The sequence below is a fragment of the Staphylococcus schweitzeri genome (assembly GCF_002902405.1).
GTDB classification, from domain to species: Bacteria; Bacillota; Bacilli; order Staphylococcales; family Staphylococcaceae; genus Staphylococcus; species Staphylococcus schweitzeri.
Window position 1 is genome coordinate 1 of the sequence record NZ_PPQS01000025.1, and the last position, 57671, is coordinate 57671.

The 57671-nt window shown below is 31.6% G+C and carries 56 protein-coding genes (1 of these 56 running past the window's edge); 31 read left to right on the plus strand and 25 right to left on the minus strand.

Features of this window, described 5'->3' with window-relative positions; genetic code table 11:
• Positions 1-338 precede the first annotated feature (338 nt).
• Entirely contained in the window at positions 339-755 is a 417-nt protein-coding gene (locus CD116_RS04360; protein ID WP_047550573.1) for a hypothetical protein, read from the plus strand.
• A gap of 77 nt (positions 756-832) precedes the next feature.
• Here the strand turns inward: CD116_RS04360 and ilvA are convergent, their stop codons facing one another.
• The 10 genes from ilvA to CD116_RS04410 all read right to left on the minus strand — a co-directional run bounded on the left by ilvA (position 833) and on the right by CD116_RS04410 (position 12004).
• On the minus strand, positions 833-2101 hold the full coding sequence (ilvA, locus tag CD116_RS04365; RefSeq protein ID WP_047550570.1) for a threonine ammonia-lyase IlvA: 1269 nt from the start codon (positions 2099-2101) through the stop codon (positions 833-835).
• Between the two features lie 14 nt (positions 2102-2115).
• Positions 2116-2688, minus strand: a complete 573-nt coding sequence (gene leuD / locus CD116_RS04370; protein WP_047550567.1) for a 3-isopropylmalate dehydratase small subunit — start codon at positions 2686-2688, stop codon at positions 2116-2118.
• A 1-nt stretch (position 2689) separates the two neighbouring features.
• On the minus strand, positions 2690-4060 hold the full coding sequence (gene leuC, locus CD116_RS04375) for a 3-isopropylmalate dehydratase large subunit (RefSeq protein WP_047550564.1): 1371 nt from the start codon (positions 4058-4060) through the stop codon (positions 2690-2692).
• A gap of 13 nt (positions 4061-4073) precedes the next feature.
• The gene (gene leuB / locus CD116_RS04380) at positions 4074-5120 is read right to left on the minus strand and encodes a 3-isopropylmalate dehydrogenase (protein ID WP_047427253.1); all 1047 of its coding nucleotides are present in this window, start codon (positions 5118-5120) and stop codon (positions 4074-4076) included.
• Positions 5121-5122: 2 nt separating this feature from the next.
• Complete coding sequence (locus CD116_RS04385; RefSeq protein ID WP_047531743.1) at positions 5123-6652, minus strand: 2-isopropylmalate synthase; 1530 nt, start codon at positions 6650-6652, stop codon at positions 5123-5125.
• Positions 6653-6681: 29 nt separating this feature from the next.
• Entirely contained in the window at positions 6682-7686 is a 1005-nt protein-coding gene (gene ilvC / locus CD116_RS04390) for a ketol-acid reductoisomerase (protein WP_047450178.1), read from the minus strand.
• A 140-nt stretch (positions 7687-7826) separates the two neighbouring features.
• Positions 7827-8081 (minus strand): ACT domain-containing protein, encoded by a 255-nt coding sequence (locus CD116_RS04395; RefSeq protein ID WP_047450181.1) that lies wholly within the window; start codon positions 8079-8081, stop codon positions 7827-7829.
• Positions 8081-9850, minus strand: coding sequence for a biosynthetic-type acetolactate synthase large subunit (gene ilvB / locus CD116_RS04400; protein WP_047531796.1), 1770 nt, complete (start codon positions 9848-9850; stop codon positions 8081-8083). The genes CD116_RS04395 and ilvB overlap by 1 nt, the downstream gene beginning before the upstream one ends.
• Before the next feature lie 17 nt (positions 9851-9867).
• Positions 9868-11556, minus strand: coding sequence for a dihydroxy-acid dehydratase (gene ilvD, locus CD116_RS04405; protein WP_047531745.1), 1689 nt, complete (start codon positions 11554-11556; stop codon positions 9868-9870).
• 331 nt (positions 11557-11887) lie between these two features.
• Positions 11888-12004: a hypothetical protein gene (locus CD116_RS04410; protein WP_047531800.1), complete on the minus strand. Its 117-nt coding sequence runs from the start codon at positions 12002-12004 to the stop codon at positions 11888-11890.
• Positions 12005-12207: 203 nt separating this feature from the next.
• Between CD116_RS04410 and tsaE the strand changes: the two genes are divergently transcribed.
• Genes tsaE through tsaD form a run of 4 tightly spaced genes read left to right on the plus strand, consistent with a single transcriptional unit; the run spans position 12208 to position 14767 of the window.
• Complete coding sequence (gene tsaE / locus CD116_RS04415) at positions 12208-12669, plus strand: tRNA (adenosine(37)-N6)-threonylcarbamoyltransferase complex ATPase subunit type 1 TsaE (RefSeq protein ID WP_047531747.1); 462 nt, start codon at positions 12208-12210, stop codon at positions 12667-12669.
• Positions 12650-13312: a tRNA (adenosine(37)-N6)-threonylcarbamoyltransferase complex dimerization subunit type 1 TsaB gene (gene tsaB, locus CD116_RS04420; RefSeq protein ID WP_047531750.1), complete on the plus strand. Its 663-nt coding sequence runs from the start codon at positions 12650-12652 to the stop codon at positions 13310-13312. The genes tsaE and tsaB overlap by 20 nt, the downstream gene beginning before the upstream one ends.
• Complete coding sequence (rimI, locus tag CD116_RS04425; protein WP_047531753.1) at positions 13285-13749, plus strand: ribosomal protein S18-alanine N-acetyltransferase; 465 nt, start codon at positions 13285-13287, stop codon at positions 13747-13749. The genes tsaB and rimI overlap by 28 nt, the downstream gene beginning before the upstream one ends.
• Positions 13742-14767, plus strand: coding sequence for a tRNA (adenosine(37)-N6)-threonylcarbamoyltransferase complex transferase subunit TsaD (gene tsaD, locus CD116_RS04430; RefSeq protein ID WP_047531755.1), 1026 nt, complete (start codon positions 13742-13744; stop codon positions 14765-14767). Before rimI ends, tsaD begins: the two co-directional genes overlap by 8 nt.
• Positions 14768-14866: 99 nt before the next feature.
• Here tsaD and CD116_RS04435 read toward each other — a convergent pair whose 3' ends face one another.
• Both CD116_RS04435 and abc-f read right to left on the minus strand, forming a co-directional pair.
• Positions 14867-16477 carry a MutS-related protein gene (locus tag CD116_RS04435; RefSeq protein ID WP_047550561.1) on the minus strand — a complete coding sequence of 537 codons (1611 nt, stop codon included), beginning with the start codon at positions 16475-16477 and terminating at the stop codon, positions 14867-14869.
• Between the two features lie 361 nt (positions 16478-16838).
• Entirely contained in the window at positions 16839-18767 is a 1929-nt protein-coding gene (gene abc-f / locus CD116_RS04440) for a ribosomal protection-like ABC-F family protein (protein WP_047550555.1), read from the minus strand.
• Between the two features lie 253 nt (positions 18768-19020).
• Here abc-f and CD116_RS04445 point away from each other — a divergent pair, with 253 nt between their 5' ends.
• The 7 genes from CD116_RS04445 (at position 19021) to CD116_RS04475 (ending at position 26509) form a co-directional block, all read left to right on the plus strand.
• Entirely contained in the window at positions 19021-19656 is a 636-nt protein-coding gene (locus tag CD116_RS04445; protein ID WP_047427289.1) for a redox-sensing transcriptional repressor Rex, read from the plus strand.
• A gap of 296 nt (positions 19657-19952) precedes the next feature.
• On the plus strand, positions 19953-21032 hold the full coding sequence (locus CD116_RS04450) for a YeeE/YedE family protein (protein ID WP_047550552.1): 1080 nt from the start codon (positions 19953-19955) through the stop codon (positions 21030-21032).
• Between the two features lie 74 nt (positions 21033-21106).
• Complete coding sequence (locus CD116_RS04455; protein ID WP_047427298.1) at positions 21107-21331, plus strand: sulfurtransferase TusA family protein; 225 nt, start codon at positions 21107-21109, stop codon at positions 21329-21331.
• A gap of 214 nt (positions 21332-21545) precedes the next feature.
• Positions 21546-22796 carry an ammonium transporter gene (locus CD116_RS04460; protein WP_047531766.1) on the plus strand — a complete coding sequence of 417 codons (1251 nt, stop codon included), beginning with the start codon at positions 21546-21548 and terminating at the stop codon, positions 22794-22796.
• A 171-nt stretch (positions 22797-22967) separates the two neighbouring features.
• Positions 22968-23918, plus strand: a complete 951-nt coding sequence (locus CD116_RS04465) for a LacI family DNA-binding transcriptional regulator (RefSeq protein WP_047531768.1) — start codon at positions 22968-22970, stop codon at positions 23916-23918.
• A 150-nt stretch (positions 23919-24068) separates the two neighbouring features.
• Positions 24069-25553, plus strand: coding sequence for a sucrose-6-phosphate hydrolase (locus CD116_RS04470; protein ID WP_047550549.1), 1485 nt, complete (start codon positions 24069-24071; stop codon positions 25551-25553).
• Positions 25550-26509 carry a carbohydrate kinase family protein gene (locus CD116_RS04475; protein ID WP_047531772.1) on the plus strand — a complete coding sequence of 320 codons (960 nt, stop codon included), beginning with the start codon at positions 25550-25552 and terminating at the stop codon, positions 26507-26509. Before CD116_RS04470 ends, CD116_RS04475 begins: the two co-directional genes overlap by 4 nt.
• Before the next feature lie 351 nt (positions 26510-26860).
• Here the strand turns inward: CD116_RS04475 and agrA are convergent, their stop codons facing one another.
• From agrA to CD116_RS04495, 4 genes are read right to left on the minus strand one after another with little or no spacing between them, the layout of a single operon-like run.
• Complete coding sequence (agrA, locus tag CD116_RS04480; protein WP_047450206.1) at positions 26861-27577, minus strand: quorum-sensing response regulator AgrA; 717 nt, start codon at positions 27575-27577, stop codon at positions 26861-26863.
• A gap of 18 nt (positions 27578-27595) precedes the next feature.
• Positions 27596-28888 (minus strand): quorum-sensing sensor histidine kinase AgrC, encoded by a 1293-nt coding sequence (agrC, locus tag CD116_RS04485; RefSeq protein ID WP_047427312.1) that lies wholly within the window; start codon positions 28886-28888, stop codon positions 27596-27598.
• A gap of 24 nt (positions 28889-28912) precedes the next feature.
• Positions 28913-29053, minus strand: a complete 141-nt coding sequence (gene agrD, locus CD116_RS04490) for a cyclic lactone autoinducer peptide AIP-IV precursor (protein ID WP_047427315.1) — start codon at positions 29051-29053, stop codon at positions 28913-28915.
• A 1-nt stretch (position 29054) separates the two neighbouring features.
• Positions 29055-29618, minus strand: coding sequence for an accessory gene regulator AgrB (locus CD116_RS04495; protein WP_047550546.1), 564 nt, complete (start codon positions 29616-29618; stop codon positions 29055-29057).
• 289 nt (positions 29619-29907) lie between these two features.
• Here CD116_RS04495 and hld point away from each other — a divergent pair, with 289 nt between their 5' ends.
• Positions 29908-29988, plus strand: a complete 81-nt coding sequence (gene hld, locus CD116_RS14110) for a delta-hemolysin (RefSeq protein WP_000046022.1) — start codon at positions 29908-29910, stop codon at positions 29986-29988.
• A gap of 831 nt (positions 29989-30819) precedes the next feature.
• Here the strand turns inward: hld and CD116_RS04505 are convergent.
• Both CD116_RS04505 and CD116_RS04510 read right to left on the minus strand, forming a co-directional pair.
• On the minus strand, positions 30820-31605 hold the full coding sequence (locus CD116_RS04505; RefSeq protein ID WP_047550543.1) for a carbon-nitrogen family hydrolase: 786 nt from the start codon (positions 31603-31605) through the stop codon (positions 30820-30822).
• Between the two features lie 100 nt (positions 31606-31705).
• A complete protein-coding gene (locus CD116_RS04510) occupies positions 31706-32332 on the minus strand; it encodes a nitroreductase family protein (protein WP_047550540.1) in 627 nt (208 codons plus the stop codon).
• Between the two features lie 195 nt (positions 32333-32527).
• Here CD116_RS04510 and CD116_RS04515 point away from each other — a divergent pair, with 195 nt between their 5' ends.
• Positions 32528-33742 carry an SdrH family protein gene (locus CD116_RS04515; RefSeq protein WP_047554390.1) on the plus strand — a complete coding sequence of 405 codons (1215 nt, stop codon included), beginning with the start codon at positions 32528-32530 and terminating at the stop codon, positions 33740-33742.
• A gap of 25 nt (positions 33743-33767) precedes the next feature.
• Here the strand turns inward: CD116_RS04515 and mroQ are convergent, their stop codons facing one another.
• Positions 33768-34511 (minus strand): CPBP family intramembrane glutamic endopeptidase MroQ, encoded by a 744-nt coding sequence (gene mroQ / locus CD116_RS04520; protein WP_047550534.1) that lies wholly within the window; start codon positions 34509-34511, stop codon positions 33768-33770.
• A gap of 174 nt (positions 34512-34685) precedes the next feature.
• On the opposite strand from mroQ, the gene groES reads away from it, so the two are divergent.
• Both groES and groL read left to right on the plus strand, forming a co-directional pair.
• Positions 34686-34970, plus strand: coding sequence for a co-chaperone GroES (gene groES, locus CD116_RS04525; RefSeq protein ID WP_000917289.1), 285 nt, complete (start codon positions 34686-34688; stop codon positions 34968-34970).
• 76 nt (positions 34971-35046) lie between these two features.
• Positions 35047-36663 carry a chaperonin GroEL gene (gene groL / locus CD116_RS04530; protein WP_000240650.1) on the plus strand — a complete coding sequence of 539 codons (1617 nt, stop codon included), beginning with the start codon at positions 35047-35049 and terminating at the stop codon, positions 36661-36663.
• A 546-nt stretch (positions 36664-37209) separates the two neighbouring features.
• Here the strand turns inward: groL and CD116_RS04535 are convergent.
• Positions 37210-38517 (minus strand): TrkH family potassium uptake protein, encoded by a 1308-nt coding sequence (locus CD116_RS04535; RefSeq protein ID WP_047550530.1) that lies wholly within the window; start codon positions 38515-38517, stop codon positions 37210-37212.
• A 159-nt stretch (positions 38518-38676) separates the two neighbouring features.
• On the opposite strand from CD116_RS04535, the gene CD116_RS04540 reads away from it, so the two are divergent.
• Positions 38677-39597 (plus strand): iron-hydroxamate ABC transporter substrate-binding protein, encoded by a 921-nt coding sequence (locus CD116_RS04540; protein WP_047550527.1) that lies wholly within the window; start codon positions 38677-38679, stop codon positions 39595-39597.
• Positions 39598-39648: 51 nt separating this feature from the next.
• Positions 39649-40482 (plus strand): class I SAM-dependent methyltransferase, encoded by an 834-nt coding sequence (locus CD116_RS04545; RefSeq protein WP_047550524.1) that lies wholly within the window; start codon positions 39649-39651, stop codon positions 40480-40482.
• 276 nt (positions 40483-40758) lie between these two features.
• Here CD116_RS04545 and CD116_RS04550 read toward each other — a convergent pair whose 3' ends face one another.
• Entirely contained in the window at positions 40759-41982 is a 1224-nt protein-coding gene (locus CD116_RS04550; protein ID WP_047550521.1) for an ArgE/DapE family deacylase, read from the minus strand.
• A gap of 438 nt (positions 41983-42420) precedes the next feature.
• Between CD116_RS04550 and CD116_RS04555 the strand changes: the two genes are divergently transcribed.
• Together CD116_RS04555 and CD116_RS04560 are read left to right on the plus strand one after the other, a co-directional pair.
• Positions 42421-43449 (plus strand): leukocidin family pore-forming toxin, encoded by a 1029-nt coding sequence (locus CD116_RS04555; protein ID WP_047531503.1) that lies wholly within the window; start codon positions 42421-42423, stop codon positions 43447-43449.
• A 21-nt stretch (positions 43450-43470) separates the two neighbouring features.
• Positions 43471-44487 (plus strand): leukocidin/hemolysin toxin family protein, encoded by a 1017-nt coding sequence (locus CD116_RS04560; protein ID WP_047550519.1) that lies wholly within the window; start codon positions 43471-43473, stop codon positions 44485-44487.
• Positions 44488-44714: 227 nt separating this feature from the next.
• Here CD116_RS04560 and sph read toward each other — a convergent pair whose 3' ends face one another.
• Positions 44715-45707, minus strand: coding sequence for a sphingomyelin phosphodiesterase (gene sph / locus CD116_RS04565; RefSeq protein ID WP_078101755.1), 993 nt, complete (start codon positions 45705-45707; stop codon positions 44715-44717).
• A 378-nt stretch (positions 45708-46085) separates the two neighbouring features.
• Between sph and CD116_RS04570 the strand changes: the two genes are divergently transcribed.
• A complete protein-coding gene (locus tag CD116_RS04570; RefSeq protein ID WP_078101754.1) occupies positions 46086-47798 on the plus strand; it encodes an MAP domain-containing protein in 1713 nt (570 codons plus the stop codon).
• Between the two features lie 274 nt (positions 47799-48072).
• Here CD116_RS04570 and CD116_RS04575 read toward each other — a convergent pair whose 3' ends face one another.
• Positions 48073-49359: an aminotransferase class I/II-fold pyridoxal phosphate-dependent enzyme gene (locus CD116_RS04575; RefSeq protein WP_047550515.1), complete on the minus strand. Its 1287-nt coding sequence runs from the start codon at positions 49357-49359 to the stop codon at positions 48073-48075.
• A gap of 199 nt (positions 49360-49558) precedes the next feature.
• Here CD116_RS04575 and CD116_RS04580 point away from each other — a divergent pair, with 199 nt between their 5' ends.
• The 7 genes from CD116_RS04580 to pmtD all read left to right on the plus strand — a co-directional run bounded on the left by CD116_RS04580 (position 49559) and on the right by pmtD (position 53881).
• Entirely contained in the window at positions 49559-49657 is a 99-nt protein-coding gene (locus CD116_RS04580; RefSeq protein ID WP_000990056.1) for a Trp-rich small protein, read from the plus strand.
• Positions 49658-49897: 240 nt separating this feature from the next.
• A complete protein-coding gene (locus tag CD116_RS04585) occupies positions 49898-50074 on the plus strand; it encodes an SE1626 family protein (RefSeq protein ID WP_047531509.1) in 177 nt (58 codons plus the stop codon).
• Positions 50075-50317: 243 nt separating this feature from the next.
• Positions 50318-50698 (plus strand): PSM export ABC transporter transcriptional regulator PmtR, encoded by a 381-nt coding sequence (gene pmtR, locus CD116_RS04590; RefSeq protein WP_000691584.1) that lies wholly within the window; start codon positions 50318-50320, stop codon positions 50696-50698.
• Positions 50695-51591, plus strand: a complete 897-nt coding sequence (gene pmtA / locus CD116_RS04595) for a phenol-soluble modulin export ABC transporter ATP-binding protein PmtA (RefSeq protein WP_047550511.1) — start codon at positions 50695-50697, stop codon at positions 51589-51591. The genes pmtR and pmtA overlap by 4 nt, the downstream gene beginning before the upstream one ends.
• Positions 51592-52272 (plus strand): phenol-soluble modulin export ABC transporter permease subunit PmtB, encoded by a 681-nt coding sequence (gene pmtB / locus CD116_RS04600; protein ID WP_047550509.1) that lies wholly within the window; start codon positions 51592-51594, stop codon positions 52270-52272. It abuts the gene before it with no gap.
• Positions 52269-53141, plus strand: coding sequence for a phenol-soluble modulin export ABC transporter ATP-binding protein PmtC (pmtC, locus tag CD116_RS04605; protein WP_047427365.1), 873 nt, complete (start codon positions 52269-52271; stop codon positions 53139-53141). Before pmtB ends, pmtC begins: the two co-directional genes overlap by 4 nt.
• Positions 53141-53881, plus strand: a complete 741-nt coding sequence (pmtD, locus tag CD116_RS04610; RefSeq protein WP_047427367.1) for a phenol-soluble modulin export ABC transporter permease subunit PmtD — start codon at positions 53141-53143, stop codon at positions 53879-53881. Before pmtC ends, pmtD begins: the two co-directional genes overlap by 1 nt.
• 65 nt (positions 53882-53946) lie before the next feature.
• Here pmtD and CD116_RS04615 read toward each other — a convergent pair whose 3' ends face one another.
• Positions 53947-54510, minus strand: coding sequence for a thioredoxin family protein (locus CD116_RS04615; RefSeq protein ID WP_047450253.1), 564 nt, complete (start codon positions 54508-54510; stop codon positions 53947-53949).
• A 159-nt stretch (positions 54511-54669) separates the two neighbouring features.
• Between CD116_RS04615 and CD116_RS04620 the strand changes: the two genes are divergently transcribed.
• The 3 genes from CD116_RS04620 (at position 54670) to CD116_RS04630 (ending at position 56613) form a co-directional block, all read left to right on the plus strand.
• Positions 54670-55155, plus strand: coding sequence for a hypothetical protein (locus tag CD116_RS04620; RefSeq protein ID WP_051973850.1), 486 nt, complete (start codon positions 54670-54672; stop codon positions 55153-55155).
• Positions 55156-55216: 61 nt separating this feature from the next.
• A complete protein-coding gene (locus CD116_RS04625; RefSeq protein WP_047427373.1) occupies positions 55217-55774 on the plus strand; it encodes an HAAS signaling domain-containing protein in 558 nt (185 codons plus the stop codon).
• Positions 55771-56613 (plus strand): DUF4097 family beta strand repeat-containing protein, encoded by an 843-nt coding sequence (locus CD116_RS04630; RefSeq protein ID WP_047531525.1) that lies wholly within the window; start codon positions 55771-55773, stop codon positions 56611-56613. Before CD116_RS04625 ends, CD116_RS04630 begins: the two co-directional genes overlap by 4 nt.
• Positions 56614-56669: 56 nt before the next feature.
• Here the strand turns inward: CD116_RS04630 and CD116_RS04635 are convergent, their stop codons facing one another.
• Positions 56670-57671, minus strand: partial view of a C45 family autoproteolytic acyltransferase/hydrolase gene (locus CD116_RS04635; protein WP_047450260.1) — the 3' portion only. The gene runs 39 nt beyond the window's last position; the window shows 1002 of its 1041 coding nt (coding positions 40-1041); the start codon falls outside the window, past its right edge — the gene reads right to left on this strand; its stop codon occupies positions 56670-56672.

Below are 57671 nucleotides of genomic sequence, written 5' to 3' on the forward strand. Positions count from 1 at the left end.
CGATGAGCCGCATTGAGACCGTAAGGTCTCTTTTTTTATGCCAAATAAAAAGTAGATATGAAGAAAAATGGCTTGGCGAAGTGAAAACGTTTGAATCTGACGAAACGAGAAAAGAGCGCAACGAGTTTAGTAGAGCTAAATGAGTAAGCGAGAGCCGAAGAAGAGGAAAGAAGCAAGCGATTGTCACAAGTCAAGTAAGGTTCTTAGCGTGGATGGTAGCAGACTTACGTTCCGCTAGAGTAGAACGTTGCCAGGTAATATGAGACTATATGGATTTTTTAAAACTAAATATAATAGAAATATACTTGTAAGAATGAATGGTTGAAAGGAGAACGGATTTGAAATTATTTATTGGTACGATGATAACTTTTTTATTTGTATGTTTATTGATCGTGTGTGGATTTTTTGCTTATAAAATATATTTTCCTGCAGATGCTGAAAATAAGTCAGAAGTTCCGAATTATAAGCAAGAAAATCAACATGAAAAAGAAAACACACATAATATTAATAATAATGGTAGTGAAGCTAATAGGAATTTTAATAATAAGAAGAACCGTATAGAAAACATGGAAGATAAACAAAAAGTATATGCTTTGATGAGTATACCACGACATAATTTACCAGAAAGTGAGAAGGCTATATATGACAAAGTAATTTCAACTGCTATTCAAAATATAAATAATGGAGTGGGGAATGAAGAAGACTTTAGGCTCAAAGAAATATACGATGGTATACAAAGCGTGCAACCTCATTAATATAAAGAATGATAAAAAGCAGTCATAAGATGATTTCAATTAGAAATCAATTTATGACTGCTTTTCTTACTATATTATTAAATTAACAATGAATATAACATTTTATTTTCATTGATATAAATATTGGAAGGATCGAAATGATTAACTCTTTGTTTAAGTTGTAATAAATCATCATGATCTTTTAGCTGAATTCCTATAATGACAGTACCTGTATTTTGAGAAGATTTTTTTAAGTATTCAAATTTTGTAATATCGTCTTGTGGACCTAAAACGTCATTTACAAATTCTCTCAATGCACCAGGGCGTTGAGGGAAGTTTAAAATAAAATAATGCTTCATTTCTTCAAATAACAATGAACGTTCTTCAATTTCCTTCATACGATTAATATCATTATTACCACCACTAATGACACAAACAACTGTTTTACCTTTAATGTAATCTTTATAGTTTTCAAGAGCACTCACACTTAATGCGCCAGCAGGTTCTGCTACAATTGCTTGTTTTGAATACATATCTAAAATCGTAGAACAAACAGCACCTTCATCTACTTGAACGTAATCATCTACATTTTCCTTTGCAATTTCAAATGTAATATCGCCAACTCTAGCTACAGAAGCACCGTCCACAAATTTATCGATATTAGGCAATGTGACAACCTGTTTATTTACGACAACAGATTCATACATACTACTTGCACCAGAAGGTTCAACACCTATAATTTTCGTAGCAGGTGAATGGGTTTTAAAGTAAGTACTAATACCTGAAATTAATCCGCCACCACCAATCGCGGCAAATAGATAATCAAAAGTGATATTATCTGACTTTGCTTGTTCTAACATTTCTTTAGCAAGCGTACCTTGTCCAGAAATTGTATATACATTATTAAAAGGGTCTATAAAGTTCATATCATGTTTACTAGTATATGTTAATGCTTCAGCTAAACAATGATCAAAGGTATCGCCTGTTAAAACGACTTCAACATTACTGTTTCCAAAGAACTTTACTTGATTTACTTTTTGTAATGGTGTAGTGACTGGCATAAAGATAACCGCTTTTAAATCAAGTTTTTTAGCGGTATAGGCAACACCTTGTGCATGATTACCTGCACTCGCACATGTAATTCCTTTACTTTTGGCTTCTTCTGACAGAACAGAAATTGCATTGTAAGCACCCCTTAATTTAAAAGAACGTACCCACTGTAAATCTTCTCTTTTTAAATAAACTTTACAATCATACATTTGAGATAAGTAATGGTCTAATTGTAAAGGTGTTTCTTTGACGATATCTTTAAGCCTTAAAAATGCTTCATCAATATCTTTCGTGGAAACTGTAGTTTTGACTGTCATAATATTCAACTCCCTTAAAGTGATTTTTCATATTTTTCTATTAATGATTCATATTGTAGGGTTATTGCAATGTCATCTAAACCATTAACTAATTTATTTTTCCATGTTTCATCGATATCGAAATGGAAACTTTTGTCTGGCGATGACACAGTTTGATTTGGTAAATCGATTTCAATTTCCTCATATTGTGCAAGATGTTCACGTGCACTTTTTTCTAAAACGATAGGCAACATCGCGTTCTTAGTGCAATTCATATAAAATATGTCACTGAAACTTCCAGCAATAATAATATGAAAACCATAGTCCTTAAGGGCCCAAGCAGCATGTTCACGACTTGAACCGCATCCAAAATTATCTCCTGTAATTAAAATGGATGCATCTTTATATTGTGGTTTGTTAGGATTGAAATCAGGATTATCTGAACCATCCGGTAAATAACGCCATTCATCAAAAGCGAATGGACCGAAACCACTTTTGGAAATTCGTTTTAAGTGAACTTTAGGAATAATTTGATCCGTATCAATATTGTCATTGAATAGGGGAACAATTTTCCCTTTATATGTTGTAATAGGTTTGATTGCTGACATTTTAGACAACCACCTTTCTTACATCCACAAACTTACCGTGAATGGCTGCTGCCGCTGCCATAGCAGGGGATACAAGATGTGTTCTGGCACCTTTACCTTGTCGTCCTTCAAAGTTTCTATTGCTTGTAGAAGCACAATGTACACCATCAGGCACTTGGTCTGGATTCATACCTAAACACATTGAACATCCTGGTTCCCGCCATTCAAATCCTGCATTTTTAAATATAGTATCTAGACCTAGTTTTTCAGCTTCTTTTTTAACAGTACGAGATCCTGGAACGACAATAGCTGTAATATTTGGATGAACTTTATTACCTTTTACAATATGACTAGCTTCAACCAAATCTGATAGTCTAGCATTTGTACAAGAGCCAAGGAAGACATAACCTAATTCGATATCTTCAGCTTTTTGACCAGGTTGTAATCCCATATAATCATACGCACGTTGGTCGTTGATATCATTAATTTCAGGAAATGGCTCGCTGAAATTAACACCCATTTCAGGATTTGTACCCCAAGTTACTTGTGGTTCTAATGTGGTAACATCAAGTTCAATAACACGATCAAATACTGCATCGTCATCGGAATAAAGTTCTCGCCAACTATCGACTGATTTAGTAAAATTCTCGGCAAAGGGGCGACCTTTAACATATTCAAATGTTGTCTCATCAGGTTGAATAATGCCGTATTTTGCGCCACCTTCAATTGCCATATTACATATGGTCATTCTGCCATCCATTGAAAGATTTTTAATAGTCTCTCCAGTGAACTCCAATGCATAACCAGTGCCAAAATCAACACCATATGTTTTGATTAAATGCAGAATAATATCTTTAGCATAGACACCTGTAGGTAAGGTTCCATTTATATCAATTTTTAAATTTTTTGGCTTTGTTTGCCAAAGTGTTTGTGTTGCAAAGACATGTTCAACTTCACTTGTCCCAATTCCGAAAGCTATTGCCCCAAAGGCACCATGTGTTGCTGTATGAGAATCACCACAAACAATCGTTTTACCTGGTTGTGTTAATCCTGTTTCAGGACCAACCATGTGCACGATTCCTTGTTCATCAGACCCCATATCAAAGATATGTACACCAAAATCTGTAGCATTTCTTTGTAGTGTCGTGATTTGCTTGTTTGCAATTTCATCTTTAATATTAAAAATATCAATGGTAGGAACATTGTGATCAAGTGTTGCGAATGTTAAATCTGGGCGTCTTAATTTTCTATTTTGAAGTCTAAGTCCTTCAAATGCTTGAGGAGAAGTAACTTCATGTATAAGGTGTAAATCAATGTATAATAGTTGTGGATCGCCCAATTTACCGTATAACACATGTCTATCCCACACCTTGTCAAATAATGTTTGACCCATTTACATCTCCCCCTTAATGATTCAATTTTGTTGATAACTTGGTAAAAATTTCAGAAGTATGAAGTTGCCCACCTAAATCTGCTGTCGTCTGCCCATTTTCAATCATGTTATAAATATGTTGTTCTAATTCATCTGCAGCATCAGCTTGATTTAAACTTTCACGTAAACACATTGCTAAAGATAGAATCATTCCAAATGGGTTAGCAATATCTTGACCTGCAATATCAGGAGCAGACCCATGAATAGGCTCATATAATCTTGGGCCATCATTACTAAAACTAGCAGAAGGTGATAGACCAAGTGAACCGGGAATGACAGATGCTTCATCACTTAAAATATCGCCAAATAAGTTTTCACAAACAATAACGTCAAATTGTTTAGGGTTTGTGATTAAGTGCATACTACAAGCATCAACAAGTAAGTGATTTACCGATACTTCCGGATATAATACACTCACTTCATTTACGATTTTTCGCCATAATTTACTTGAAGATAATACGTTTTCTTTATCAACAGATGTTAATTTTCCACGTCTTGAAGCAGCTAATTTAAATGCTACATGAACAATACGTTCTATTTCTTCTCTTGTATATGTGAGTGAATCAAGTGCATCTTGATCATTAAAATATCTTGGTTGTCCAAAATAAATACCACTTGTTAATTCACGCACAATGACTAGGTCAGTACCTTCAACACGTTCTTCTTTTAAAGGTGAAAAGGAACTAGCGCCTTTTACTACTGTAGTAGGGCGAATATTAGCAAATAAATTTAAGGATTTACGTAATTTTAGTAAACCTTGTTCTGGTCGATTATTAGGATCTGTCCATTTTGGTCCGCCAATAGCACCTAGTAAGATAGCATCTGCCTTTTTACAAGCGTTTAATGTAACTTCAGTAAGTGGTTCACCAAAAGTATCAATAGAGGCACCACCGAAATCATGGCGCTCTAATTGATAGTTAAAGTTATATTTAGTACTAATAATTTCGAGTAACGCTAAAGTACCATTTAAAATTTCTGGTCCGATACCGTCACCAGGTAGTGCAACAATTTTATAAGTCATTATTAGCTACCTACCTTTTCAACATTTTCAGAAGCAAATTTGGCATGTGCTTCAATATAAGCTTTACAAGAGGCTTGTAAAATATCGTGATCAATACCGAAACCATTGACTGATTTACCTTCAATCAATAGATTCACGTGCACTTCTGCTTGGGCATCAGTACCTTCAGTAACAGAATTAATACGATAATCAATTAATTCTGTTTCTTTTTTGAAAATACGGTCAACAGCATTGTATATGGCAACGATAGATCCAGTTCCGATACTTGAGTCTTGATACGTATGTCCTTCTTTATCTTTAATTACCACAACTGCACTTTGAAGCCCGCTAGATACATATTGCAATTGCAACGTTTCTAATTTATATAGCGCTTGATGTTCGTGTTCAGAACCTTGAATAATTGCATGGATATCTCTATCAGATACCGATTTCTTTTTATCTGCAACAGCTTTAAATTGTTTAAATAACTCTACTTGTGCATCTTTATCGATGTCGTAACCTAGTGCTTTTAATTTTTCAGAGAAAGCATGTTTACCTGACAACTTACCTAATGGCAATTCAGTAGTACTTACGCCAACCAATTGTGGCGTCATAATTTCATAAGTTTCACGATGTTTTAATACACCATCTTGATGAATACCTGATTCATGACTAAATGCATTTTGACCAACAACAGCTTTATTTCTAGGAACTCGAATTCCTGAATACCTTGAAATTAAATCCGATGTCTTTTTAGTTTCTGAAAGATTTAGAGCAGTTTGAACACCATAGTGATCATTTCTGACGTATAGTGCAAGTGCTACTTCTTCTAAAGCTGCATTACCTGCACGTTCTCCAATACCATTTACTGTACCTTCAATACGTCTTGCACCGCCTTCGATTGCTGCTAAACTATTAGCAACAGCCATACCTAAATCATCATGACAATGTGCACTATAGATAATTTCATTTGTTGATGTAACTGATTCTGTTAAGGTTTTGAAAATATGTGCATATTCATCGTGGTAACTGTAGCCGACAGTATCAGGAATATTAATAATAGTAGCGCCTGCATCGACAGCAGTTTGAACACATTCTACTAAGAACGGTAATTCAGTACGTGTTGCATCTTCTGGTGAAAATTGAACTACTTCAAATAACTGTTTCGCATAAGTGACATGTTCTTTTATTGATGCTAAAACTTCTTCTTGAGACATTTTAAGCTTATGTTCAAGGTGAATAGGTGAAGTAGCTATAAATACATGTACAACTGGTTTCGCAGCATCTTTTGTTGCTTCATATACAGCATCAATGTCAGATTTTTTACATCTAGCTAAACCACACACAGCTGTTGTTGTTAGTGTCTGTGCTATAGCTTGAACAGATTTAAAGCTACCAGTACTTGAAGCGGGGAATCCGGCTTCAATAACATCGACACCCCATTTTTCTAATTGCAATGCAATGCGTAAACGTTCATCAAAAGTAAAATTTACTCCAGGTGTTTGTTCACCATCTCTTAGTGTCGTATCAAAAATTTGAATATGACTACTCATATTTAACAACTCCTCATTGTAGGTCTATCTTATTTTTCGATGCTTTTAGATTTAATAAATGGCATCATTTCACGTAGTTCACGCCCAACTTTTTCAATTTGATGACCATGTTGTTCTTCACGTAATTTGTAGAACTCTTTAAATCCATTTTTATTGTCTTCGATAAAACGATTGCTAAAGTTACCATTTTGAATATCAGTTAACACAGCTTTCATATTTTCTTTAACATCTGGTGTGATGACACGAGGACCAGATACATAGTCACCGAATTCAGCAGTATTTGAAATTGAATAACGTACATTTTCCATACCGCCTTCATACATTAAATCAACGATTAATTTCATTTCATGTAATACTTCAAAGTAAGCCAATTCTGGTTGATAACCCGCTTCTACCAATGTTTCGAATCCACTTTGAATTAATTTAGACACTCCGCCGCAAAGTACTGCTTGCTCACCGAATAAATCTGTTTCAGTTTCTTCTTTGAATGTTGTTTCGATTACACCAGCACGAGTTGCACCAATACCTTTGGCATAACTTAAAGCAATATTACGTGCTTGGCCCGAAGCATCTTGTTGAACGCCAAATAATGATGGTACAGCCGACCCTTCTACAAATGTACGTCTAACTAAATGACCAGGTCCTTTAGGTGCTACTAAAAATACATCAACATCAACTGGGGGTTGGATAACGCCAAAATGAATGTTGAAACCATGTGCAAATGCTAAGGCGTTATGTTTTTCCAAGTTTGGTTCAATTTCATTTTTATAAACATCGCCTTGAATTTCATCAGGTAATAACACCATAATTACATCAGCTTGTTTAACTGCTTCTGCAACAGGGAACACATCGAAACCATCTTCTTTAGCTTTATCAAAAGAACGTCCAGGGCGAATACCGATGACAACATCATACCCGTTGTCTTTTAAGTTTTGTGCATGTGCGTGGCCTTGTGAACCATAACCAACTACTGCAATTTTTTTACCTTGTAAAGCATCTGTTTTTACATCTTGATCATAATAAACTGTTGTCATAATAAATTCCTCCAAATAAATAAAAAGTTTTGTTTTTCGAAAATTCTGAAATATAAAGTGATAATGTTGGCAGATGTTAATTAGTAATTTAAGTTATATCTCTAACTAATTAGCGCATCATTGCTATTTAGATTTAAAAATTAAGCTTCATTATCTACCAAGTCATAACATTCAACGGTTAAAACATTGATTTGTTGTTTTAACTTTTTCAATAAAATATGAAGTGATATATCATCTTGGATATCCACTTGAATTTCCATATTAGAAATACCTGGTTGTTCAGAATGGGTGACATGTAACGTATCGATATTATATTGTAAGCGAACAAATGCACTTGTAATACGATTTAGAGTACTCACTTGATCTGCAACTTGTAATTTAATAATTCTTGTCATTATAAGCCCTCCATCTCATGATTTGATTTACCACTTGGAACCATTGGATTAACAGCTTCAGTAGGGGAGATTCGCACCTCAATTAAAGCCGGTCCTTGATAATTAAATGCGGCATCTAATTGCTCTTCAAGTTTGTTTGGTTTATCAATTAAGAAGCCCTTGACACCATATGCTTCAGCCATTTTCATAAAATCAGGTTGCCCATTAAATACAGAATGAGAGAAGCGCTTGTTAAAGAACTTATCTTGCCATTGTTTAACCATTCCTAATGTACCGTTATTAATTAATACAATTTTGACATCTAAACCATATTCTGGTAGTAGTGCCATCTCTTGGTTTGTCATTTGGAATCCGCCATCGCCCACAAAACATACGACTGTTTTATCTGGATTTGCTAATTTTGCACCAATTGATGATGGGATACCAAAGCCCATTGTTCCTAATCCACCGCTAGTTACCCATTGACCATGATCTTTAAAAGGATAAAATTGAGCTGCCCACATTTGATGTTGTCCTACATCAGTTGTAACTATGGCATCACCATTTGTCAGCTTACCGATATATTCAATTGTTTGTTGCGGTTTGCAAAATACTTGATCATCTTCACCAAGTTTAAATGGATGTTTCTGCTTATTATTTTGACAATGTTTAACCCAAGCGCTATGTTCAGTGGTTTGAACATTATAGTCATTTAAACACTCTAAAAATCTTTTACAGTCTGCAATAATACCTAAATCAACTTGGATAACTTTATTAATTTCTGATGGATCAATATCAACATGAACAATTTTGGCATTTGGTGCGAATTCATCAGGTTTGCTTGCTAATCTGTCATCGAAACGGCTTCCTAAGTTAATAAGTAAGTCACACTCTGTTAATGCCATGTTACTTGCATATGAACCATGCATTCCTCCCATACCTAAAAATAGTGGATCTTCATAAGGTACAGCACCTAAACCGAGTAAAGTTGTGACAGTCGGAATTTGATGATTGTTAACGAACTTTGTTAACAAATGATTAGATTTTGATTGATTAATTCCAGCTCCTGCTAAAATAACAGGTTTTTTTGCTTCTTTTATAAGTGAGATGAAAGTGTCTATGTCTTTATTTTCAGGTTCAGTAACAACGTCATAACCCGGAATATTAATGTCGTCACATAAATCAACATTTGTAGCTAATACACCCATATCTTTTGGGAAGTCGATAACAACAGGGCCTTTACGTCCTGAATTAGCAACGTGAAATGCTTCATGAACAATTCTAGGAATATCGTCAACATGTTTAACTTGATAGTTTTGTTTTGTAATAGGTGAAGTCATCGATAATATATCTGCTTCTTGGAACGCATCTTTACCAATACCTGGTGTAGCAACTTGGCCTGTAAATACAACAAGGGGTAAAGAGTCGCAATGTGCATCTGTAATACCAGTCATAACATTCGTAGCACCGGGACCACTAGTTACAACGACGACACCAGTTTTGCCAGATACACGCGCATATCCTTCTGCAGCATGAACAGCACCTTGTTCATGTCTAGCTAAAATATGTTTGATTTTTCCATCATAAAATGTGTCGTATAACGGTAATACTGCACCACCCGGATAACCAAATAAATAATCTACGTTTTCTTTAAGCAATGCTTCTACTAATAATTCTGATCCTGAGCGCATTTCTTTTAACGTTTTTTCATTCAGTTTTTCAGGTTCAACTGATTCTGCCATTTTTAAAGTGTCAATATTTTGGTTTACTTCGTGTTGAGTTTTAGACATTTCAATCATCTCCATAGTTAAATTAAATTCTCAGGCACTTGCATGACGCCACCTGTATTTGCACTAGTCACGAGTGCAGTATAGCGAGCTAAATAACCTGTTTTTACTTTTGCTTTAAATGGTTCTAAAGATGCTCTTCGCTGTTCTAAGACATCATTAGATTGATTTACATTCAATGTTCGATTTGTTAAATCAATAGTAATCTCATCACCGTCTTTAATTAGACCAATCGGCCCTCCAGCTGCAGCTTCAGGGGAAATATGTCCAACTGCAATACCTCTAGTTGCACCTGAAAATCGACCATCAGTAATTAGAGCAACATCTTTACCTAAGCCACGACCAACGATTGACGAAGTAGGTGCTAACATTTCAGGCATACCTGGACCACCTTTAGGGCCTTCATATCTTATAACAACGACATGTCCAGCACGTACAGTACGATTATCAATTGCTTCTACCGCTTCATCATGTGAATTGAAGCAAATCGCTTTACCTGTAAATGTTTTAATTGAAGGATCAACACCACCAACTTTAATGACTGCGCCTTTTGGTGCAATATTTCCGAATAATATAGATAGACCACCTTGAGCATCATAAGGTGAATCAAGTGAGTGAATGACATCAAAGTTTTTAATTTCTTTACCTTCGTTGTTTTCACGTAATGTTTTACCAGTGACAGTGATTCTATCTGGGTGTAATGTGCCATCTTTTTTCATCAGTTCATTAATAATTGCCGGGACACCACCAGCTTCATGTACATCATGCATCGAGTATGATGAACTAGGGGCTATCTTTGATAAGTATGGCGTGCGTTTAGCAATCGCGTTGATTCGATCTAAGTCGTAATCAATACCAGCTTCGTTTGCAATTGCTAATGTGTGCAATACTGTATTAGTTGAACCACCCATAGCCATATCAAGAGCAAATGCATCATCAATAGCTTCACGCGTTACAATATCACGAGGTTTCAAATCATTTTTAATATTGTCAACTAATTTAAAAGCTGCTTCCCGTATCATTTCACGTCGTTGATCACTTACTGCTAGTGCCGTACCATTATAAGGTAAGGCTAGTCCTAATACTTCCATCAAACAATTCATTGAATTGGCTGTAAACATTCCAGCACAAGAACCACAAGTAGGGCAGGCGTTTTGTTCCATATCTAGAAATTCTTCTTTAGAAATTGAACCTTCTTTAAATGCACCAACCGCTTCAAACATCGATGAAAGTGTGAGTGCTTTACCATGTGCTGATAAACCAGCTTTCATTGGACCACCAGAGCAAAAGATTGCTGGTACATTGGTTCTCATTGCAGCTAAAATCATACCAGGTGTAATCTTGTCACAGTTAGGAATATAAAAAACTCCATCAAACCAATGTGCATTAATTACAGTTTCAGCAGCATCAGCAATAATTTCACGTGATGGTAATGAGTACCTCATGCCAATATGTCCCATGGCTATACCATCATCAACACCAATCGTATTAAACTCAAATGGGATGGCACCGGCTTCTCTAATAGCTTCTTTAGCTATGTCTGCAAGTTCTCTTAAATGAACATGTCCTGGAACAATATCAATATAAGAGTTACAAATAGCTACAAATGGTTTATTCATATCAGTTGGACTTTTAAGTGCGCCCGTAGCATGTAAAAGACTTCTTGCTGGTGCTTGGTGATCTCCTTTTTTGATCATGTCGCTTCGCATAGTAAATTCCCCCGTAATTTTGATGATTTAACAAATTTAAACAAGTTAGTTGTGATAAAAGTTAAAATTCAACAGTTAAAACGTAAAAAAACGTCCCAATATTATTGGGACGTTTACAAGTCCCATTCAAACAGAAATAGGACTTAAAGCGTTTAGTATGTGTATACTAACGTTCGAGTCCTAAAGAGTATAATAAAATAATAATATTTGAAGTTGTCGGTTGATGTTCAGTATATTGATAAGGCATTTTATTATACTCCTTCCGTGAATGGTTTATATCATTCTAATAGTTAGAATTATCTAAAAATTTGATAAATTTAATTTACTATATCTATGTCGTTATGTCAATAATTATTTTAAATTTTCTTACAATTAACTTCGGAGATATAATCTGTTTCAAAGATAAGAAATTTAAGTTGAAATTTGTTACAATATAAAGGTTAATTATAAAGTTTAATTTGAATGATAAAGTGAGGTCGGGACAAAAGCGTTTAGGATTTGAGCAGAACCGAACGATGAGCAAAATTGTTTTCCAAATTTTGTCGAACCGTGAGAGTTTCTGCCGAAAATCCTTCTTTTGGGACGCCGTTAATCGGTTTCCCAGAGCGCAAAAACTTTATGTCTCAACCTCATATTATAGGAGAATCAACATTGATAAAGATAAACAGTTTAGATGAAATGAATCAATTTGCTATGTTTTTAGTTGAACAATTGAAGTGTGGCGATTTGATTTTACTTAATGGAGATTTAGGTGCAGGCAAAACAACGTTAACGCAATTTATAGGTAAAGCATTAGGTGTCAAACGTACGATTAATTCACCAACATTTAATATTATTAAATCTTACAAAGGTACAAATTTAAAATTACACCATATGGATTGTTATCGCTTAGAAGATTCTGAAGAAGATTTAGGGTTTGATGAATTTTTTGAAGATAGGGCGATTACAGTTATTGAATGGAGTCAATTTATTAAAGACTTACTTCCTGCAAATCATTTAACGATAAATATTACAACTCTATCTGAAACAAGCAGAGAAATAGAACTTATAGCATTAGGTGAACATTATGAAATTATTAAGGAGGAAATCGAACATGAATTCGCTGCTCATTGATACATCCAATCAACCATTATCAGTGGCAATTATGGAAGATGATAAAGTTAGAGCTGAAATAACGACTGATTCAAAACAAAATCATTCAGTACAATTAATGCCAGCAATTAGCGAATTATTTAAGCAGTGTCAAATAACAAAACATCAATTAGATGCAATTATTGTTGCTGAAGGTCCAGGGTCATATACAGGATTACGAATAGGTGTAACAGTAGCAAAAACATTGGCTTATGCCTTAAATATAAAGTTATATGGTGTTTCCTCTTTAAAAGCGTTAGCAGCAACAATTAATAATACAGATAAATTGTTAGTTCCAATTTTTGATGCAAGACGAAAAGCTGTATATACAGGTGTTTATCAATGGCAACATAATGAATTGAAAACTATATTAGAAGATCAATATTTGACAATTGAAGATTTACTAACATTTTTACAAGATTTAAATCAACCTTATATATTTATAGGTAAAGATACAGTACAATTGCAAGATGATTTACAAGGAGATACTGTAGCACAATTACCAAATGCATCAGTAATGTATCACTTAATAGATGAGCCTTCTGATATTCATACATTCACACCTAAATACCATAAATTAGCTGAGGCGGAACGAAATTGGATCAACAGTCAAAAGAGCAATTAAATATTAGAGCAATGACAAATGAAGATGTGCCAAAAGTTTTTGATATAGAGCGTCATAGTTTTAATGATAGCTCATGGACTATTGATGCATTTTATCATGAAATTGAACAAAATAACTTTGCGAAGTATTTTGTTTTAGAATTTGAACAACAAATTATAGGTTATTTAGGTTTATGGATAGTGATTGATCAAGCACAAATTACAACAGTCGCTATAGATAATCAATATCGAGGCTATGGTTTAGGTCAAATGTTATTAAAATATGGTAAAAATTATGCGAGTCATACATGTGATGTAATGAGTCTAGAAGTAAGAGTAAATAATAAAGTAGCACAACACGTATATGAAAATTTAGGTTTTCAATATGGTGGGAAACGTAAAAATTATTATGGTGAAGGTGAAGATGCAATGGTAATGTGGGTGAATTTAAATGACTAATAATACTTTAATCCTTGCTGTGGAAACGAGTTGCGATGAAACAAGTGTTAGCGTTATAAAAAATGGTAGAGATGTGTTATCGAATACGGTTTTAAGTCAGATTGAAAGTCATAAACGATTTGGCGGTGTTGTTCCCGAAGTAGCAAGTAGACATCATGTTGAAGGTATTACAACAACAATTGATGAGGCTCTTGAAGAAGCAAAAGTATCTATGGAAGATATAGATGCAGTAGCGGTAACAGAAGGCCCAGGATTAATTGGAGCGTTGCTAATTGGAGTAAACGCAGCTAAAGCATTAGCGTTTGCATATGATAAACCATTAATACCGGTTCATCATATTGCAGGACATATTTATGCTAATCATATTGAAACACCATTGACATTTCCACTTATTGCACTCATTGTTTCAGGTGGTCATACAGAGTTAGTTTATATGAAAGATCATTTGACATTTGATGTGATAGGTGAGACTCGTGATGACGCGGTAGGTGAAGCTTATGATAAAGTGGCGCGAACAATTGGGTTAAGTTATCCAGGTGGTCCGCAAGTTGATCGTTTAGCTGCAACTGGTGAGGATACGTATTCTTTTCCTCGAGTATGGTTAGATAAAGATAGTTATGATTTTAGTTTTAGTGGCTTAAAAAGTGCTGTAATTAATCAGTTGCATAATCAACGACAAAAAAATATTCCAATTATTGCAGAAAATGTAGCAACTAGTTTTCAAAATAGCGTCGTAGATGTATTAACTTATAAAGCAATTCAAGCTTGTAAAGACTATGGAGTGCAACGATTAATAGTTGCTGGAGGTGTTGCAAGTAACAAAGGATTACGTCAATCATTAACAAATCAATGTAAAGATAATGATATTGAATTAACAATACCGAGTCCTAAATTATGTACAGACAATGCGGCCATGATAGGTGTTGCCGGTTACTATTTATATCAACATGGTAAATTTTCAGATTTAGCACTAAATGGGCATAGTAACATCGATTTAGAAGATTATTCTATTGAATAAATAAACGTCAGTTATTAACATGTTAACGGTGAACCAGTTTTAAATGGTGCATCATCATTGTCATGTGATAACTGACGTTTTTATGTTTAATTTTATATGCTAAATTTTCGGCACATTATCTTTTGCACGTTGATATATTTGTTCAGGAAAAGAAGTGATTCTTAGTAGCTCAATGGCATTGCGTGTATTGGCTTTTCCAGGTTTAATCTTATAGTCAAAATGAATTTTATTATTTTCTATAACTTCATTAAAATGATAATTCGAATATTGATGTTTTAATAATTCAGCTAACTCTATGTCATGTGTGGCAGCTATGATCTTAAAGTTAGGTTTTTGATTTAAAAATGATAAAACTGATTCAGAAGCAGCAATTCGTTCAGTTGTATTGGTGCCTTTGAAAATTTCATCAATAAAGCAATATATATTTTGATTTCCAGAAATATTGACGATTCGCTTAATTGACTTTAATTCTGCCATAAAGTAACTATCACCAGATAATACACTATCGGCATTTGCCATAGATGTGAACACGTTACCCGGTTGATATACAAACTTGCTTGCCGTAACTGTATGAGTTGTTTTTGCAAGTATAATATTTATCGCAATAGCTTTCATAAATGTAGATTTTCCAGATGCATTAGACCCGGTTAATAATATATTTTGTGATAATGAAAAATCATTTGCAATAGCATTTGAAATGAGTGGATGCGTTAATTCAGTGAATTCAATACTATTTTTAGTTTCATCAATTTGCGGTTCTGTATAAACATCTAAAGTTCTTCGATACATAGCTAACGAATAATGGTTATCTAACTCTGCGATATAATCAAAACAGTTTTTCAGCTCTTTCATATGTGTTGTATAGCTTTTTTGAATTGTATGGAATAAAAGATAATCAAGCATGAAAATGAGTTTAAATAGTTTAATCACCATGGCACCAATATCTTCTTCGTTTACTTCAGCTAAAACATTTGTAAGGTGGCGAGCCGTTTTAAAATGTTTAAAATTGACCTCTGGTTGTGGCGCATGTTTAATTTTTGAAATAGCATAGCCATGTTTTAAAACATTTGATGCATAAAAAATTGATTTTAAGTCATCCTCATATGTACGCTTTAAAATAGCAGATAAAATGATATTAAATAAACAGCTTAATAGAACTAACAAAACACCAACTTGTGCATTAATAAAAATAATTGCGAATGTAATGATAGGTAAAAACGGACAAAGCATTATGAGTGTTTGACGTTTTACGGGTGAAATTTGATCTGGAAAAGTTGGATAAACTGATTTACCTAACAAAGCTAAATGAAAAGTTACATGCTGTCTAAATTCTGTGTTGCCATTAAATAAATTGAGTAATGATTTATTAGTAATTGATAGCATACCACGTAAACAACTGTAAAGTTTCATTTCGCCAATAGCTGTTAAATTATAGTTCATCTGGTGAAATATCGCAGACATATTTAAATCTGACCAGGTTTTATCATCAATTAATGTGTGAGGTTTGTAGTTGTCCTTATAAAGTTGATATTCATAGTCGTAATGTGAATTTGGTCTTATAAAAGTTTCTATCGGAGAAATAGTTTGCCATAATGTTTCCATAGATTTAAACAATTTTTGACGAGTCAAATATCGTCCAATAATTCCTACAATTGAAGCGATTAATATTACTGCAACGACAAATATTAAAAACGTTTGATTTGTGCTCATATATAACTCCTTATATTATTTGAATTATTATAAATAACCAGTTTAATAATATTATTATTTCATAGTTGAGATTAATAAACAAAGATATTTTAAAAAACCAATGTCAATAGGGAACATGCGTACTTATCAACAAAGCGTGCATAACTTGTGGACAACTGATGTGGATAATGGATTTTTTTGTGGATATTAAGTGGGAAAAGGAAAAAATAATTGTGTGATAGTGTCAATTTACTTGTGGATAACTAGGGTAACTTTGTGGATAGCTATTATATCAACATTCTTAATGTGAATAAAAAAACTTGAAATTTGTTTTAAAATAACTCTAACTAATGACTTTTCACAGTTAGAGTTATGGATATTTTTATAATTTTTGTTGTAATTCTTCCCAATTTGTCATGGCTTGTTCTAATTTTTGTTCGCTTTCTTGTTTTTGAATGGCTAATTCGTTTGCTTTTTTAGGGTTACTGTAAATATCTGGTTGAGTTAATTGTTCATCGATCAAAGCTATAGCTGCTTCTAAAGATTCTATTTCGTTCTCACAATCATTAATTTGTCTTTCTAGTTTTCGCTGTTCACGCCTTTGTTCTTTTTGATTATGATACGAGGAATACTCAGACGACTTTTCAGGTGATTCGTTATTAACAGACATTTCATCTTGTTGTGCTTTTATTGCAGCAGCTTCTTCCACTTTTTCAATATAATATTGATAATCTCCAAGATACATTTTCCCACCATCTTGGGTTAAATCAAATACTTTATTGGCTAATTGATTTATAAAATAACGATCGTGAGAAACAAATAATATTGTTCCTTCAAAATGTTGAAGTGCTTGTTCTAACATTTCTTTTGAATCGATATCAAGATGATTGGTAGGCTCATCTAAAATAAGTACATTGTCACGTTGTAACATTAGAAGTGCTAACTGTAATCTTGCTTTTTCGCCACCTGATAAATCATTGATAATTTTTTTGACATCATCTTGTACGAATAAGAAACGTCCAAGTACGGCACGTACATCTTTTTCATTCATTAAAGGATATTGATCCCATACGTAATCTAAAATGGTTTTATTAGATTTAAATTCAGCTTGCTTTTGGTCATAATAACCAATTTGCAAATTTGCTCCAAAGGTAATATTGCCACCAAGTGCTTGTTGTTGATTAGCGATAGTTTTAATCAATGTTGATTTTCCAATACCATTAGGCCCGATAATAGCAATATGGTCACCTTTTGAAACTTCAATGTTAATAGGTTGGGTAATAGGTGTTTGGTAACCAATTTCTAAATGTTTAATGTACATGACATCATTGCCTGTATTACGGTCAAAGCTGAACTGTATATTAGCACTTTTAGCATCTAACATTGGTTTATCAATGCGTTCCATTTTTTCTAAAATTTTACGTCTACTTTTTGCCATGCCACTTGTAGAAGCACGTGTAATATTCTTCTCAACAAATGTCTCTAAACGTTTAATTTCTTCTTGTTGATTTTCATATTCTTGCATCCGCTTTTCATAATATAAATCGCGTTGCTTAATAAACTGATCATAGTTACCAATATAGCGTTTGACGTCACCGAGGGCTACATCATAAATTTGAGTTACAATTTTGTCTAAAAAGTAACGATCGTGACTGATAATTACGATTGCACCTTTAAAGTAGCGTAAATAATCCTCAAGCCACTTAGTTGTTTCTAAGTCTAAATGGTTAGTAGGCTCGTCTAAAAGTAATAAATCAGGTTCATTTAATAACATTTGAGCTAATGAAAGGCGTGTTTTTTGGCCACCACTAAAGTCGTTAATGGGCTTGTTAAAATCAGCTTCAGTGAAATTTAAGCCATGTAATACAGTTTTAATTTTACTCTCATATTGATAGCCATCTAACTGTTCATATTGATTTGATAAAGATTCATATCGTGACATATGAGCTTTATATGAATCACTAACATAATCATTTGCGTGTTTAGCTAACCAATCGGTTTCTTCTTTAATTAATTTTTCCATGCTTTTAATATGTTCAAATGGTTTGGACATTTCTTCAAAAACCGTTGCATTAGAGTTTAGTGTCATTTGTTGAGTTAAATAGCCAAGCTTTAGATTTTTGATTTTGGACAAATTTCCTGAATCGTAGTTTTCTACGCCAGCTATAATTTTCATTAATGTTGATTTACCGGCACCATTTCTTCCTACTATCCCAATTCTTTCACCTGTTTTTACTTCAAAATCAACATCAGTAAATATATCTTCACCATCGAACGATTTTGATATATGATTAAGTTGTAAAAGTATCATTCGATCTTCACCTTTCGTATTTCGTCAATTAGTTTTAGTTTACGATTTCAATCGTAATCATTACATTAATAACTATTTTACAGCATAAAACGCCGTCATGAAACTAAGATATTTATTTTTAAAATTCAATAATGTATAATATTTAGGTATTCATTGTAATCAATTATTTGTTTTTTAATAATCTAACAACTACGCTCTAACTCGTTTGAATACATAGATATTATTCATTCAAACACGAAGGAGGAAATAGCGAATGAGTGACCAAGTTAAAATTCCTCGAGCAACTTTAAAACGTTTACCGTTATATTATAGATTTGTGAGTTCATTAAAATCTAAAGGTATAGATCGTGTGAATTCAAAAGCGATTAGCGATGCGTTACAAATTGACTCGGCAACAATTCGTCGTGATTTTTCATATTTTGGCGAATTAGGTAAAAAAGGGTACGGATATAATATTGATAGTTTATTAGATTTCTTTAAATCTGAACTTAGCGAAAGTGATATGATAAAAATCGCAATTGTCGGAGTCGGGAACCTAGGAAAAGCATTACTCACATATAACTTTTCAATTCATGATGATATGACTATTACTGAAGCATTTGATATCAAAGAAGATATTATTGGCCAAAAAATTGGAAATGTAATTGTAAAAGATAATGATGAATTAATAGCGACATTAAAGAAAGAAGAAATAGATGTTGTAATCTTAACAACACCAGAGAGAGTGGCCCAAAAAGTAGCAGATGAACTCGTTCAAGCTGGTGTAAAAGGTATATTAAACTTTACGCCTGGCAGAATAAATACGCCTTCAGATGTACAAGTACATCAAATTGACTTAGGTATAGAATTACAGTCATTACTATTCTTTATGAAAAATTACAGTGAATAAATGTGATGTAGCTTTAAAGATTAACCTTGTTATATCTTAAATTATTTTTGAAGTCTGGGACGATGTCTCAGGCTTTTTCTAATTGAAATTGAAATATAAGTGGTAAATTGTTATATTGTTAAGTTTAAATACAAGTTAGTAATCATATGTTTATATTAAACAATCAATACAAGAACTATTGGTTACAGTTAGATAACATTATATTGTATAGCAAAAATGTTGTGTATAAGGTTGAAAATGAAGAAGTCATCGCCTATAATACATACTAAACTTATCGGAAATGAGGGGTTAGGACGATGTGGATGATTTTTAGTGGCTTAACAGTTGGGGGACTTTTAGGCTTTGTCATGCAAAGAACAAGATTTTGTTTAACAGGTGGCTTTCGAGATATGTATGTGCAAAAGAATAATAAGATGTTCTATGCATTATTAATCGCTATTACAATTCAAAGTATCGGACTATTAATTTTGACGGCAACTAGCGTTTTACAAATTCCTACACACAGTTTTCCAATTTTAGGAACAATTATTGGCTCATTTATATTTGGAATTGGAATTGTACTTGCAGGTGGATGTGCAACTGGTACTTGGTATCGTGCCGGCGAAGGTTTGATAGGAAGTTGGATTGCCTTAATTTTATATGCTATTACTGCTGCAATAACTAAGACAGGAATTTTAAAACCAGTAATGCATCAACTTAATCAATCAACGAATGTGAACAGTGATATATCTCAAACGACTGGTATACCTTTTTGGGTGTTAGTAGTATTATTATCTATCATTACTATTGTACTTGTAGTTAAGACACTAAATAATAATAAATCAAAAGTAGCAATTCCTAAATTGAAGCAACAATATACAGGTATCAGACATTATCTGTTCGAAAAGAGATATCATCCATTTATAGCTGCAATTGCAATAGGGCTTATTGCTTTATTAGCATGGCCTATGAGTACATCGACTGGTAGGAATGCAGGGCTTGGAATTACAACACCATCAGCAAATTTAGTACACTTTTTAATTACTGGCGAAACAAAATTTGTTGACTGGGGTGTTCTATTAGTTTTAGGGATATTTATAGGTTCTTATATTGCAGCTAGAGGATCAAAAGAATTTAAATGGCGTTTACCTGATAAGATTACGATTCGCAACAGCGCTCTAGGTGGTATATGTATGGGATTCGGCGCTTCAGTAGCAGGCGGATGTTCAATAGGTAATGGTCTTGTCGAAACGGCTATGATGACTTGGCAAGGTTGGATTGCGTTAGCAGCGATGATTGCTGGCGTTTGGACAATCAGTCATTTTATGTTTGTTCGTCCAATGAAGAAGGTGCAACAACAAGTTGATAAGGTGCAACAACATACACATGTAGTATAAATTTGAGGAATTTCAAGAACATTAAAATAGAAAAATTACATTTAATAATTTAATTAAAAAGAGGAGTAATAATTATGATACATGAATTAGGTACAGTTGGTATGGTGTGTCCATTTCCATTGATTGAAGCGCAAAAGAAAATGGCAACATTATCATCTGGAGAAGAATTGAAAATTGATTTTGACTGCACACAAGCGACTGAAGCTATCCCGAATTGGGCAGCAGAAAATGGATATCCGGTAACTAATTTCGAACAAGTTGACAATGCTTCTTGGACGATTACAGTTCAAAAAGTATAACGATATCTATTGTTTGCTAAAAATTTACATTAAGAAGGCTATTTTCTCTGTAATAAATGTGAGAAAGTGGCCTTTTTATTATGGAAATACTAGGGGAAACGCAAGTCTGAATTGAAAGTTGTGTCATATTTTATTTCAATATATGTAATATAATATTACGCATTTTTGCATTTTGAAAATTATCAGATTATTATGAAAAAAAGGAGTGGTAAGTATGAATCTTAACGACACAATATTTATGTTTTTATGTACATTATTAGTTTGGCTAATGACGCCAGGATTAAGTTTATTTTATGGCGGATTAGTTCAATCTAAAAATGCACTCAATACTGTTATGCAAAGTATGGCAGCAATTGTACTAGTAACATTTGTTTGGATAACAGTTGGTTTTACTATTAGTTTTGGAGATGGCAGCTTATGGTTTGGAAATTGGCAATTTACATTTCTTAATCATGTAGGTTTTGCTACACAAGAAGATATAAGTCCACATATACCACTGGCATTATTTATGTTATTTCAAATGATGTTTTGTACGATTGCAATCTCGATTTTATCAGGTTCAATCGCTGAAAAAATGAAATTTATACCATATTTATTATTTATAGTTATTTGGACAGCACTTGTTTATAGTCCGGTAGCACACTGGGTATGGGGAGGCGGTTGGATTAATAAACTTGGCGTATTAGATTTCGCTGGTGGTACAGTCGTACATATTACATCAGGTGTTTCAGGTTTGGTACTAGCAATTATGATTGGAAAAGGTAACAAACAATCTGAATCTACGCCACATAATTTAATTATTACCTTAATTGGTGGTATTTTTGTGTGGATTGGATGGTATGGATTTAATGTAGGTAGTGCATTTACATTTGATCAAATTGCAATGCTAGCATTTACAAATACAGTTATTGCTGCAAGTGCAGGAGCTATAGGTTGGTTAATTTTAGAATATATTTTCAAAAAGACTACAAGTTTACTTGGCCTATTACTAGGTGCACTGGCTGGTCTTGTTGTAATTACACCTGCAGCTGGATATGTAACATATCTTAGTGCAACAATTATGGCATTAATTGGTGGAATTTGTTGTTATATCGTAATTAATTATATAAAAGTGAAACTAAAATATCATGATGCGTTAGATGCATTTGGTATTCATGGTGTAGGTGGTATTATTGGTGCTGTATTAACTGCATTTTTCCAAAGTAAAAAAGCAAATCCGGATATTGATAATGGATTTATTTATACAGGTGATGTTCATATTATGTTAGTGCAAATACTTTGTGTTACAGCTGTAGTAATTTTTAGCGTAATGATGACGTTTATTATTGCGAAAGTAATTAAATTGATTACGCCATTGTCTGTGACAGAGCAAGAAACAAATATAGGATTAGACAAAATTGTGCATGGTGAGCATGCTTATTTTGAAGGCGAGCTAAATAGATTTAATAAACATATTCGATATTAAATTAACAATACATAAAAAATAAAATGTCCTGACATCTGTTTGTAAAAACGATGTTGGGACATTTTTTATTTTGTTAAATATTTTTTAGAAAGAAGATGAAATATTATTTGAAGCGGTTACATGTATGATAAAATAAAGCTAAGCGTCATAAATAATGATAGGTGAATAATTATGAAAAATATATCCGATATTGCCAAATTAGCAGGTGTTTCAAAAAGTACAGTATCTAGATTTTTAAATAATGGATCTGTCAGTAAAAAAACAAGTGAAAAATTAACAAAAATTATTGCTGAGCATGACTATCAACCGAATCAATTTGCTCAAAGTTTAAGAGCTCGACAAACACATCTTATTGGCGCAATAATACCAAGAATGAATTCATATGCTGTAGATGAGACAATTAAAGGATTAGCAAAGCAATGTGAAAAATATGAATCTCAGTTAATCTTAAATTATACTGGACTAAACATTGAAGCCGAAATCCAAGCACTTGAAACGTTAGCACGTAGTAAAGTGGATGGCATTGTTTTAATGGCTACAGATATTACTAAAAAACATATTGAAGTTATAAATAAAATGAATGTTCCAACGGTTATTGTTGGACAACAGCATGAACAACTTCATAGTATTGTGCATGATGACTACAAAGCAGGCCAAATCATTGGTGAATGGATTGGGCAACAAGATTATCGACAAGTTGAAGTGTTTAGTGTAAGTGAAAAAGATATTGCAGTCGGTATACATAGAAAACGTGGTTTACTTGACCAACTAGCTAAATATCAAATTATACCTAATGTACATGAATCAAATTTCGCGTATAAGGATGCACAAGAAGATGTTGCTCAAGTATTAAAGAATGTTAATCAAGTAGATGCCATTGTTGGTGCGACGGATACGATTGCATTAGCAGCTTATAAATATTATTCTGGAAAAAAAGATAATATGAAACCAAAACAAATTTATGGTTTTGGTGGTGATCCTATGACTCAGTTAGTATCCCCGACGATTAAAACAATTCATTATAACTACTATGAAGCGGGCCAATGTGCAATGGAAGAAATTCAACAAATGCTAAAAAAGCAAGATATGCCATATAGCGTCACCATAGATGTTAGCATTTAGACGCTGTATTTTTTAAAATAAGGGTGGAACCGATACCACAATGGAACGAAAATATTATAGCGCAATAATTAAAGAACATAGGTAAAATTTGCTATAATAGATTATAAATTGTTACCAGCATAAATGTTAAAGGAGGACTGTACAAGTATTATGACCGAATGGACTAGAGAAGAACGTTATCAGCGTATTGAAGACGTTGATATGGAGTATTTTAAAAATTTAAAACAACAAGTTAATCAATCTAAATTTCGTCAACAATTTCATATCCAACCTGAGACTGGATTATTGAACGATCCGAATGGGCTTATTTTTTATAATGGAAAATATTATGTGTCCCATCAGTGGTTTCCTTTAGGTGCAGTTCATGGGTTGAAATATTGGTTTAATTATACAAGCGATGATTTAGTAACCTTTAAAGCAGAAGGGCCTATATTAAATCCAGATTCAAAATATGATAGTCATGGTGTCTATAGTGGTAGTGCTTTCGAATATAATGGACATTTATATTATATGTATACTGGGAATCATCGAGATAACCATTGGCAGAGACATTCGAGTCAAATGATGGCACGTATGAAAGATGATGGAACAGTAGAAAAATTTCCAAAGCCTGTAATTAATCAGCAACCTGAAGGATATACAAGTCATTTTAGAGATCCGAAAGTATTTAAAAAAGATGATAAGTATTTTGCAGTCATTGGTGCACAAAATACTGAACATCAAGGGCGATTATTATTGTATAGCACTGAAGATATCGTTAATTGGCATTATTTAGGTGAAATTAAAACTGAATTAGATGATTTTGGATATATGTGGGAGTGTCCAGATTACTTTAATATCGATGGTCAAGATGTCATACTTATTTGTCCTCAAGGTGTCGATTCGCAAGCTGATCAATTTAAAAATATTTATCAAAGTGGTTATATGCTAGGTCAATTAGATATTGAAAAATTAGCTTTTGAGCATGAAGATTTTGTTGAACTTGATAATGGTTTTGACTTTTATGCACCTCAAACATTTTTAGATGAAAAGGGACAACGTGTGTTAATCGGATGGATGGGATTGCCAGAAATCGAATATCCTACAGATTATGAAGGTTGGGCGCATTGTTTAACTATTCCTCGAGTATTAACTGTGGAAAATGGACGACTCATGCAACGTCCGTATCCAGCGTTAGAAAAGTTACGTCATAATAAAGAGACGGCATTAGGATACGCAAATAAATTTACACGAAAGCTACATCCATATGAAGGTAAGCAATATGAACTGATTATTGATATTTTAGATAATGATGCAACGGAAGTATATTTCGAACTTCGTACATCAAAAACATCTACAACTTTAATCTCGTATAATAAACGTAAAAATAAAATTACATTGGACCGAAGTGATAGTGGCCTATTACCAGCAAATGTAGAAGGTATGACACGTAGCACGACATTAGATACACCATTGAAAAAATTACAAATATATGTTGATACATCTAGTATCGAAATTTTCTGTAATGATGGAGAGCGTGTATTAACATCACGAATTTTTCCAACTGACGATGCGGTTGGTATTAAAACATCAACAGAATCAGGCCAAGTTTATTTACAATTTACTAAATATGATTTGAAGGATGATCAAGAATGAGACGTTTATTTGCAATTGGAGAAGCGTTAATTGATTTTATTCCAAATGTGACAAATACCAATTTGAAAGATGTTGAAACATTTACGAGGCAAATTGGAGGAGCACCATGTAATGTAGCATGTGCTGTTCAAAAGTTAGGGCAGCAAGCGTATATGATTACACAATTAGGTAACGATGCTTTTGGAGATAGTATTGTTGAAACAATTTCTAATTTAGGCGTGGATGTGAAGCATGTCTATCGTACGAACGAAGCTAATACGGCTTTAGCTTTTGTTAGTCTAACTGAAACAGGTGAACGAGATTTTTCGTTTTATCGAAAACCATCTGCGGATATGTTATTTGATCCTAGTTATGTGGACAATATTGAAGTGTGTGAAAATGATATAGTACATTTTTGTTCTGTGGATTTAGTTGAAAGTCCGATGAAAAATGCTCACCACAAATTAATTACTAAAGTGTTAGATGCAAACGGTACGGTTGTTTTTGATCCTAATGTAAGGCTACCTTTATGGGATAACTCAGAAGATTTGAGGCATGCGATTCATTCGTTTTTACCATTGGCACATATAGTAAAAGTTTCTGATGAAGAATTAGAATTTATAACAGGTATTCATGATGAAAACGAAGCTATTCAATCTTTATTTTTAGGCAACGTCAAGGTGGTTATTTATACAAAAGGTTCAGATGGTGCTGCCGTCTATTTGAAAAATGGTAATACACTTAATCACGCTGGTTATAAAGTAAATGCTGTAGATACAACAGGAGCTGGTGATGCCTTTATTGGTGCGGTGATTAGTCGAATTTTAGAGTCTCCAACTTTAGATTTAATCCATCTTTTTGAAAATGAAGGTGAAGCTATTTTAGCATTTAGCAACCGTGTTGCTGCAATGGTGACAACAAAATATGGTGCTATTAACAGCTTACCAAGCATACAAGAAGTTGAAGATTCATTATAATTTTAATATTTTAAGCAGTGTTAGAAACTAGGGGAATAGATAGTTTCACACTGTTTTTTTATGCTTAATTTTAAAAATAAGGAATATAATATTGAATTAAAGTAGAAGTTGATATCGAATTTAGAATGTTTTGTTAAAACGCAAGGTAAAGCATTGTGCAGATATTAAGAAATTGATAAATTATGTGTAATAAGAAAGTGTTTATAATTTGAAGTGGTGAAATGAATGGTAAAAATGATGAGTGAAAATAGATATAAAAAAGCCAGCTATACAAAGCGTTGAAAAGTTACACTGTTAATATTAAACAGGGTACACAAAAGGATTACGCCGTTAACTGACTTAGTTATCATATTATATTTTTTTAACGTTTCTTACCGATGCATAACAATGTTCTTTATTTTTAAAATAGACAATTCGTTCTTTCGAATCAATGGATTCGATATTATGACGATTGACAACAAAACTATTATGACATCTGAAAAAACGATCATCTAATTGACTCAATTCTTTTAAATTACCATAAAATTCAATTTGACGATTATCTAAATGGGCGATGAGTCTATGCGATTTGGTTGATGATTCGAAAAACATAATATCATCGTATTGAACATACACTGAATTACTGCCACGTTTTAACTCAATCGTTTCAACGCTATTATCTTTTGATAATAATTGTAAGCGTGTATGTGCAGTTTCTAGACAATCTATAATTCGAGTTCTCAATTCAGCAGGATCATCTTTAAAAATAAAATCCATTGCTGCAACTTTGTAGACAAATGTTAAATAAGTAAGTTCACTATGACTAGTAACAAATATAATATTACCAACAGGGTCATGCTTACGTATTTCACTACCTAACTTAATACCATTAATGTCTGTTGAAAGTTGAATATCTAAAAAGTAACAACCTATGTCATTCATATTTTTAGATTGCTCAAGCACCTCATAAGGATCATCAGTTGCGAGGGCAATTTCCATAGGCTTTTCTTCTATCATTATATAATTTTTAATAATGGTAACCATGTTTTCTCTTTGTTTTGGATCGTCTTCGCAAATGAAAATTTTCATTCTTTCACATCCTTATGGCTAGTTGTTAATAATTTCAACTTTTTGAATAAAGAAACCATTTTCGATAATCGTATCTAACAAGACATTATCCGCATTATCAGCAATTTCTTTTAAAGTTGATAGACCTAAACCACGACCTTCACCTTTAGTAGAAAAACTTTCTTGGAACAATTCATGAATGCGTGGTATATCATCAGCACATTTATTCATAACAATAAACGTTACCGAATTTTCGCTTTCAAAAAATGCGACTCTAATAATAGGGTCATCAATTTCAGTTGATGCCTCAATAGCATTATCAAGAATTATGCCAATACTGCGACTTAAATCGATCATATTCAAATTAATGCGCGTTACTTCATCAGGAATTTCAATACTAATAGGAATATTCATTTCTTGTGCACGTAAAATTTTGGCAGTGATTAAGCCTTTAATTTCACGTACTTTAAGATTCTCAATACCATTTAACTTAATAGCGTTCATTTGTAAATTATCTTTCATCGGTACAATATTTTTATTGAAATAGTCACGCAAACCAGGCATGTCATCTTCGCGAATATATTCAGAAAGCGTTGTTAGTATATTGACATAATCATGACGGAACTTGCGCATTTCATTATTAATTGCTTCAATCTTTAATGTGTATTCGTAATAGGTCTCAATTTCTTCTTGGTTTCGTTTGTATTTCATCTCTTTAAGGAGAAATTGTGAAATAACAAATGTTAATATACTTAAAAATATAGTGATTCCAATAAAAATAAAAGAATACTGCCTTATTACTTTAGCTTCATCCGAGTTTATTTGTGAATAAAAGAAAAACAATGAAAAAGTAAGCAGTAGAATGGTTGAAATAACTATTAAAAAACCTTTGTTTAGTATTAGATATGATGAGCTAATTTTTTTGAGAACTCTATTTATTATATAAGAAAATAGCAAGCTGATTGTAACATAAACTACGAAGAAGATGGGAAATATTACTAATATACTGTCAACGATTTTGACAATATATGTGAATATAACTATATACATGTAATTTGCACAGTATAAAATAATCTGCGAGGTCATTATCAGCAAAATAGAATACCATTTGATTTTGCTGAAATATAATATAATTATGAATATAGTTAGTATTATTAAGGTTACGCTATCGATAAAATTAAATAGAATTAACGATAATGCCGTAATACCTGTGATATACAAATAGTCAGATTTACTGTATTTGATACCACTAATAATTGATGGTACTGTAAACATTAGTATTATTTGAGTTAATACGAATAAAACAAAATTATAACTATTTAATGATTCCACTTACTATCACACTTTCTGTTTATATTATTCGTGTAATTGAGTTAATTCTTTAGGTATTTCAACTTCGTCCATTATGAAATAACATGTACTATAAGAAGCAACGTTACCAATGTTTTTTAAAATGCCAGTTATAAAATCAAAAAAGATGTTTAATAATGTATTCATTTTAAGTCCTCCTAACAAAGAAAATAGGTAATAATGTAATAGCTTCTATTATGATGCCTAATTGAATGAATTGAGCAAATGGTTCTTTTATGATAAGTGTGATAATGAAAAAGATTAGACTAACAATAATTGCATAATTTCTTTTCCGCTTAATAAGTCGCACAGGAATAGGCTTCTTTTTAGTTGCTGCAGGAGCATATCTAATTATCAAACCTATTGCTATAACTGTCATAATAGTCATAATTAATGAATTGATTTGAAAATTTGCTAGTACTAAAGGTAAAAGTACAAATAATATAATGCTCTCTACATAACACCAAAAAGAAGAAGGCGCATGTGCACCATGTGCATGACGTCTTATTAAATAAAATGTTAAATTCGTAATTAATGTAAATAGAAAAATGTTTAAAATATAAGCAAGAGTATACATAACAATCAATTTACCTATATTTACAGCTAAGACCTGCATCCCTAATCTTACTTGCAAAAATTGAATATGATCTAAGTTATTTCTCTTTTGAAGATACGTGGCAAACTGGTCAATTTTATTATCAAAATAATTCAATTTTACACCACTCTCCTCACTCGTATTATACGATTTAGTACAATCTTTTATCATTATATTGCCTAACTGTCGAAAATAAATACTTAACTGTTAAATGTAATTTGTATTTAATATTTTAACATAAAAAAATTTACAGTTAAGAATAAAAAATGACTAGTTAAGAAAAAATGAAAAACAAATGCTTTTTGCATGTTTTAATATAAATAGATCACAGAGATGTGATGGAAAATAGTTGATGAGTTGTTTAATTTTAAGAATTTTTATCTTAATTAAGGAAGGAGTGATTTCAATGGCACAAGATATCATTTCAACAATCGGTGACTTAGTAAAATGGATTATCGACACTGTGAACAAATTCACTAAAAAATAAGACGAATAATTAATTACTTTCATTGTAAATTTGTTATCTTCGTATAGTACTAAAAGTATGAGTTATTAAGCCATCCCAACTTAATAACCATGTAAATTTAGCAAGTGAGTAACATTTGCTAATAGAGTTAGTTTCCTTGGACTCAGTGCTATGTATTTTTCTTAATTATCATTACAGATAATTATTTCTAGCATGTAAGCTATCGTAAACAACATCGATTTATCATTATTTGATAAATATAATTTTTTTCATAATTAATAACATCCCCAAAAATAGATTGAAAAAATAACTGTAAAACATTCCCTTAATAATAAGTATATGGTCGTGAGCCCCTCCCAAGCTCGCGGCCTTTTTATTTTGACAAAATAGAAGCATGTCATCAATTCAACAATTATTAGCTCTATGTCAAATTAGGCTGATAAGTTCAATTTGACATAGAGCCATAATACAATTATGAAACTATTCGCTATAGAAGGTCAAAAAATGGCTGTGGAACAGAAATGGTAAAGAACCATTAATGATTTAATATTTAGTGGTTCTTACACATTATCCACAGCTCATGTATACTTAAAAATAGGGATACATGAGTAAAACGCATGCATAAGAAATACTAATTTCTAAAGAAAAAGTATTTCTTTATCGTAGTCTAGAGAATTTATTTTTGAAATTCTCTATGTTGGGTCCTGCCGACAAGGTTGACTAGAATTGAAAGAAACTTGCAAAAAGTGTGTTTTCATTCAGTCAATTACTGCGAATATAAAACTGTAGAGCTTAAGAATTTTTTCTGCTCAGCCTAAGTATTTTTAGAATTTAATTTTAAATCAATGCATCTCACTTGTATAAATTTAATTTAATACTTTCAAACACTGGAATGTTTTCTCGTTGTTGATCTACTTCGTTTAAATTTAAATCTACAGTTAAAACATCTGAATCAGTTGTTAATTCCGCAATTATATCTCCGTTTGGATTAATAACCATTGAATGACCAGCATACTCGGTATTGCCATCAAATCCTGTGCTATTAGTTCCAACGACAAACATATTATTTTCGATGGCACGTGCCTTTAATAAGGATTGCCAATGTTTAAGTCTAGAAAATGGCCATTGAGCAACATAAAATGCAATTTTTGCACCACAACGAGCTGGATATCTTAATAATTCTGGAAAGCGCAAGTCATAACATATAAGCTGAGTCACTAAAGTACCATTAGATAAATGGAATAATTCTGCAGCGTTTTCACCAGCTGTTAAAAATTCATGTTCTCTTAACATAGGTACCAAATGAATTTTGTCATATTCATTAATTAGCTGGCCATTGCGATTTACACTAAAAGCGGTATTATATATTTTATTATTTTTAATATTAGAAACAGAACCTGCTATGATATCAACACCATATTTTTCAGCTAATTGTTTAATAAACGAAAAACTTCTATCTAAATTTTTATCTGCTTTGTCATTTAAGTGTTCTAAATCATAACCATTGTTCCACATTTCAGGTAAGACAACGACCTCTATGTCATTATTTACATGTTCCTCAAACCATTGAGTTATTTGTATCTCATTTTTATGACTATCTCCTAAAATGATTGGTGCTTGATAAATTTGAACTTTCATAACGTCACATCCTTGATAAATCCTACTTATAACTTACTAAAAGATTCATTGAAACGCAAAAAAAGCTGACAAAAAATTAATTTGTCAGCAGATATACATATTATTTCTTAATTATGAAACGATCTTCGATAGAATGAAATGATTTCTCGCCGGCATCTTCGCGAACATCACCGAATGGCATTTGTGCATAGAGCTTCCAGTTTTTAGGAATATCAAATTCATTTGCTGCCATTTCATCAACTAGTGGATTATAGTGTTGTAAAGAAGCGCCAATACCTTTAGTTGCTAACGCAGTCCAAATAGCGTATTGGTGCATTGCATTGGTTTGTGTAGACCAAATAGCAAAGTTATCATAGTAATTTGGCATTTGCTCTTGTAAGCCACTCACAACATCTTGATCTTCATAAAATAAAATAGTGCCATATGAATGTTTAAAATTATTTATTTTTTGTTCAGTAGGGTTGAAATCTCGATCTTCACCCATAACTTCTTTTAAAATAGCTTTTGTGTTATCCCAAAATTTATTATTGTTGTCATTTAAAAGTAATACGATTCTTGTTGATTGAGAATTAAATGATGAAGGAACATGCTTAACTGCATGTGCAATAATTGCTTCTAATTCGTCATCACTAATTGAAATAGATTCTTTTAAATTATATATTGAACGTCTTTCTTCCATTGCATCATTAAAAGTCATTGCTGTTTTATCTTTTTTAAATAAACCCATGATAATTGCTCCTTTTGTGTAAAGAATATTTAACAAAATAAGTATAAAATTTATACCTAAACTTGTAAAGTAATATTTACGAAAGTTTCAAGAATATTAATATTCATTTTCAAATTTCAAATATAAATGCATTTTCAACGCATATTTATTATACTTAGATTAATACTTACATGAAAAAGGGAGGTGTCTCGTGAAATGACATGTCATTGGGTTAAGAAAATGTTACTTTCAACAAGTATATTTGTTTTAAGTAGCTCAGGAGTCGGTATTGTGACGCATACAGTTGAAGCGAAAACTAACTTAAATGAAGAAACGTCTACTGCGAATTTGAGTAATGATTCAACATCAACATCTGCATCCAATGAACTAAATGAAAGTAATAATGGGACTGGGGCACCTCATCAACCAAGTCCTTCTGATAATGGAGGAACAGGCTCGAATAATCGAGATGCCAATTCTGATTCAAACCAAGTGAATCCAGATAACTCGAAACCAAACTCGGATTCGAAACCAGACCCAGATAACTCGAAACCAAACCCGGACCCAAAACCAGACCCAGATAAACCGAAGCCAAATCCGGACCCAAAACCAGACCCGGATAAACCGAAACCAAACCCAGATCAAAAACCAGACCCGGATAAACCGAAACCAAACCCAGATCAAAAACCAGACCCAGATAAACCAAAGCCAAAGCCAGATCCGAAACCAGACCCGGACCCTAACAAGCCAAATCCTAATCCCAATCAACCTGGAGATTCTAATCATTCTGATGGCTCGAAAAATGGAGGAACATGGAATCCGAATGCTTCAAATGGATCAAATCAAGGTCAATGGCAACCAAATGGAAATCAAGGAGACTCACAAAATCCTAATAATAATGATTTTGTATCACAACGATTTTTAGCATTGGCGAATGGGGCTTATAAATATAATCCGTATATTTTAAATCAAATTAATAAGTTGGGTAAAGATTATGGGGAAGTAACTGATGAAGACATTTATAATATTATTCGTAAACAAAACTTTAGTGGAAATGCATATTTAAATGGATTACAACAGCAATCTAATTACTTTAGATTTCAATATTTCAATCCGTTGAAATCAGAAAGATACTATCGTAATTTGGATGAACAAGTATTGGCTTTAATTACTGGTGAAATTGGGTCAATGCCAGATTTGAAGAAACCAGAAGAGAAGACAGACACGAAACATCGTGCATTTAAGCCACATGAAAAAGATGATTTTACAGTTGTAAAAAAACAAGAAGAAAGTAAGAAAAGTGCTACTACAGTGTATAGTAAAAGTTGGATAGCAATTGTATGTTCTATGATTGTGGTATTTTCAATCATGCTATTCTTATTCGTAAAGCGAAATAAAAAGCAAAACAAAAACGAATCACAACGACTTTAATCCGTCAGTGATTCGTTTTGTTAAGTTATGGCATAAAAATATGATAAATAAAACTTGCGTGTTCTGCTGTCTTTTTCATTGTATCTGGAATTAGTAATTGGGATATGACTACAAATCCGTTTTGTAACATATGGATAATAATTGGAACGGCAAGCCGTTTTGTCCATACATATGCTAATGAAAAAATGACACCCATACCAAAGTAAACTGGAATAAATTTGAAATCATTATGTGCTAATGCAAATATTAATGAACTTACAGTTGTAGCAATAATAAATGCTACGATACGATTACCTTTAATTGCATTAAATAATTCTCCAAAGATTACTTTTCTGAATACATATTCTTCTAATAAAGGGCCAATAATAGATACAAAGAAGATAAATATAGGTATTTTTCGAGCAATAATAATTAGTTTTTCTGTATTAGGGCTTACTTGTTGTCCGCCGTAAATTTGCGTTAATACAATGCTCACAATCATTTGATAAACCATGACAAGTGCAAATCCAAGTAATGCCCATGGAATAATATATTTGTTCGGCTCCTTTATTTCTGATTCTAATTTTGTAGGATCTTTGATTTTAAAATTAATTAAAATAATCGTAGTAGCCGCAATTAAAAATAGAACGAGTTGAATATAGACGCCAGCTTTTTGTTGTTCCAAGCCACTATATTGTGCAAATTGTGGTGTGTTTACAATGACTGCCGGTAAAAATTGCGACAATAAATATATAATAACAGTTAGCAATGATGCCCATAGTCTTGTCATAATTTTCCTCCAATTATTTGTTTATAATTTATTTTATCGTAAATAACTTGAAGTTACAAAACTTAATTAAAAGGTTATGACTTGAAATTTTGACCAAATTTGATTATTATAAATGTATGTTAGCACTCTTTAATGTTAAGTGCTAAACTTTAGGTTTTTTAAGGAGGAACAATCATGCTAAAACCAATTGGAAATCGTGTGATTATTGAGAAAAAAGAACAAGAACAAACAACTAAAAGTGGTATTGTTTTAACTGATAGTGCTAAAGAAAAATCAAACGAAGGCGTTATCGTTGCAGTAGGAACTGGACGTCTATTAAATGATGGTACAAGAGTGACTCCTGAAGTGAAAGAAGGGGACCGTGTCGTGTTCCAACAATATGCTGGTACAGAAGTTAAACGAGATAATGAAACATATCTGGTATTAAATGAAGAAGATATTTTAGCAGTTATTGAATAATACAGAACTTAATTCATAAATAAATTAAAAAAGAACGAAAATGAAACACAATTAAACAAATGGAGGTTTATCATTTATGGTTAAACAATTGAAATTCTCTGAAGATGCGCGTCAAGCAATGTTACGTGGTGTTGACCAACTTGCAAATGCTGTTAAAGTAACAATTGGTCCTAAAGGGCGTAATGTTGTATTAGATAAAGAATTTACAGCACCTTTAATTACGAACGATGGTGTGACGATTGCTAAAGAAATCGAATTAGAAGATCCATATGAAAATATGGGTGCGAAATTAGTTCAAGAAGTAGCAAATAAAACAAACGAAATTGCAGGTGACGGTACTACAACTGCGACAGTATTAGCTCAAGCAATGATTCAAGAAGGATTGAAAAATGTCACAAGCGGTGCTAATCCAGTAGGTTTACGTCAGGGTATTGATAAAGCAGTGAAAGTTGCTGTAGAAGCATTACATGAAAATTCTCAAAAAGTTGAAAATAAAAATGAAATAGCGCAAGTAGGTGCAATTTCTGCAGCAGATGAAGAAATTGGACGTTATATCTCAGAAGCAATGGAAAAAGTAGGTAATGATGGTGTCATTACAATTGAAGAGTCAAATGGCTTGAATACTGAACTTGAAGTTGTTGAAGGTATGCAGTTTGACCGAGGTTATCAATCACCGTATATGGTTACTGATTCAGATAAAATGGTTGCTGAATTAGAACGCCCGTACATTTTAGTGACAGATAAAAAAATCTCATCATTCCAAGATATCTTACCTTTATTAGAACAAGTAGTTCAATCAAATCGTCCTATCTTAATTGTTGCAGATGAAGTTGAAGGAGATGCGTTAACAAATATCGTGTTAAACCGCATGCGTGGTACATTTACAGCTGTTGCTGTTAAAGCACCAGGATTTGGTGATCGCCGTAAAGCAATGTTAGAAGATTTGGCTATTTTAACTGGTGCACAGGTAATTACTGATGACTTAGGATTAGACCTTAAAGATGCAACGATTGATATGTTAGGTACTGCAAGTAAAGTAGAAGTTACTAAAGACAATACAACTGTTGTAGATGGTGATGGCGATGAAAACAGCATTGACGCACGTGTAAGCCAATTGAAATCTCAAATTGAAGAAACTGAGTCTGACTTTGATCGTGAAAAATTACAAGAGCGCTTAGCTAAATTAGCAGGTGGTGTTGCAGTTATTAAAGTAGGGGCAGCAAGTGAAACAGAACTTAAAGAACGTAAATTACGCATTGAAGATGCATTAAACTCAACACGTGCAGCGGTTGAAGAAGGTATTGTTGCAGGTGGCGGTACAGCATTAGTTAATGTATACCAAAAAGTAAGTGAAATTGAAGCAGAAGGTGATATTGAAACTGGTGTGAACATTGTACTTAAAGCATTAACAGCGCCTGTACGTCAAATTGCTGAAAATGCAGGATTAGAGGGATCTGTTATTGTAGAACGTTTGAAAAATGCAGAGCCGGGAGTTGGATTTAACGCCGCTACAAATGAATGGGTAAATATGTTAGAAGCAGGTATCGTTGACCCAACGAAAGTAACACGCTCAGCATTACAACATGCAGCTAGTGTTGCAGCAATGTTCTTAACTACTGAAGCGGTTGTAGCATCAATCCCAGAAAAAAATAATGACCAACCTAACATGGGTGGCATGCCAGGAATGATGTAAAACTGTTTATAGTTTTGACTAACTAGAAAATCACATTATGCACGAGTATGATTCATTCTAAGTACAAATTAGAATGCACGTAAATATATTTTAATTACGAGACGTCTTCCATTTAGTGACTAAACTTAAGGGAGTCGTCTTTATTGTGTGCTGAATTGTCATTGAGATTCATAATGGTATTTAAATCATAGTGGTGCGGGAGTTATTGTATTGCCCTTAATATGAGAGTACATCAACTTCTATAAGTAATGCATATTGCGAGTGCAGGAATGAATGAGTACTTGATTAAAATCCTTATGGGTGGTTGACATAATTAAAAGAAACCACATTTAAAATTTCTTAATCACAAGCGGTTAACTAGGTGTAGTTTAGTTTTGAGCAGATCTTTTTAAAGGTGTACTTGTGGGTTTTATTTTATTAAAGATATAAGAAGTATAATCGTCCTAAAATTAATGAAGACGAACAAAAAACTACCTGTTTAGGTAGTTTTTTAAATGTAATAGATTAAAACACTAGTTCATTTCTTGTTAAAGATGGATAGTTATTTTATAGATAAATTTGTCTTTTAGTGTAGCGGTAATTTTTAGGACTTTTTGGTGGTATAAATGTTCTTAATAAAGTTAATAGTCCTACTTTACCGCAAAGCATAACGAATATAATAATTATTTTAGTAATACCATGATATTCTGTGGTAAGGTTCATACTTAACCCGACTGTTCCAAATGCAGAAACCACTTCGAATAATAACTTGATTAATGATATGTTCGGATTAATTATCGATAATATAAAAGTAATGATACTGATAAATAGAAATGAGATATTAATGGTAACAATAGATAGTTTTATATGTTTGTCAGATATTTCTTTATTGAATACTGAAACATTATTTTCTTTACGTATATAATTTAGAACAAATATAAACGCCACTGCAAAAGTAGTTATTTTTATCCCTCCAGCTGCACTAAGAGGGGCACCACCAATAAACATAAGTAGCATTAACATCAAGGCGGTAGATTTGTTAATGTTTGCTATATCAATACTGTTAAAACCGGCTGTTCGTGTTGTTACTGATTGGAAAAAAGAAGTTCCGATTTTTTCAATTAATCCCATATGTTGCATAGTATTAAACTGTTCTAATAAAAAGAATGAAATAGCTCCTATAATTATTAGGATACTAGTTGTAGTTAAGACTAATTTAGAGTGCAAAGATAAACGACTCAGTTTTTTACAATTAATAAAGTCTATTACGACAAAATGTCCAATACCTCCCAATATTATGAGTATTGAGATTGTGATAATCACAATTGGATCATTTGAAAAATCTATTAAGTTATTCTTAAAAAGAGCAAATCCAGCATTATTAAAAGCTGACACTGATGTGAATAAACTTAAAAATAAACCTTTACCAATACCAAATTTTGGTATAAAAGATAAACACAAACAAAACATACCAATTAATTCAGTGACTAAACTATAAATAGCCAAGTGTTTAATTAGCTTGATAACACCACCAGGTTCGTCAATATTCCATGTAACCATAATCAAGAATCTATTTTTCATTGATATTTTTCTATTTAAAAATACTAGTGTTAATAAGGTTACGGTTACGATACCTAGGCCACCTATTTGAATTAATAACAGTATTACTATTTCACCAAGTATATTAAACTGTGACCCTATATCGACTGGAGACAAGCCAGTCACTGTGAATGCACTTGAAGCTATAAAAAGAGCATCCAAAAAAGATATTGGCTTTTTACCAGTGAAAGGTAAATATAATAAAAGTGCACCTATGATAGTTGTAGAGAAGAATAGCATTAAATAAAAATATAAAGGTTTGTGGACTTTGTTCATTTTAATTGCATACTCCTTTATATTATAAATTAATAATTAGATAATATCATAAATGAAAAGAGAAATGTTACAGATGTGTATTAATAATAAGCATTGACTAATTCTTTTAATATTTTATAATTGAGAATGAATATCAATTATAAATAAAAGGATGATATTATGAAAAGATTAATTGGAATTTTATTATGCAGTTTATTTATTTTGACTGCGTGTTCAGCATCTGTCGATAAAACAAGTAACTCGACAAAGACTATAGACTATAAAATTGAAAATGGTAAAACACTGAAAGTACCAGAGAAACCTAAAAGAGTTGCTGTTTTAACCGGATTTTATGTCGGTGATTTTATAAAGTTAGGAATCAAACCAATTGCTGTTTCAGATATAACTAAAGATTCTTCAATTTTAAAACCTTATTTAAAAGGGGTTGATTATATTGGAGAAAATGATGTTGAAAAAGTTGCTAAAGCAAAACCAGATTTAATAGTTGTAGATGCTATGGATAAAAATATTAAAAAATATCAAAAAATAGCGCCAACAGTCCCATATACATACAATAAATACAATCATAAAGAAATATTAAAAGAAATAGGCAAGTTGACTAATAATGAGGATAAAGCCAAAAAATGGATTGAAGAGTGGGAAGATAAAACTAGAAAAGATAAAAAAGAAATTCAAAGTAAAGTTGGTCAAGCAACAGCATCTGTGTTTGAACCAGATGAAAAGCAAATATACATATATAACTCTACATGGGGTCGTGGTTTGGATATTGTTCATGATGCATTCGGTATGCCAATGACAAAGCAATATAAAGCTAAATTACAAGAAGATAAAAAAGGTTATGCTTCCATTTCAAAAGAAAATATTAGTAAATATGCTGGTGATTATATATTTTTAAGTAAACCTTCGTACGGAAAATTTGATTTTGAAAAAACACATACATGGCAGAATATTGAAGCTGTAAAAAAAGGACATGTAATTTCATATAAAGCAGAAGATTATTGGTTCACAGATCCTATTACATTAGAACATTTGAGAAGTAAATTAAAAAAAGAAATTTTAAATAAATCTCACCAGAAATAAGTTATAAAAATTTCTTATGTATTAATAATAATATTTTTAAGGAGTGATTAAATGAAACAACTGGATGGAATTCCAGAATCAATGATAATTCCTTTGATAGCTCGAGCAAAAGAGTACGAAAACGAAAAACCAATAATTAAAGACGCACTATCTAAAAAAATATTTGATGGTTTAGATGATATGTACAAAAATGTTACATGTGATGACATGTCTCAAATTGGAATTAGTATACGTTCTGTGTTAATAGATTGTGTTACTAAGAGGCTTATCAAGGATAATAAAGATTTGATCGTGGTCAATATAGGTTGTGGCTTAGATACAAGGTTTCAAAGATTTAATAAAGAAAAAATATCGTGGATAGATATAGATGTACCTGAATCAATAGAAATACGAAAAACATTTTTTAAAGAAACAGATAGTTATAAGATGATATCTAAATCAATGCTGGATTACAGTTGGATTGAAGATGTTAAAAATTATAATTTTTTAAATAGTAAGTCAAATATATTGTTTATCTTTGAAGGTGTATTGATGTATTTTGATGAGAGTGTAATGACTAAATTATTACATATTATTATTAAAAAGTTTGGAGATCATAATTTAACCTTTGCGATTGAATTTTGCTCAAAAACAATTGCGAATAATACAAAAAGACATAAATCTGTATCAAAATTATTCTCACAACCTGTTTTTAAATATGGATACAACGATTTAAAAGAATTGCATAAAGTTTTGCCAAGTAAAATAAAAGTTATAAATGAATATAATTACTTTGACTACTATAAGAAAAGATGGGGGTTCTTTGGGTATTGTAGATATATACCTTATTTGAAAAAAAGGTTAAACAATAAAATAGTAATTATGGAATATAAAGTTCCAAACTAAAACATAAGTATAAATATGATTTATTTTACGAGACGGTTTTTACTAGTTTTATATAACTATTAGAAGCTGTCTTTTTTTATGATCATTAGTCGAGTTATGTGCGACAAATCATCACCATAATTTTTGTTTTCATCGTTTAGGTAATGAAAATGTGCTATTTCATAGTGTAATCTTTACATTCAAACAATATTTATTGCTATTTGAATTTCCCAGCTCGAAACTTAAAATTCGCGAAAAACTGCCAGCAAATGAAAAGTATGGCTGGCAGCAAATCCCTTATTTTTCTTTTAAGTATTTAATTGCTACTTCTTTACAAATATCAATATATTTCAGATACATATCTTTTTCAATATATTCATCGATTTGATGTGCCATTAAAGGGTTACCTGGTCCAAAAATGGCCAAGTCCACATTATTTTTGTTATCACCTAAAAAACTAGAGGCATCGGTAGCACCCACTAGCGCTGAAACAAAGATATCATCTTTTTCTACATAACTAGAAGCCACATCTTTAATTGCTGCAATTAGTTTACTATTTTTATCACTAGTGACAGGTCGATGATTGCTTGGAATTTCGAGTTTAAGCTTATTGCTGTCCACATCATAAATGATATTTTGGAAGAATTTTTCAATATAGTCATTATCGTATTCAGGAACCGGTCTAACATTAAACTCAAGGGAAGCTTCATCTGGAACAGAATTAAATTGCTTGCCTCCGTTTATAATTGAGCACACTGCAGTAAGGCCAGAAGCATAATTTGCATCCTCTTCAGAAAAGCCTTTTCCAATCATAGATTTAAACATTGGAGAAACATCAAGCTCATGATTAGAATCGTTATTTTTTAGCTCCGAATACTTGACCTTAAATTGATTATAAAATTCAAGCAGTGTATCAATTGCATTGTCACCAATAAAAGGAACTGAACTATGGACAGTTTTACCAGTTGCAGTGACTTTACATGACATAGATCCTTTATGTGCATAATAAATTCCAGGTCCAGTAGGTTCAGCAATAATTAAGCCATCTACATCGTCTAAATAGCCTTTATCCGCTAATAATTTGGCACCTTCTTGCTCTTTCTCTTCGCCTGCAGTAGCTAGTAATCGAATGGTTCCTTGAGGCAATTCATTTTGTTCTTTTAATTCGATTAAAGATATGACCAAAGCCATCAGACCTCCTTTCATATCTGTTGTACCTCGACCATATAATTTGCCATCTTTTTCTGTTAGTTGAAAAGGGGGATATGTCCAACTATCTTGATTTCCTGCATCAACAACATCCATATGACCACTCAATGCTAGTACAGGTGAGCCATTACCGATTTCTGCAACGATATTGGCACGGTGTTCATTAACTTTCAAAATTTCAGATTTAATATTGTACTTGTCGAATAAATCTTTTAAATAATTACAAACGTCTATTTCATTATTATTTTCAGTTTGTAGATCAACAATATCTGCTAGTAACTGAACTTTTTCCTTTTCTCTAAAAGTTGTCATTAAGCTCACACCTTTACAAAGTAGTATATATATTTATATAAACATAATTTTTGTTCTTAAACATTATTTTAAATGCAGAAAGTAGTCTGTTATATGGTTTTGTTCTATGAAAATAACTGTAAAGTATCAATGTTCTTATTTACACTGGTATCGGGAATGTTTATTTTTTTATAATGAATTGTATTAATTAGATGTATAGAAAATATTTAGATAATAAATGTATATAAATTTTAAATAGTCGATTATTAATTACTAAAGCAAAAGATTTTCTAAATTAATCACTTAGTACACACATTATTTTTAAAGAGGATAAAGTATTTAATAATATTAACAAAATCATTTAATAAATAGTTAAATATATATTCTCTGTTTTTGTGATACCATTCACATGTCGATACATATCAACAATTATTAATCATACGAAAGAAGGTTATAACAATGAAAAATAAAAAACGTATTTTAATAGCGTCCTCCTTATCATGTGCACTTTTATTGTTATCAGCAGCAAATACAGAAGCGAATTCAACAAATAAAGATTCGAAAGAACAACCTAAGAAAGAACAGGTTGATAACGCTCAACAAAAAGATAAAAAAGCAACCCCTGATGATGTTGGTAAAAATGGTAAAGTCACAAAACGTACTGTGTCAGAATATGATGAGAAAACGAACATATTACAAAATTTACAATTCGATTTTATCGATGACCCGACATATGACAAACATGTTTTACTAGTTAAAAAACAAGGATCAATTCATTCAAATTTAAAGTTTGAATCGCATAAAGAAGAAAAAAATTCATCATGGTTAAAATATCCAAGTGAGTATCATGTAGATTTTCAAGTAAAAAGAAATCCTAAAACCGAAATATTAGATCAATTACCGAAAAATAAGATTTCAACTGCGAAAGTAGATAACACATTTTCATATAGTGTAGGTGGTAAATTCGATTCAACTAAAGGAATTGGACGAACATCATCAAATAGTTATTCTAAATCAATCAGTTATAACCAACAAAATTACGATACGATTGCAAGCGGTAAAAATAATAATAGACATGTACATTGGTCAGTAGTTGCTAATGATTTGAAATATGGCGGAGAGATTAAAAATAGAAATGATGAATTCTTATTCTATAGAAATACTAGAACATCTACGCTAGAAAACCCTGAATTAAGTTTTGCATCAAAATACAGATATCCAGCACTTGTAAGAAGCGGATTCAACCCTGAATTCTTAACTTATATTTCTAATGAAAAATCAAATGAAAAAACGCAATTCGAAGTAACATACACACGCAATCAAGATATCCTAAAAAATAGACCAGGCATTCATTATGAGAAGCCTATTTTGGAACAAAATAAAGATGGTCAAAGGTTTATAGTGACTTATGAAGTAGATTGGAAAAATAAAACAGTTAAAGTCGTTGATAAATACTCTGATCAAAATAAACCATATAAAGAAGGATAATATTGAAGGGACGGATTACAAATGATTAAACAACTATGTAAAAATATCACAATCTGTAGTTTAGCGATATCAACAGCTTTAACTGTATTCCCAGCATCATCTCATGCAAAAATCCAAAGCGAAATTAAACAAGTTTCTGAGAAAAACCTTGATGGCGATACTAAAATGTATACGCGTACAGCTACAACTAGTGACACTGAGAAAAAAATCTCTCAAAGTTTACAACTTAATTTTTTAACTGAGCCAAATTATGATAAAGAAACAGTATTTATTAAAGCAAAAGGAACAATTGGAAGTGGGTTGAAAATTTTAGAGCCCAATGGTTACTGGAGTAGTACATTGAGATGGCCAGGTTCTTATTCAGTTTCAATTCAAAATGTTGATGATAATAAAAATACTGAAGTGACGGATTTTGCCCCTAAAAATCAAGATGAATCACGAGATGTTAAATATACGTATGGTTATAAAACAGGTGGAGATTTTTCAATTAATCGTGGTGGCTTAACTGGAAATATTACAAAAGAGAGTAATTATTCAGAGACGATTAGTTATCAACAACCATCTTATCGTACACTCTTAGATGAATCTACTACAAATAAAGGTGTAGGTTGGAAAGTAGAAGCGCACTTGATAAATAACATGGGCCATGACCATACGAGACAATTAACAAATGATAGTGATAATAGAACTAAAAATGAAATATTTTCTTTGACACGAACTGGGAAATTATGGGCAAAAGATAACTTTACACGTAAGAATAAAATGCCTGTAACTGTGTCAGAAGGGTTTAACCCAGAGTTTTTAGCTGTTATGTCACATGATAAAAAAGATAAGAGCAAATCAAAATTTGTTGTTCATTATAAAAGGTCGATGGATGATTATAAAATGAATTGGAACCGACATGGTTTTTGGGGTTATTGGTCTGGTGAAAATCATGTAGATCAAAAAGAAGAAAAATTGTCAGCATTATACGAAGTAGATTGGAACACGCATGATGTGAAATTTATAAAAGTACTTAATGATAATGAAAAGAAATAAGTATTAAAAAGTTGCCTGCTACATAGAATGTAGTAGGTAACTTTTATTTAATTTTGAATAGATAAATTTATTATGATGATCAGTGTATGAATTATGTTTGAGTGTTGAGTAAAAACTAGTATTAAAATTGTTAAGATGACTTTATCAAAATGCTAGTTAATTCAAATTTTAACAATAAAACTCGCTTCGAATATTTAGAACGAAGCGAGTTGTTAGTTAGTTGAGCACTATTTACTATAGGCTTTGATTGGGTAATGATCTGAAAAATCATTGTAAACGTAGTAGTATGGGAACGCATATATATCCCATGGCTTAGTTTTTTCAGTAACAACTTCATTGACTAATTGTTTTGGTTGTTTATGATCTTTATCTGTAAATATATAGTCTAAATGTTCAGGTTTGCTTTTAGGATAGTTATATTTCGCGATAGAATTTGATTGTGGGTCCCATGTGCTATTATGACCTGCATATAGAACATCATTGACATTCAAGTTTTTAAGCATATCTTTGAATTCTGGCGTACCTTTATTAACATTTAAATCGCCCCCTATATATACAGGTTCATCTTTAGGGATATTTTTATTTTTAACAAAGTCACTAATTTCTTTCATTTGTTCAGCTCTAATTTTTCGATCATGTCCAGCACCACAACGTGAATCTTCAGATTGTGTATGTGTACCGATAACGTGAACGTTCTTACCATTTTTCTCTATTTTTGTATAAACAAAACCTTTGTTACTATCATTATCATATCCACAACCACTTTTGAAAACATGTTGGATTTTTTCTTTAATAGGATATTTACTTACAATCGCTACGCCACCATCTTCGGCAACAGTTGATGAGTAGCTACCTTCAGTTTTGTCCCAACCCGATTTAGAACGACCGAGTACAGGTGTTTGATAAGGATATTCTTTTTTTACATTACTTAATAATTTGTTTGATGCGCCATTATCAAATGCTTCATTGAATATTACGACATCATTATTTTTAATATAAGAAGATTGTCCGATTAAATCAGCGCGTTTATATTGCCCCCAGTTCGGATATAATACGGTCGATAACATATAAACGTTATGACTAACTAACTTCAAATCAGTATCATCTTTCTTGGTTTCTGCTTTGGCACTATTGTCAGTAAGTGCACCAACTAATAATAAATTTGCTAATGCAAGTGTTGCAACTTTTTTTAGTGAATTGGATTTTGTTTTTTTAACCATCATTATCACTCCTTTTATATAGCTTACAATAAAATAGTCGCGAAATTGATTAACTAAATTTAAAATAATTATTAAATCGATTTTATATTTTAAGTTAATGTTTTTTTCATGTATAAAATCTGTAAATATAAATAATGAATATAAAGGTAGTAATAAGTATGAAAACAAATGCCTCTGAGATTTTCCTCACCTAAAATCAAACATTATATTAGCCTTAGCAAATTTAGTAGTTAATATAGTTTAATTAAGGTTTTAATTGTATTAAAGAGTTATTGTTAAAGATAATTTATTATTAATATTCAGTTAATTCAAAAAAATAAAGAGTTCTGTATATAATAAAGTCACAATCACGAATTACATAAAAAGGAGAGATAATTTATGAAATTTAAGTCATTAATTACAACGACAGTAGCAATCGGTATTTTAGCATCATCAGGAGTCAATCTAAATCAAGGTCATGCTAATACAGCATATAAAGTTCCCACTTCTTCTCATCATTCTAATATAAATAATAATTACAACATTTTTTATAATATTGATGTTGATGGAACATCTTTATATAAATTATCAAGCTTTTCATTTTCTAAAAAAGAACCAAAAATAGGATATTCAAAATTAACGAAAAGAGTTAAAGAGGCATTAAAACATGACAGAGGTATAAACGAAAATAAATTAAGAAACGTACATAAAGCAACGTACACAGTTCACTTTAAAAATGGTACAAAGAGAGTTATTGACTTGAAATCAAATACCTTTTCAGCAGATTTAATTAATATTTATGATATTAAGAATATCGATATAAACGTGAAAACTAAAAATGTTATTAAAGAAAAAGTTAGCTATGTTCCTTATACAATAAGTGTGGACGGTATAATAAATTATGCTTTAACAGACTTTAAATTTTCGAATAAGTCAAAGCTTAGCTATGACGATTTAACTCAAAGAATAAAAGAAACATTAAAACATGACAGAGGTATAAATGAAAATAAATTAAGAAATGCGTATAAAGCGACTTATACAGTATATTTTAAAAACGGCTCAAAAAAAGTAGTGAATTTAAATTCAAATCTTTATATTGGGGAATTAATTAATTCTAAAAACATTAAGAAAATTGATATTAATGTTAAAACTGGACCTAAAGCTAAAACAGAGAGTTATGTACCATATACAATTGCAGTAAATGGCACATCAACACCAATTTTATCGGAATTGAGATTCACAGGAAATCATCGTGTAAGCTATCTTGATGTCACTAAAAAAGTGAAATCAGTATTGAAGCACGATAGAGGTATTGCTGATCGTGAATTAAAATACGCAAAGAAAGCAACTTATACAGTACATTTTAAAAATGGAAAGAAGCAAGAGATTAACTTAAACTCTAATATTAATCAATTGGACCTGCTTTATGTTAAAGACATTAAAAAGATAGAAATTACTGTTAAAACAGGATCAAAAACAAAAGCAGAGAGTTATGTACCGTACACAATTGCAGTAAATGGCACTTCAGCACCAATTTTATCAAAATTAAAAATTTCAAATAAACAACTTATTAGTTATCAAGATTTAAACAAAATAGTTAAATCAGTATTAAAACATGACAGAGGAATCAATGATATTGAATTAAAATTTGCGAAAAAAGCTAAGTATACGGTACATTTCAAAAATGGAAAGAAACAAGTAGTTGACCTTAAATCAAATATCTTTACACGAAATTTATTTAGTACCAAAGATATTAAAAAGATTGATATTAATGTGAAAAAACATGTTGAATCAAATAAAGATCATAATAAAGTGACTAAAGTGAAATTTCCTGTAACAATAGATGGTCATAAATCAGCAATTAAATCGCCATTTGTATTCTCGAATGGTAATAACATTACACTTAATGATTTAAGTATTAAACTAAAATCAGCATTAGCAAATGAAGAGTTTATAAAAAGTTTTGATTTGAATATATCGGAACACGCTAAATATAAAGTATATTTTAAAGATGGTTCATCAGAATATGTTGATTTAAAATCTAATGCTCAACATTCAAAAGTATTTAAAGCAACTGACATTAAAAGAGTAAACATTGAACTTAAATTCTAATCTTTAATTATATAATAAGGCATCTCACAATCGTGGGGTGCCTTTTGCATTTATAGAAATGTGATATTTGAAAGTTTAAAATGGAATGATTTTGCTGAAAGTTGTATTAACTTGCTTCAAATAAATTAAATTCTGCTAGGAGTAATGAATAGTTGCGGTGTTTGACAAGTTGTTGAGTAAAATATATCTGATGATGCTTTGATAGAAGGATTAATTTTAAAAATAAAAAACCAATAATCCGATTAATATTCATCAGAGTATTGGTTGAAACCGTTTATCTTAAGTCATCAATCGCCTTTGCAATTGAATCAAAAACATGTGGGATGTCTTCTTTTTCTACACAGCTAAACGCAATACGAATATCTGTTGCATTTAGTGCAATAACACCAATTGAATATTTTTCAATTAAATGCTTACGCAGTTCTTCTGGGTCAACATCATGAACTTTGATTGCCATAAAGTATCCTGAGTTAAAGTCATATGCCTGCCAATGAGAATGGTATTGCTCATCATAAACAATCTCTTTAGTGACCTCATAGCGTTCTTTTAATGTTTGAATATTTTGTTCTATTTCTTGATCGAATTGTTTATTATTTTTCAGCACATGCTTAACAGCGCTTTGTGTTGGAAGTGGTCCACTAGAAATGTTGCTTCTTATAAGGCCTTTTACTTTGGCTTCTAAAACCTCTTTAGTAGTTTGATCAGACGTACCGAATGTCATAAATCCAACACGGAAACCCCATGCGAAAAATTCTTTCGTTGCGCCATCTAAACGAACAGGTAATATTGCATTTGAATTTAAGTTTGTTAAGGCAGTAAACAAGGACTGAGTATATACATCTTCGTAGAATAAGCCATAGTATGCGTCATCTACAACAGCTATAACTTTTGTACCTTTATCAGATAATGTTTTAATTGCATTGACGATTGTAGTCACTTCTTCATGTGTCGGTGTGTAACCAGTCGGATTATTAGGATAATTTAAAATCATAATGACCTTATCTTTATTGTATGTTTGCAAAGTTTCTACAAGTGAATCAGTGGTATAATGACCGTCTTTATCAAAGATAGGATATGTTTGAAGGTTTGCACCATTTCTAGTATTGAAAACAAGTTTGTAATTACCCCAATTATGCTCTGGTAATAAGATAGTGTCATCTTGATTTACAAATAAATCGCCAACTAGAGATAAACCATGTGTTAATGCATTCGTAACAATTGGTCGTGACATATTGTCGATTGAGAGCTCAGGATTGTCACGCAACATTTTTTGTTGCCATAAATCACGTAATTCTTCAATGCCTTGTGGTGGAGCATAAGGGAATATTTCATCTGGCGTTAAATCATTAAACATTGCATCTAAAGATGATGCGAACATTTTTCCGTCTTTATTTGTTGCCATACCTATAGTTGCGTTATATGTTGTGCTCTTTGCTTCAGCAGATTGAGATAAAATGCCTTTTGGATAAAACATATTTTGACCTAAGTCAGATAACATTGCGAAAGCAGTTGCATTTGACTGTTGAAGTTGTTCATTTAAGCTTTGGGCTAAAGGATTCATTATTGCTTAACCTCTCTTTAAAAAAATTGTATGCCTATATATTATCTTCAATTATACCAAAGATAAAGTATTGTTGGTGAATTAACGAATAATATGTAAAATCACTACCTAAAATACGAACATATGTTCTTATTTTGTGTTAGAATATGTATAGGTCATCCTTCAGTATGATACTTTAGTCGAATGGAGGTGTAGTGTAATGATGTGGTGGCAAGAAGGGATGATGACACTTATTACTGGTGGCTTACTGATTATTTTTCGACTTTGGTTAGAACTGAAATGGAAAAATAAAAAATGATCCTACACATATAAAAACCCCAAGTCTGCTGGTACCAGACTTGGGGTTGTGTAGTATAATTCTGTGGATACACTTAAATAATATCATTGAACACAATATATCGCAATCAAAAATCATTTTGAATGTATGGTTTTGTTGCTCTATTTTAGTTTAAAGTGATCAGCCCTTGAAATGATGAAAGTCAACAACTTATTAAAAGTACTTATATTTGTTATAATGTTGATGTTGAGGTGAAACAAGTTGAAACATCTAACGAAAATATTTTTAATACTTGCAATTATTTTATTTATTGTTGGTTATTATTTACAAGCAACTAATCATGAAAGCCAAGGTATTAAACTATTATTAGCAGCGATTATGTTTATGATTTGTGCTTTTATAAGTAGAAGTAATGATCGACGTAAAAATAATAAATAGAATTGACTGTTTAAAACGATTGTTTATGTTGACACTACGATTGTCACATAGAGATTAAAGGCATTCGTTTTAGCAGTCTTTTTTGTTGCAACGAAAGTTTTAGCCTTGTTGTCCTTTGATTAAATATTCATAAGCATGTTATTAAGTAGACATTGAAGCGGTTAATAGAAAAAGAATGTATATTTACAAAACTGTGCATATTGTGTATATTGTATATATACAGATGCTGATAGGGGGACGTTGATGAAAATAATTTTAAAAAACAATAGTGATTTTCCGATTTATGAGCAGATCAAGCAACAAGTAAAACAAAATATTTTAAAGGGTCATGTTGCTCCTGGAGAGCATTTGCCATCAATGAGAGAACTTGCCAAAGATCTCCAAGTAAGTTTGATTACTACCAAACGTGCCTATGAAGATTTAGAGAAAGATGGTTTTGTTACCACAATAAGAGGTAAAGGCACTTTTGTTAAGGAGCAAGATAGTTCGATTTTAAAAGAGAAACAATTTTTTACCATTGAAAATTTGGTTAAAGAATTGGTTAATGAAGCGCAAGCCATCGAAATGTCGCTTGAGGAACTTCAAGATATTTTAACATTCATTTACGAGGAGGAATCGTCATGAATGCGATAGAATTAAGTAATGTTTCTTATTCACATGATCATTTTAATTTAAAAAATATCTCTTTCAATGTTCCTCAAGGATTTATTACTGTTTTTATTGGTAGAAATGGCGCCGGTAAAACCACAATAATAAGGTTGATTATGGACTTGTATCAGCCACAAACTGGTACTATTAGAGTATTAGAAGATGATATGGCCCTCAATCCGATAGAGTTAAAGAATAGAATTGGATTTGTTTACGCTGAAAATTACTTTAATGAGAGATGGACTGCGAAGCAACTCGAAAAAATGATTGCCCCATTTTATAGTAAATGGGATCAGCAAGTGTTTGAGTTTTATCTTGAAAAGTTCGATTTACCAATCAATAAAGCAATAAGAACATTTTCAACTGGCATGAAAATGAAACTATCATTAGCTGTTGCATTTTCACATCATGCCGATTTGTATATTTTTGATGAGCCTACTTCAGGTCTTGATCCCTTAGCTAGAAATGAGTTATTGGAGATAATTCAGCAGGAATTAATTGATGAAAATAAAACAATTTTTATGTCGACACACATTATTTCAGATTTAGAAAAAATAGCTGATTATATCATTCACTTAAGTGATGGTGAAATTATCTTAAATGGTTCAAAAGAAAAACTATTGCAAAGGTATCAAATTGTGAGTGGTGCAATTGAAGACTTGGATGTTGAATTAGCATCTCTACTTATTTTTGAAGAGCATAAGCGTACTGGATTTATAGGGTTAACAGAACATGCACAAGTATTTAAAGAAATTTTAGGCCACAAAGTGAATATCACTACACCTTCTATTGAAAACTTAATGGTTTATCTTGAAAAAAGGAAACCTAAATATCATGAAAACATCAAATTGATGGAAGAAGGTTTTTAAATGAAGTCATTGTTAATTAGGAATTTTAAATTACGACGATATACACTTATCATCTATGCTCTATTATTAGCCTTATATCCTATTTATGTAATGGTTGACTCAACAAAGTTCTTTTATCTATTTCAGTCTTTTATAAGTCCAGCAATATTGATTATTTGGATTTTAGATGCTGGTCACTTATTTAGACTGAATCGTAGATTAGGTGGTAATGATGCATACTATTTTTATATGAGTTTACCAGTGTCAAAAAAACAATTGCTTAATGCTAACTATATTACATGCATTGTTTTAACATTAATTGGTACGCTTGTCATTAGTTTATACGCTTATGAAGCAGATGTAATTGAACCAAATTCAATCTATTTCTCTACTGCATATGCATTTGTCATATCCAATTTCTTATCTATACCAATTGCATTTAGTCAATTTACAGAATTACGTAGAGCGAAAGTACCATATGGTATATACGTGTTTACTATTATCATTTTAGTTCCATTTTTATTTTCAATTATAATAGTGTTGGTGAATTATTTTGTTTTAAGACAATCAGCATTCCCAGATTTATATTCATATATTTTAAATATCGGTTTTCTAATTATAAGCATTGTTATACTTAGTGTTAATTATTTTAAACAGCTCAATAAAATAAATGCTAGAAAGTTTAAAGGAGGCAGTCGATGAAATTAGAACATATTACAAAGAAATACGGCTCTAATGTCGTTTTAAATGACATAGATTTTGACTTTGGCGATAGTAGAATTGTCGGATTAATAGGAAAAAACGGTGTTGGTAAAACAACAGTTATGAAAGTAATGAATGGTAATATTATTAAGTTTGATGGAAAAATGGATATTAATCATGCAGATAATATCGGTTTTTTAATTGAGCATCCTAAATTATATGATAATAAATCAGGATTGTATAACTTGAAATTATTTGCACAAGTATTAGGTAAGGGTTTTGATAAAGCATACACAGATAAAATTATAGATGCATTTGGTATGCGACCTTATATTAAAAAGAAAGTTAAGAAATATTCAATGGGGATGAAGCAAAAGTTAGCGATTGCAGTATCCTTAATGAATAAACCGAAGTTTTTAATTTTGGATGAGCCTACAAATGGTATGGATCCAGATGGCTCAATCGATGTGCTAAATACAATTAAGTCTTTAGTGAACGAACTTGATATGAGAATTCTAATATCAAGTCATAAGTTAGAAGACATTGAATTAATTTGTGATAGAGCAATATTTTTAAGAGATGGACATTTTGTTCAAGATGTAAACATGGAGGAAGGTGTTGCATCTGACACAACGATAGTTACTGTTGATCATAAAGACTTTGATAGAACTGAAAAATATCTTGCAGAGCATTTCCAATTACAAAATGTCGACAAAGCAGACGGACATTTAATGATCAATGCACAAAAAAATTATCAAGTTATACTCAAAGCATTATCTGAATTAGATATTTATCCGAAATATATTGAAACACGTAAAAGTTCATTGCGTGATACGTACTTCAATATAAACCAAAGAGGTGATAAATAATGAGAATTTTAAATTTAGTAAAGTATGATATTTATAGTATTTTAAAAAGTCCATTAACATATATTTCGATATTAGTGGTATCAGGTTTAATTGCATTACTAAGTGTGCTTATGGCAAATGATGTAAATAACCCGAAACATATTATTTCATATGAATCTGTATTTGCTGCAGCAAGATGGCTATTGTTAATTATAGGATTAATGTTTGTTATTAAGACTATTACACGTGATTTTTCACAAGGTACAATTCAACTTTATATGAGTAAAGTTAAAACACGTGTTGGTTACATTATTTCAAAAACAATTTCAATCATTTTAATTTCAATTCTCTTTGCGATAACTCATTATGCGATTTTGATTACTGTACAAGCTTTTAGTAATGGTAAAAATCTGCCGTTCTCTAAGTATCTTGATAACTTATGGTTCTTTATAATTTTTTTACTATTCTATGGTTTGTTACTATTTTTATGCACACTTGCATCACAAAAAACAGCATTGATATTTTCTTTAGGTGTATTTTTAGTATTGATTGTGCCGTTTATTAAACCATTTATAAGTTTAATTCCTAGGTTTGGCGAAAAAATACTAGATGCTTTTAAGTATGTTCCATTTGATTATTTAACTAATGAAATGGTTAATTCTACTTTTGATTTTACCAATTGGCAATGGGTCATTTCATTAGGTTCTATAGTTATATTTTTCATATTGACTATCATATATGCAGCTAAAAAAGACATTTAATTTAAACATTTTGAGGTTGGGAATTTAATAACTTCCCAACCTCAAAATTTGTCTTTATATATTTTTTATTTGTTTTCTAATTTGTTTAGGATGGAGTTATAAACTGCTTTCCAAAATGATGAATCTGTTTTGTAACGATTTGAAATGACCAAATGTGCTTCCTTTTCTAAATCTGCATAGTCAGGATGATCTTTGCTCGGTAATTTATCCGCACGAACATCAGTTACAAATTTTTGGACTTCATTTGCTCTTGGTCCCCAAACTGTTTCTTGTTCGAATTGATCATTTAAGAAAACAAAAATAGGGATTGCACGTGATTTTCCGTTTGTTAAATATTGATCGATTAATTTCGTATCATCATCTCTATGGAATACACGTACTTCTAGATTTAATGCTTCACTGATGTGTTTTAAAATAGGAAGATTCATCATTGCATCTCCACACCAGTCTTCAGTAATTACTAATACTTTAGAATAATTCATCTCTTTTATTTTTTTGATGCGTGAATCATTTTCTGGTAATTCAAAAGATTGATAAATGTTAAGAACATTATCCTTGTTCGTTTTCATTCCTTCAATGTATTCATTTAAGGGCTGGCTATTTTTGAAATAAGTTTCTAAATTTGTCATTGTAAAAACCTCCTTTAGCATTTATAACATTATACCAAGTTATGCCAATAAAAGGTAATGAAATAAATTAATTGCAAATTCTATGTTAATTTTTGTTAAGGATGAAACAAAAAGCACCTTGTGCTATATTTAAATAAGTATTAAGAAAGGGTGACATCAGTGCGTATTCAAAATCGATGGGTTGTATTTACATTGTTTTTAATTTGTTCTATTGGTGTACTAATTGGTTTATATCAATATCGCCATACAAAAACTGTAGATTTATCTGCTGTTGAAATAAATGATATTAAATTAAACGAAAAGTTTAATAGTAAAGGTTATGAAGTGAATAAAAAGATCAAATTTGATCGTTTTAAATTTTATAACAGTAAAGCACACCCTGATTTCACTGTTAAAGTTAGAGAAAAGGATAATGTAGTAAAAGGAATTATATTAGTGAAAGATGAAAAGGTATCTACAAACTTTGATGGATCGATAGACTCCCCAATCAATGATGCAATTGATAACCTTGGATTCGGATATAAAAAATCAAATGTTGGTAATGATTTTGAATCAGTAAAATATATTGATAGAGATCATCATTTGAAATTAAACTTACTATATCAAGATCAAGAAATTAAGCGTATTGAATTTTTTAGTAAATAATTTATAGGCTTAGGGTAGTATAGAATGATAATGAATAATTTAATCAGGATGAGTGACCTATATGAACAAGATTACTTATTTAAATGAATTAGAGACGGCACTTGATGCGTTACCTAGACATTTACGAGATCAAAAAATGTATGAGTATGAGCGGTACTTTTATGAACAAGAGCTTAATGGTGTTGATGAAGAAGAAATATTAAGGAAATTAAAAGATCCTCAAGATGTTGCGACTGAGACGAAGGCAAGAAGTGTTATAGATTACGCTGAGTCAAAGCCAACATTCGAAAATATTTCAAGAGCAGTTGCAGCATCATTAAGTTTGGGTATTTTATCTATTTTTGTAATTCTTATTCCGGTGTCAATTGTTGGTTTATTTGTATTAGCTTTATTTTTAATTTCATTGTTGTTACTATTTTGTCCTATTATTTTATTAGCCTCAGCGATATCTAGAGGTATTGTTGATTCAATTAGTAATGTGTTTTTTGCAATATCATATTCAGGATTAGGATTAGTTTGTATCATTGTTATATTTAAAGTTTTGGAATACATCTACCGTTTAATCTTAAAATACTTACTTTGGTACATTAAAACCGTTAAAGGAAGCGTTAGAAAATGAAGAAACTCTTTTTTATTGGTCTTATTGTGTTTGTGACCTTTTTCACTGCAGCAACCATTATCTGGTTTACGTATGATAAGAATAAATACGGTACCAAACAATACGATAAAACATTTAAGGATAACGCTTTTAATCGCGTAGCTATTAATTTAGATAGTACTGAACTTCGTATTAAACATGGAAAGCAATTTAGGGTTAAATATGAGGGTGACAATGATGTATTAATTAATGTAGAAGATAAGACATTGAAAATTAGTGATAAAAGGTCAAAGACAAGAGGTTACGCTATTGACATGAATCCATTTCATGAAAATAAGAAAACATTAACTCTTGAAATACCGGATAAAATGATTAAACGTTTGAACGTTATGTCTGGAGCTGGCGGTGTTAATATTAAAGGCGTTAATTTAGACAATACTAATATACAAAGTATTAATGGCAAAGTATCTATCACTGATACAAATATTGACTCGCTCGATTCAAAAACTAATAATAGTCCTACATATATAAGTGATAGCAATATTAATAATAGTAATATTACAGTGAGTATTGGGACACTAAAGGTTGAAAATAGTCATATTAGCAATTCTATATTTTTAAATGATAATGGTGATATTGATTTTGAAAAGATGCCATCAACAGTTGACGCAAAAGCTTCGACAAAAGAAGGAGATATTCACTTTAAGTATGGTAATCAACCTCAAGATACAATATTAAAGTTAAATCCTGGGACTGGAAAAAGTGTCGTGAAGAACAAAGGATTTAAGAATGGCAAAGTAGGCAAGAGCGATAATGCGTTAGAGTTTTATACGATTGATGGAAATATTAGAATTGATTAGAAGTCTGAATATGCACCGATATTAGAAAAAACTGATTTTCTAATATCGGTGTCTTTTTATTTGTTAGCAAACGTTAAGTCAGTATCAATATTACCAGTGAAATGTGTGATATTAAGTTCTTGACCAGCTAGCCATGATTTGAAATCTATAATTTCTGGTGTTGCATTTTCACCTAGAGTAAAGTAGGCGGATAATGTTTCGGGGTGATACATTGATGTATGGATGGTGCCAGACCAGCTTTTGAATAGTTTACTATAAATTTCATACTGCGGATCATTGAATAACTTAAATGCCGTATCCATATCTAAGTTTTCATAAGTTTGTGAAATGGTACGTGCTAATCTCTCTTTGGATTCTTTTGTATAGTTACGATTTTCATGTGTTAATATTTCAAAATGATTTGTACATGTATTATCGTAACGGATATCAATTGATCGCGGAGTTACTTCAACAATGGCATGATTTAATGATTGGTCCATTAGTATATAACTAAATGAGCTTCTGTGTGGAATGTCTTTCAATAATTGGATTGCCTCTGTTACACTTCGGCAATTTTCGAGAATTAGGCGGCCAATCATATAACAAACAAAACCATTTGCTGGTTTCTTGCGGTGCATAAAGTTGTAGCCCATAGCTAATCCTGCCTCATTCATACCATCCATTCTTCCTGTCACTCTTGATACAGGACCAATTTGAGCTAATCCTCTATCGGTAGGTTGATATAACAAATAGCGACCATCGTATGTAGCGGGATGGTAGTCGTAGTTTCTAACCATGAAGTCCTTACCTTGAAAGACAGTACATCCGCTTTCTTTTAAATCGGTAAAACGGTAGTGGCCAAAGTTTAATATAATTTGTCGTGTCGGTATTTTGAGTATACTTTGTAGTCCCATTAATTCTTCCCATATTTGCGGAGCATAAGTTTGAAAAATTTGATATGTTTCATTTACATCTATGTCAAAACGAGGCACACGTTTTTTCCATTCTTTTTCGCGATTTTTTAGCAGAGGTGTTTGAAGAAGCCAATTGGCAGTTTCAACACCTAATTCGAAATGAGA

Coding starts and splice junctions, on each gene's coding strand:
- CD116_RS04580 (WP_000990056.1), top strand. CDS start 49,559: ATGATGTGGTGGCAAGAAGGGATGATGACACTTATTACTGGTGGCTTA.
- tsaB (WP_047531750.1), top strand. CDS start 12,650: ATGAATTCGCTGCTCATTGATACATCCAATCAACCATTATCAGTGGCA.
- groL (WP_000240650.1), top strand. CDS start 35,047: ATGGTTAAACAATTGAAATTCTCTGAAGATGCGCGTCAAGCAATGTTA.
- CD116_RS04460 (WP_047531766.1), top strand. CDS start 21,546: ATGAATCTTAACGACACAATATTTATGTTTTTATGTACATTATTAGTT.
- groES (WP_000917289.1), top strand. CDS start 34,686: ATGCTAAAACCAATTGGAAATCGTGTGATTATTGAGAAAAAAGAACAA.
- CD116_RS04570 (WP_078101754.1), top strand. CDS start 46,086: ATGAAATTTAAGTCATTAATTACAACGACAGTAGCAATCGGTATTTTA.
- agrA (WP_047450206.1), bottom strand. CDS start 27,577: ATGAAAATTTTCATTTGCGAAGACGATCCAAAACAAAGAGAAAACATG.
- CD116_RS04510 (WP_047550540.1), bottom strand. CDS start 32,332: ATGGGTTTATTTAAAAAAGATAAAACAGCAATGACTTTTAATGATGCA.
- CD116_RS04615 (WP_047450253.1), bottom strand. CDS start 54,510: ATGACAAATTTAGAAACTTATTTCAAAAATAGCCAGCCCTTAAATGAA.
- leuD (WP_047550567.1), bottom strand. CDS start 2,688: ATGTCAGCAATCAAACCTATTACAACATATAAAGGGAAAATTGTTCCC.
- CD116_RS04505 (WP_047550543.1), bottom strand. CDS start 31,605: ATGAAAGTTCAAATTTATCAAGCACCAATCATTTTAGGAGATAGTCAT.
- mroQ (WP_047550534.1), bottom strand. CDS start 34,511: ATGACAAGACTATGGGCATCATTGCTAACTGTTATTATATATTTATTG.
- CD116_RS04540 (WP_047550527.1), top strand. CDS start 38,677: ATGAAAAGATTAATTGGAATTTTATTATGCAGTTTATTTATTTTGACT.
- CD116_RS04550 (WP_047550521.1), bottom strand. CDS start 41,982: ATGACAACTTTTAGAGAAAAGGAAAAAGTTCAGTTACTAGCAGATATT.
- CD116_RS04385 (WP_047531743.1), bottom strand. CDS start 6,652: ATGAGTAGTCATATTCAAATTTTTGATACGACACTAAGAGATGGTGAA.
- CD116_RS04450 (WP_047550552.1), top strand. CDS start 19,953: ATGTGGATGATTTTTAGTGGCTTAACAGTTGGGGGACTTTTAGGCTTT.
- CD116_RS04515 (WP_047554390.1), top strand. CDS start 32,528: ATGACATGTCATTGGGTTAAGAAAATGTTACTTTCAACAAGTATATTT.
- pmtB (WP_047550509.1), top strand. CDS start 51,592: ATGAAGTCATTGTTAATTAGGAATTTTAAATTACGACGATATACACTT.
- CD116_RS04535 (WP_047550530.1), bottom strand. CDS start 38,517: ATGAACAAAGTCCACAAACCTTTATATTTTTATTTAATGCTATTCTTC.
- CD116_RS04395 (WP_047450181.1), bottom strand. CDS start 8,081: ATGACAAGAATTATTAAATTACAAGTTGCAGATCAAGTGAGTACTCTA.
- leuC (WP_047550564.1), bottom strand. CDS start 4,060: ATGGGTCAAACATTATTTGACAAGGTGTGGGATAGACATGTGTTATAC.
- tsaD (WP_047531755.1), top strand. CDS start 13,742: ATGACTAATAATACTTTAATCCTTGCTGTGGAAACGAGTTGCGATGAA.
- CD116_RS04545 (WP_047550524.1), top strand. CDS start 39,649: ATGAAACAACTGGATGGAATTCCAGAATCAATGATAATTCCTTTGATA.
- ilvD (WP_047531745.1), bottom strand. CDS start 11,556: ATGCGAAGCGACATGATCAAAAAAGGAGATCACCAAGCACCAGCAAGA.
- sph (WP_078101755.1), bottom strand. CDS start 45,707: ATGGTTAAAAAAACAAAATCCAATTCACTAAAAAAAGTTGCAACACTT.
- pmtD (WP_047427367.1), top strand. CDS start 53,141: ATGAGAATTTTAAATTTAGTAAAGTATGATATTTATAGTATTTTAAAA.
- CD116_RS04630 (WP_047531525.1), top strand. CDS start 55,771: ATGAAGAAACTCTTTTTTATTGGTCTTATTGTGTTTGTGACCTTTTTC.
- agrD (WP_047427315.1), bottom strand. CDS start 29,053: ATGAATACATTATTAAACATCTTTTTTGATTTTATAACTGGCATTTTA.
- CD116_RS04555 (WP_047531503.1), top strand. CDS start 42,421: ATGAAAAATAAAAAACGTATTTTAATAGCGTCCTCCTTATCATGTGCA.
- ilvB (WP_047531796.1), bottom strand. CDS start 9,850: ATGTCTAAAACTCAACACGAAGTAAACCAAAATATTGACACTTTAAAA.
- CD116_RS04465 (WP_047531768.1), top strand. CDS start 22,968: ATGAAAAATATATCCGATATTGCCAAATTAGCAGGTGTTTCAAAAAGT.
- CD116_RS04435 (WP_047550561.1), bottom strand. CDS start 16,477: ATGAGCACAAATCAAACGTTTTTAATATTTGTCGTTGCAGTAATATTA.
- CD116_RS04455 (WP_047427298.1), top strand. CDS start 21,107: ATGATACATGAATTAGGTACAGTTGGTATGGTGTGTCCATTTCCATTG.
- CD116_RS04475 (WP_047531772.1), top strand. CDS start 25,550: ATGAGACGTTTATTTGCAATTGGAGAAGCGTTAATTGATTTTATTCCA.
- pmtR (WP_000691584.1), top strand. CDS start 50,318: ATGAAAATAATTTTAAAAAACAATAGTGATTTTCCGATTTATGAGCAG.
- leuB (WP_047427253.1), bottom strand. CDS start 5,120: ATGACTTATAAAATTGTTGCACTACCTGGTGACGGTATCGGACCAGAA.
- CD116_RS04625 (WP_047427373.1), top strand. CDS start 55,217: ATGAACAAGATTACTTATTTAAATGAATTAGAGACGGCACTTGATGCG.
- pmtC (WP_047427365.1), top strand. CDS start 52,269: ATGAAATTAGAACATATTACAAAGAAATACGGCTCTAATGTCGTTTTA.
- ilvA (WP_047550570.1), bottom strand. CDS start 2,101: ATGACAGTCAAAACTACAGTTTCCACGAAAGATATTGATGAAGCATTT.
- abc-f (WP_047550555.1), bottom strand. CDS start 18,767: ATGATACTTTTACAACTTAATCATATATCAAAATCGTTCGATGGTGAA.
- CD116_RS04575 (WP_047550515.1), bottom strand. CDS start 49,359: ATGAATCCTTTAGCCCAAAGCTTAAATGAACAACTTCAACAGTCAAAT.
- CD116_RS04445 (WP_047427289.1), top strand. CDS start 19,021: ATGAGTGACCAAGTTAAAATTCCTCGAGCAACTTTAAAACGTTTACCG.
- ilvC (WP_047450178.1), bottom strand. CDS start 7,686: ATGACAACAGTTTATTATGATCAAGATGTAAAAACAGATGCTTTACAA.
- hld (WP_000046022.1), top strand. CDS start 29,908: ATGGCACAAGATATCATTTCAACAATCGGTGACTTAGTAAAATGGATT.
- pmtA (WP_047550511.1), top strand. CDS start 50,695: ATGAATGCGATAGAATTAAGTAATGTTTCTTATTCACATGATCATTTT.
- CD116_RS04560 (WP_047550519.1), top strand. CDS start 43,471: ATGATTAAACAACTATGTAAAAATATCACAATCTGTAGTTTAGCGATA.
- CD116_RS04470 (WP_047550549.1), top strand. CDS start 24,069: ATGACCGAATGGACTAGAGAAGAACGTTATCAGCGTATTGAAGACGTT.